Source organism: Pseudomonas sp. PARCl1, from assembly GCF_947311875.1.
GTDB classification, from domain to species: domain Bacteria; phylum Pseudomonadota; class Gammaproteobacteria; order Pseudomonadales; family Pseudomonadaceae; genus Aquipseudomonas; species Aquipseudomonas juntendi.
Window position 1 is genome coordinate 1 of the sequence record NZ_CAMZMX010000015.1, and the last position, 56,634, is coordinate 56,634.

The following is a 56,634-nucleotide window of genomic DNA, read 5'->3' on the forward strand; positions in this document are numbered from 1 at the left end:
CCAAGGCGTTCGCGCGCAAATCCCACAGGAATAATTGGCCCGAAACAAACGTAGGAGCGAGCGCAGCTCGCGATGCGCCGCGCGGGCGGCGCTCGATCTCACAGGCGCTGCATATCTTGTGACAACCACCTATCAGCCCTGATGCGCCCCCTGTGGGCTGGCTTGCCGGCGATGGGCTGCAAAGCAGCCCAATGGCTGCCACCAGGGCTTGACTGACGGGCATTACCCGGCAGCCGCGCTTACAGGAAGGTGAATACCTGTGCTGCCGGCAAGCGCGACTTGCCCAGGCCGGCATTGAAGTCGGCCTCACTGCGATAGCCCAGGCAGAGCATCACCACGCTGGTGAACCCCCGCTCGCGCAAGCCCAGTTCGGCATCCAGCAGCTTGCTGTCGAAACCTTCAATGGGCGTGGCGTCCAGCCCCAGCGCCGCAGCACCCAGCAACGCCGTGCCCAGGGCCAGGTAGGTCTGTTTCTCCATCCAGTGCTGCACGTCCTTCAGATCGAAGCGGTGCAGGTCAACGTAGTGACGGCGGCTCTGGTTTTGCGCCGCGCGCGCCTGGTCGTCCCGGAAGCGCCCGTCGGCGGCCTCCTGGTCCAGCACGCTGTCCAGGTGCGCTTCAGTCATTTCGGTACGGGTGCAGAACACGATCACGTGCGAAGCATCGAGCAGCTTCGGCGTGTTGTAGGCGTAGCCCTGCGAGGTGCTCTTGGCCAGGCGGGCCTTGCCTTCGGCGCTGTCGGCGACGATGAAGTGCCAGGGCTGGGAATTGACCGAGGACGGGCTGTGGCGCAGTTGCTCGAGCAAGGCATCGACCGTGGCCTGGGGAATACGGCGTGAGGCATCGTAGGCTTTGGTGGTGTAACGGCGCTTGGCCAGCGAGACGGTATCCATGCAACGACTCCAGGTATGAGCAGTGAATTTGCCGCTCATCTTATCTTTCCTGCAGAAAAGAAAAACCGGCACAATGCAGCGACACTTTCGGCCCTGGAGTGAAAATGCTGCGCATCGCAGACCTTGAGCTGTTCGCCCGTAGCAGCGTGCTGGGCAGCTTCACCGCCGCTGCCCACGAAGCGGGCTTGCTGCCTGGCCAGGTGGCTGCGGCCATCAAGCGCCTGGAGCGCGACCTGGACGTGCGTCTGTTCGCCCGCACCACCCGCAGCCTGCGCCTGACCGCAGAGGGCGAGCGCTACCTGCCGACCGCACTGAATGTGCTGGAGAGCCTGCGCCAGGGCCACGAGGACCTGCATGGCAACCCTGACACCCTGCGCGGTACGCTGCAGGTGTCGGCGCCCTCCGACATGGGCCGCAACATGCTGTTGCCATGGCTCAGCGCCTTCCGCCGCGAGCACCCGGCGTTGCAGGTGCGCTTCTTTCTCTCTGACCAGATCGCCGACCTCAACCGTGACCCGGTAGACGTGGCCATCCGTTATGGCCACAACCAGGACGCCAACTACATCGCCCTGCCGCTGGCTGCCTGGAACCGCCGGGTGCTGGTCGCCTCGCCCGACTACCTGGCCCGCCACGGCCGCCCACTCACCCCCGATGCGCTGCAACAGCATGCATGCCTGTTGTACATGCAGCACAACCGGGTGTACGACAAATGGCAACTGGGCAACCGCACCGTGCAGGTGCGCGGGCCGCTGGTCAGCGACGACGCCGATGTCATCCGCCGTTTGGCCGTACAGGGTGAAGGCATCGTGTACAAGTCGTGGCTGGACGTCAGCGCCAACATAGCCACCGGCGAACTGGAGGTCGTTCTCCCCAGACTGCTCGGCGAATCGACCCCGGTCACGCTGGTTTGCCCGCATCGCAAACAGCTCACCCCAGCGGTAACCCAACTGCACCTGTGGCTACGCGAGCGCTTCGAGGCGCTGCGTGAACCGGCACTGGCCAGCGGCTGCACAATTGTTCCAGACTGAACTCAACCGTTACGCTAGGTTGGCGTTTTGAATCGGCGGCATGCCCCCATGAGCAACTGGATAGACTTCAAGCAGGACGCCGACACCGGCATCGAGTCGGTGCGGGCGCATTTTGTCGGGCATGCCTACGACCCGCACTGGCACGACAGCTTTCTGGTGGGCGTCACCGAACAGGGGGTGCAGCAGTTCAATTGCCGCCGGGTGCGCCACCGCAGCACACCCGGGCAGGTGTTCTTGCTCGAGCCTGGCGATATTCACGATGGCCTGGCCCCCACCGAGGAAGGCTTCACCTACTCCACGCTGTACCTGGACCCGCTCTGGCTCGACCAGCAATTGCGGTCGCTGTTCGAGCACGCGCCGGGCGGCAGCCTGCCGAGCTTTGCCGACACCCTTTGCCATGACCAACGTTTGGCAAGCGCTACCGCCCTCGCCTTCCGCGCGGTTCATGACCAGGACTTGCGCATCGTCCGGCAAACCGCCACCGACGAACTGCTTGCCCGCCTGACCTGCCACCTGCACTGGCGCCGGCGCATCAACCCCGACCCGCGCCTGCCGCTGAGCGCACAGCGCGCGCGGGACTACCTGCATGCCAACCTGAAACGTGACATTGGCCTCGACGACCTGGCCCAGGCCTGCGGCATCGACCGTTTTCGCCTCACCCGGGCGTTCAAGGCCGCCTTCGGCATTGCCCCGCATGCCTACCTCATCCAGCTGCGCCTGACCCGGGCAAGGCGGCTGCTCGCCCAAGGCCAGTGCTCGGCGCAAGTGGCCGTGGCCTTGGGCTTTGCCGACCAGAGCCACCTGGGCCGCTGGTTTCGCCGTGCCTACCAGCTGACGCCGGCCGACTACCGCAGGCGCTGCTCAAACCTTCCAGACTGAACCGCTTGGCAACAGCGAGCATGGGGCTTTGATGCTCTGGAGCGTTCCCATGTCTCAGTCGATGCTGCCCTTCATCCTGTTTGCTTTGGTCGCCAGCCTCAGCCCGGGGCCAACCAACCTGTTGATCCTGGCGCACGGCGCCCGCCTGGGCGTACGGGCCAGCCTGTTGCCGATCCTGGCGGCCTGCTGCACGGCAGCGACGATTGTGCTGCTGGTGGGCCTGGGGCTGGGCGAGCTGTTGCTGCGCCACCCACTGGCACAGCAACTGATGAGCTGGGCCGGAGCGCTGTGGTTGAGCGGGCTGGCGTGGAAAATGCTGCGCAGTGCCGGGGCACCGCTGCATGCGGGTACGGCGCAAGGCTTCAGCGCGCTCAGCGCCGCCTTGCTGCAGGCGGTCAACCCCAAGGTGTGGTTGATGGCCGTGGCGGTTGTGGGGGTGTTTGCCGCCCCCAGGTTACCGGTATGGCACCTGGCGTTGGTGTTCTGCCTGGTTGCCCTGCCGTGCATGGGGGCATGGGCGGTACTGGGGGCAGGCAGCGCCCGCTGGTTGCAGGCGCCGCAGCGGTTACGGGTGTTCAACCAACTGTTGGCGGGGCTTTTGCTGATTTCAGCATGGGCGGCTGTGCTGGCCTGACGCCCTGCCACCGGTTTGGGCTGCCGCGCAGCCCATCGCAGGGCCTGACCGGTCAGTGCGGTAATGCCTCTCGCAAGCGCCGGGCGCTGGCCACGGCCAGCAACAACCCGGCCACCGCCACACTGCCACCCACCAGGCCGATGTACGCCACATCCATCCGGCTGCTGACAATGCTGCCCAGCAGGGCCCCACCCCCGATGCCGATGTTGTAGATACCCGAGAACAGCGCCATGGCCACGTCGGTCGCATCAGAGGCCAGCTTCAAGGTCCTGGACTGCAACGCCAGGCTGAAGCTGAGGATCGCTACCCCCCACAACATGCTCAGCACCGCGAACACATAAAAGTTGCCTGACAGTGGCAACAGCAACAGCAGGCACGCCGCCAACACCCCCATCGAGCCCAGCAGGAAACCCTGCGGGAAGCGCTCGCTGTAGCGGCTGAACAACACTGAACCCAGTACCCCTGCCCCCCCGAACAGCAACAGCAACAGCGTGGTGCGCTCGCCGCCGATCTGCGCCACGTGCAGAGCGAATGGCTCGATATAGCTGTACGCGGTGAATTGCGCAGTAATCACCAGGGTTACCAGCAGATAGGTGATGACCAGCGCCGGGCGCCTGAACAGGACCGGCAGGCTGCGTAGCGACCCGGAGTTCTGGCTGGGCAGCAGCGGCAACGACTTCATCAGGCACACCATGGTCGCCAGCGCTACCACGGCAATGCTCAGGAAGGTGATGCGCCAGCCCAGTGCCTCGCCCACCACACGCCCGAGCGGGATGCCAAGCACCATGGCCAGGGTGGTGCCGGTGGCCAGCAGGCCCAACGCCTTGGCCTGCTGCCCGGGCGGCGCCACGCGCACCGCCAGCGAAGCGGTAATGGCCCAGAACACTGCATGCGCCAGGGCAATGCCGATGCGACTGACCAGCAGCATGGCGAAGCTTTGCGACAGCCAGGACAACAAGTGGCTGACGATGAACACCATGAACACCAACAACAGCAAGCGCCGCCGTTCGATGTTGCGGGTCAGCAGCATCATCGGCAGAGACGCCAGCGCCACCACCCAGGCATAGATGGTCAGCATCAGGCCGACCTGGGCAGTGCTCATCTCGAAGCTGCCGCCAATGTCACTGAGCAGCGCCACTGGAACGAATTCGGTGGTATTGAAAATGAAGGCCGCCAGGGCCAAGGCGATGACGCTAAGCCAACTGCCGCTGCCCGTGCCGGGTGGCAGGTGGCTGGGTACAGGTCCGTTCATTGTAGAAAGAGAGTCTCCGTGAAAAAGCAACAGGTCGCGCGCCAGGGCCCCCGTCTACGGGGTTGCCGACGTACGCAGTGTCATGAATAGGAATGCCGGCATGGTACGCGTCACACCCGGGGCCAACAACCGCAAGTCGGGCATAAGGAGTACCATGCCCACTTGAAGTGAAACACGTTGCAGCAAGGAGCCCGATCCACTCATGGACAAGCAGTACCCCCAGCAGCAATGGCAGCAGGCGGTCATCGCCTATGCCCAGGCCGTCAACGACTACGTCGCACAAGGCCGTGCCCAAGGCTGGGACAACCTTCAAGCGCCACAAGTGCCCGCCACCGACCACCTGCTCGACGCCTGGCTGGCAGCCTTGCAGGCAGCCAACCGCCCGGACTGCAGCGAGCAGCAACGCCAAGCCTTCCGCCAAGCCTGGCCGCCTGCCCACCAACCGCTGGTACCGTTGCTCGATGAGCATGGCCAGGGCATCAGCAATGTCCTGCTGCTGGGCGACGGTAGCCTGCTGGCGCGCATCGGCATGCCGCACGAAAAAGGCCAGGTGCTGCGTATCGATCGCCATGGGGTCACCCCGGTGATCGGCGTCGAGTGCTTCGGCCGCTGCCCGGCCCGCCGCTACTTTGCCCTGGGCAATGCCGAAGGCGTCCGGGTGACCGCTGGCTGGGGCGGCCCGCAGGTACAGCGCCTGGCCTGGCCGACCGGCCTGGAAGGGTTGCCGGCCGGCTACCCGTTCGAGCCGTTCGACCTGCCACCCGCGCCCACCGCATTGATCCCTTTCCCGGACGGCCAACGCGTGCTGCTGGTCAGTGCCGATGGCACCTTCGTGTTGGCCAGCGACGGCGCAACCCGCCTGCTGCCGCACCAGGCGCGGGTACTCGACGCCCTGGCCGAAGGCACCGAGCCGGAGGACATCAGCCTCGGGCTGAGCATGGAGCACGGCGCGGTGTCGGCGGATGGCCGCTGGGTCGTGGTGGGTGAGCAAGGCAGCCGGCACCTGGTGCTGGACGACCGGCTCAGGTGGGTGGCCGAGATTGGTCCCGGCAGCGAATACCCGCATTTCGCGCTCTTCAACCAGCGGGGTGACCAGTTGCTCCTCAACGCCTGCCACTTCTACAGCGGTGCCACGCTGGCGGTACGGGTAGCCGACCTGCCGGGGCTGCGCACCGATTACTACAGCCAGGACCCGCGCACCCCACTGGTGCAGGATGGCGCGCGTGTCTATGCCGGGGTGGCTCGCGCTGGCGAATACATCATCGGTGATGCCTACGGCTACCTGCGGGCCTTTGGCGAAGATGGCCAGGAGCATTGGCAGCACTACCTGGGCTCGACCATCAGCGCCATGGACATCAGCGCCGACGGGCGTACCCTGGTGGCCGCCAGCCATGCCGGGATTGTGGCGGAGATTGCCCTCGACAGCGGCCGGCCGGCGTGGCAGATCGGTACCGGCGCGCATGGGGAGGTGCGCCGGTGGCTGTTCTGGAAGGGCTGGGACAAACCGCTGGCCTGGTAGCCAAGCCTGCCCCGGCCTGCCAGCCGGCCGCTTCGCGGCTTGCCCGCATAGCGGCCGGCGCTGGCCTCGATCAGGCCTGCAGTGTGGCCATGTCGATCACGAAACGGTATTTCACCTCACCGGCGATCATGCGCTCGTACGCCTGGTTGATATTGCGGATGTCCAGCATCTCGATATCGCAGCGGATATCGTGTTCGGCACAGAAATCAAGCACTTCCTGGGTCTCGGCGATACCCCCAATCAACGACCCCGCCAGCACCCGACGCTTCATGACCAGGTTGGCCGCATGCACGGCCGGGTCGATCGGCTCGATCAGGCCGACCAGAATGTGCACCCCGTCGAACTTCAGCGTTTCCAGGTACGGGTTCAGGTCGTGCTGCACCGGAATGGTATCGAGCAGGAAATCGAAACGGTCGGCCGCAGCGCGCATCTGCTCGGCATCGGTGGACACGATCACATGGTCGGCGCCCTGGCGCCGCGCTTCTTCGGCCTTGGCCTGGGAGCGGGTGAACAAGGTCACTTCTGCGCCCAGCGCCTTGGCCAGCTTGATGCCCATGTGGCCCAGCCCGCCCATGCCCAGGATGCCGACCTTGTGCCCTGGGCCGACACCATGGTGCTTGAGCGGCGAATAGGTGGTGATACCGGCGCACAGGATCGGCGCGGCGCTGGGCAGGTCCATGCCGGCCGGAATGCGCAGCACGAAATGCTCGCTGACCACGATGCTGCTGGAGTAGCCGCCCATGGTGTTGCTGCCGTCGACCCGGTCCGGGGTGGCGTAGGTCATGGTCGGGCCTTGCTGACAGTATTGCTCCAGGTCCTTGGCGCACGCCTCGCAGTGGCGGCAGGAGTCGACCATGCAACCCACGCCTACCAGGTCACCTACCTTGTAGGCGGTAACCTGGTCGCCCGTGGCGGTGACGCGGCCGATGATTTCGTGGCCAGGCATCAGCGGGTATACGGCAATGCCCCATTCGTTGCGCGCCTGGTGGATGTCGGAGTGGCACACGCCACAGTACAGGATCTCGATGGCGACATCGTCCGGGCGCGGGCTGCGGCGCTCGAAAGTCATAGGCGCCAGGGGGCTGGTAGGGGTTTGGGCGGCGTAACCGATGGCGGTATACATGCTGGACCTCGCTGTAGAATGAAACGATTCAGTGGGGCGATTGTGCCCACCATTCGCTCTCGCGCACACGGCTGATTCTCCGGCATGCATGCCTGATTCTCCGAACCTGCCTTTGTGCTACTGGCGCGATACCGTCAATCTGCGATCATTAGGCTGTCTGATCCTCTGCCCTGGTTCATCATGCAACTGACCCGCCACGTCGATGCCAATGCGCCCCTCTGCGCCCTGATCCGCTGCCTGGCCACGCGCCCGGGCTTCGTGCCTACGCACCTGCCCCAGGTGCAGGTACTGAGCTGGGACCACTATGTCGCCAGCAGCCCGCAAATCTACGAGCCCAGCCTGATGATCCTGGCCCAGGGCAGCAAGCTGGCGCGCCTGGGGCCACGCACCCTTGAGTACGGTGCCGGCCACTACCTGGTGCAGGCGTTGTCGGTGCCCTTCATGTGTGAAACCTTCGCCACCCGCGAGGCGCCGTTATTGGGCGTGGCAGTGGACATCGACCGTGGCGTGCTGGGTGAACTGGTACAAAGCATGGACCTGGCGCCAGACCCTGCCGTGCAGGCGCAAACACCGCAATCGATGACTTCCGCAGCACTGGATGCGCCCATGCGCGACAGTGTGGAGCGCCTGCTGCAGTGCCTGCAGGACCCACTGGATGCCAAGGTTCTGGGCCCGGCGAGGGTGCGTGAAGTGCTTTACACCGCGCTGCGCGGCCCGCAGGCTGGGGTGTTGCGGGCGCTGGTGGAACAACAAGGGCACTTTGCCCGTATCGGCGCCGCCCTCGCCCACTTGCGCGAGCACTATAGCGAGCCCCTGAGCGTGGAGACGCTCGCGGCACGGGCCAACATGAGTGTTTCGACCTTTCACGAACACTTCAAGCGCTGCACCGACATGGCGCCCATGCAATACCTCAAACGCCTGCGGTTGCTCAAGGCCCAGCAAATGCTGATCGGCGAAGGCCTGGGTGTAGCCCAGACGGCGCACCGGGTGGGCTACCAGAGCACGTCGCAGTTCAGCCGCGAATACAAGCGCCAGTTCGAACGCAGCCCAGGGGATGAACTGCCCTACCAAAGCTTGCCGGTTTGACTGAAGGGCGGCGGGCAATCACCCGTCAGTCACCAGGCGTGGCACTTGAGGGCGCCAGTGGCCATTGCGCCAACGGCCAGTAGGCGCCCTTGCGCGATTCATACAACGTGAAGTGCGGGGCGCCGAGGAAAAACGCCGGCGCGCTGCCGGCCTCTGGCAAGTGGCCCCGAAAATCCCTGGCAAGCGTCAGGTGCGGGCGGTAGTCGCGCTTGGCAGCTTGCCCGGCAAAAGGCAGCAGCGCCTGCTGCAGGCCGTACACCAGGCGCATCAGCGCTGCTGGCACCTGCTGCGCCTCCAGTACCAGGGCGCTGGAGCGCTGCCACACCTGCAAGCGGTCAAGTGTCAACCGGGGTACCCTGCCCGGCAGCGCCAGTTGATCGACCGCCGCACAGATTGCCGGCACCAGGGCGGCATCCACATCGCCCAGGAACAGCAACGTGACATGAAAGTTGGCGGCCGGCACCGGTTTGCCGCTGCGCAGGTTCAGGCCGCGACGGAACTGGGCCAGAGCGCGGCGCTGGACATCGCTGACCGGCAAGGCGAAAAACAGCCGTTTGAACGGACTGCCGCTGGGGCGTACATCATGAACCATGGTGACTCCTGGGCATGAAACGTTTGCGCACGACTGTAGGGCATTACACCAATGTCGGCCTATGGTTTCGTAACAATAAGTACAAACTGCCCACATGATTGTTTATGCTGGCGGGCTTATGCCATGGCGCATGGCCTTATTTTCGACAAGTATCCGTCCATGAAAATTGCACTCGTCCTCCTCTTCGTTCTCTCGATCGCGTACGTTCACCTGCGCGGTCGGGTCCGTCACAAGCTGACCCGCCAACTGGGCGATCACTCCAGCTTTCTGGCCCCGATCAACAGTTTTCTGTACCTGTTTTCCAAACACCCGGCCAAACCGTACCTGCCCGTCGAGGCCTTTCCCGAACTGAAACCGCTGCAGGAGCACTGGCAGGAAATTCGCGAAGAAGGCCGGCAACTGCTGCAGGTAGGCGAAATCAAGAAGTCCGACAACTACGACGACGTGGGCTTCAACTCGTTCTTCAAAACCGGCTGGAAGCGCTTTTACCTGAAGTGGTACGGCGAAAGCCACCCGTCGGCAATGGCCCTGTGCCCACGCACCACCGAACTGCTGCAAGGTATCGGCACGGTCAAGGCGGCCATGTTCGCCACCCTGCCACCGGGGGCCAAGCTGGTGCGCCACCGTGACCCGTATGCCGGCTCCTACCGCTATCACCTGGGCCTGGACACACCGAACGACGACGCCTGCTACATCGAGGTAGACGGCGAGAAATACTCATGGCGCGACGGTGAAGGGGTGGTTTTCGATGAAACCTACATCCACTACGCGGCCAACAATACCGAGCACAACCGCATCATTCTGTTCTGCGATGTCGAACGCCCGCTCAAGTACCGCTGGGCCAGCGCGTTCAACCGCTGGTTCAGCCGCAATGTCATGGCGGCTGCCGCAGCCCCCAACACCGCCGGAGACAAGACCGGCGGCATCAACCGGTTGTTCACCCGGATCTACAAGATCCGGGAACGCGGCAAGGCGCTGAAAAAGCGCAATCGCACGCGCTACTACCTGGAGAAGTGGGCGGTGGTGGCAGCGTTGCTGCTGGTGTTCATCTACATCTGAGTCCGTGTGTTGCCAGCGGCCTGTGCGAAGGTGCAGCCAAAGGCATGACTGGGCATGCACCAAAGTACAAGCCGCACGTTCGCCACGCTTCGACTAGCCTGAAAGCTCCATTCGCAACCACCCCAAGGTGACGACGATGAGCATGATGGACTGGGATGCCTACCGAAAGCAGTTGATGGCCGGCATCGGCGATCTGAAGCAACTTTCCCCCGACACCGTGGCCGGCTACATGACCGCCAGCGGCGCCGGGGCCAAAACCGGTCATCTGGACGCCAAGACCCGCGAACTGATCTCCCTGGCCGTGGCGGTAACCACCCGTTGCGACGGCTGTATCGCCGTGCATTCGCAGCAAGCGGTGAAGCATGGCGCTACCCGTGAGGAGATTGCCGAGGCGTTGGGTGTGGCGGTGGCGATGAACGCGGGTGCCGCGCTGGTCTACTCGGCCAGGGCCCTGGATGCAGTGGGCAAGGCCAACGGTTGAGCCCGAACGGCGCCGCCCTTGCGCGACGGCGCCGTGCCCCGCAGACTGGGCGGCTAAACCCGCGCAGGAACCCGCATGATCCACATCCGCCCCATGACGGCCGAAGACTTCGAGCGCTTCTGGCCCACTTTCCAGGCCACTGTCCAGGCCTGCGAAACCTATGCCTACGACCCGTCCCTGAGCTTCGAACAGGCCCGCCACCTGTGGCTGGAGCTGCCTTTGCGCACCTTGCTGGCCGAAGAAGAGGGTCAACTGCTGGGCTCGTACTACCTCAAGCCCAATGCGGCAGGGCCCGGTGCGCATGTCGGCAATTGCGGCTACATGGTCTGCGCCCAAGCGCGCGGGCGCGGCGTGGCCAGGTTGATGTGCGAGCACTCGCAGAAACTGGCGCGCCAGGAAGGCTTTCTGGCCCTGCAGTTCAACTCGGTGGTGGCCACCAATGAAGTGGCAGTCGCCCGGTGGCACAAGCTGGGGTTCGAAACGGTTGGCCGGCTGCCCAAGGCCTATCGCCATGCCCGGCTGGGGCTGGTGGACTGCCTGGTGATGTACAAGTGGCTGGCCGATGAGCCAGTGGCAGAGAAGCCGCCGCTGCTGATCGGGCGCAAGAATATCGAAGCCCGGGTTTCGCGGCGGCGTGGGCGCTGATCGTTCTTCACGATCTGCCTTGACGAAGGCACCGCCAGGTGCTCAGATGCGCGCCAGTTTCAGGTGCCCTGCGCCGCCGCGCGCAGGGTGAAACGGGAAGCCGGTGCGTCGTGTTGATCACGACAAGTCCGGCGCTGCCCCCGCAACGGTAAGTGAGCGAACCCTTCGAGATACCACTGTGCTCAGGCATGGGAAGGTGAAGGTTTCATGCCCCTCGCAAGCCCGGAGACCGGCCTGAGGCTTCATTTGGCACCCCGCGGTGGGCGGGCGCAGGCCGGTATCCGTGCGCGCGCTTGCCTGTACGGAGCCCTCCTTTGCGTGTTTTCCACCGGGATCCATTCATTCCTGCAGCAGTGGAACGACATGTCCCGTATGTTCAAGCTTCACCCCCTGGCGGCCTGCCTGGCCGTCACGCTTCCGGCCCTGGCCGATGACCGCGGACCGCAGCCCCTGGCATTGCCCTCCACGGCCATCACCGACACCCTCGACAGCCATGCCAGCGACTTGGCCACGCCGACCCAGGCCGGCTCGCGCCTGGGGCTCAGCGCCCTGGAAACGCCAGCCAGTACCAGCAGCATCAGCGCCGAGCAGATCCAGCAGCGCAACAACCTGACCGTGCAGGATGCCGTAACCCGCTCGCCAGGCATTACCTTCATCGGCTCCCCCGGCGACGGTGGCACCGGCCTGTCCGCCCGCGGCTTTGCCGGGCACGGCTCGGTCATGACCTTGTTCGATGGGGCCCGCCTGTTCACCGGAGCCGGCACCCAGACCTTCCCGGTCGACCCGTGGATGGTCGAACGTATCGATGTGCTTCGCGGCCCGGCATCGGTGCTCTACGGCGAAGGCGCCACCGGCGCGGTGGTCAACGTCATCCCGAAAAAACCGGTTGCCGGTACGGTGCGCAACCAGCTGCGGCTTGGATATGGCAGCTGGGACCACCAGCAACTCGGCCTGGACAGCGGTGGCAGCCTCAGCGAGCGCCTGAGCTATCGCCTGACGCTGAACCAGCAAGCCGGCAATGGCTGGGTGGACCGCACCCCCTCACGCAGCCTGGCGCTCAGCGCGGCCCTGCGCTTCGATGCCAGTGACGACCTCAGCTTTACCCTGGCCCATGAGCGCGGTGCGGCGCAGCCTGCCAACTACTACGGCACGCCGCTGATCGACGGCCATTACCGCAGCAGCCTGCGCAAGAAAAACTACAACCTGCAGAACGACGTGCAGCGCTACGACGACCAGTGGACCCGCCTGACCACCGACTGGGCACTCAACGACCACCTCAGCGCCAGCAACCAGCTGTACTACATCAGTAGCCGCCGCCATTGGCGCAACGCCGAGCAGTATGAATGGGACGCCGGGCGCCAGCAGTTGCTGCGCGGCAGCTACCTGGAAATCAAGCACGACCAGGAGCAGTTCGGCGACCGCCAGACCTTCACCCTCGACCATTCGCTGTTCGGCCTGGCCAGCAGAACCGTGCTCGGCGCCGAGTACAACAAGGTGCGCTTCAACGTCGACAGCAACAGCCCCTACAACGACGTAGGCGGTGACTACATCGACCCGTGGCAGCCGCAGCCGGGCGTATTCCACAGCGGGTCGCCGCTGCGCCCGCAAAGCCTGTCCACCACCCATACCTTTGCCCTGTTCGGCGAAAACCGCCTGCAACTCACTGAGCGCCTGTCGCTGGTGACCGGGGTGCGCCGCGACCAGCACCACATCGACCGCGACAACCTGACCAATGCCAGCCGCAGCGACCGCAGCCTGCAAGGTGGCAACTGGCGTGCGGGGCTGGTGTATGCACTCAGTGACGCGCTGTCGCTGTATGGCCAGTACTCCACCAGCGAGGATGGGGTCAACAACCTGATAAGCCTCAGCCCCAACCAGATGCACTACGACCTCACCCAGGCGAAACAGACCGAGGTGGGCCTCAAGCAACGTTTCTGGGGCGGGGATGGCGAATGGACCTTGGCGGCCTACCACATCGTCAAGCAGAAGCTGCTGGTAGACGACCCCCTCACGCACCAGCCCCAACAGGCTGGCCAGCAGACGTCGGATGGGCTGGAGGCAACCGTGGAACTGGCGCTGGCCCACCAGTGGCGGGTGTCTGCCAACGCAGCGCTGCTGCGCGCCCGGTATGACGCGTTTGACGAACAGGTGGGCGCAGCGGTGCAGGACCGTGCCGGCAACCGCCCGGCCAACGTGCCTCGGCGCACTGCCAACCTGTGGCTGAGCAAAGGTATTGGCCAGCAGATCGAGTTGGGGGTGGGCGCGCGCTATGTGGATGAACGTTACGCCGATAACGCCAATACCCAGAGCGCCCCAGGCTATACCGTGGTCGACGCCACGATCGGCTGGCAGGTTCTGCCGCAGGTGAAAGTGGGGTTGCAGGTGAACAACCTGTTCGACCGCGAATATGTGCAGGCGGCGTTCAGCGGCCAGCAATGGCTGATGGGAACGCCACGTTCCTACTTTGCGACGCTGGACTACAGCTTCTGAAGCGGGCAGCCCGGGTTGGCGTAGCGCAGCTTCACGGCGAAAAGCCAACCCGGCGCTGAGCAAAAAACCTACCCGTGCATGGCCATATGGATATAACATAACATTTCATTCAGGCTTTTTTTCATCAGCGACCCTCCATGACAAGCGCCAGCCCCAGTCCCACCCAACTCAACCAGCGCCTGCAGAGCATCGACGCCCTGCGCGGTCTGGTAATCCTGTTCATGCTCCTGGACCACGTGCGCGAAACCTTCTTCCTGCACCGCCAGGTCAGCGACCCGATGGCCATCGATACCACCGAGCCGGCACTGTTCGCCAGCCGTACCCTGGCGCACCTGTGCGCGCCGGTGTTCGTGCTGCTGACCGGGCTCTCGGCCTGACTGTATGGCGAAAAGCGCCAGGGCCGTGGCGATGTCGCGGCGTTCCTGTTCAAGCGCGGGCTGTTTCTGGTGGCGCTGGAGTTCACCCTGGTCAACTTTGCCTGGACGTTCCAGCTGCCGCCCACGGTGATCTACCTGCAGGTGATCTGGGCCATCGGCATCAGCATGCTCGCCCTGTCGTTGCTGGTGTGGCTGCCACGCCCGGCGCTGCTCGGCGTGAGTGCCGTCATCATTGCCGGGCATAACCTGCTCGACAGCCTGCACTTTGCCCCGGGGTCTGCCCTGCACGTGCCCTGGGCGATTCTGCATGACCGCGGCTGGCTGACGTTGTCCGACACGCTGCGGCTGCGCACGTCCTACCCGGTACTGCCGTGGATCGGGGTGATCGCCCTGGGCTACTGCCTTGGGCCATGGTTTGCCCGCGGCAGCCAGGCCGGGCCACGTCAGCGCTGCCTGCTGCTTGGCGGGCTGCTGGCGCTGCTGGGCTTTTTCGTGCTGCGCGTATTCAACGGCTATGGCGAAGCCGCGTGGAGCAGCTACCCCACGCTCACACACACCCTGATGAGCTTCTTCAACCTCACCAAGTACCCGCCTTCGCTGTTGTTCCTGGCACTGACCCTGGGCTGCGGCCTGCTGTTGCTGCGCGCATTCGAGCGCGCCGGCCAGGCCCGCTGGATCAGCGCCCTGGCGGTGTTCGGTGCAGCGCCGATGTTCCTCTACCTGCTGCACCTGTATGTGCTGAAGCTGCTGTACCTGGCCTGCGTGGCGCTGTTCGGCAGCAACCACGGCAGCTATTTCGGCTTCGACGGCGTCGCGGCGGTATGGTGCGTGGCGCTGTTGCTGGCGGCTTCGCTGTACCGGCCGGTGCACTGGTTCGCCCGGCTGAAACAGCGGCGGCGCGACATCCGCTGGCTGAAGTACTTCTGAAAAGCGTTTTCACCCGGCGGCGCGATGGTCTACCATGCGGGCCGCCGGTTTCCATCACGGAATCAATAGGGAATCCCCGGCCCGCCAACACGGGCCAAACGGAACTGCCCCCGCAACTGTAAGTGCCGAGCCTGCTCCATCGACGCCACTGGGTGTACTACCCGGGAAGGCCGGAGCCGGGCCGTGACGCACCAGTCAGGAGACCTGCCGGCCAACATTCACCAACCGGCGGGGTGCCCGGGATTGGCCATTGTGTTGCCTTTGCCGCTGGCAAGGGCACGGCGATGTCTGTCCGTGCGTTCATTCCGTGAACTGTCCGATAGGAGATCGCCCAGCATGCTGCCCCGCTTCGCCACCCTGCTTGCCGGCCTCAGCCTCAGCGGCCTGGCCCAGGCCGCCGCCACCCAGTACCCGCTGACGGTGGACAACTGCGGTAAGCCGCAGAGCTTTGCCCAGGCGCCACAGCGCGCCGTGACCATCGGCCAGGCCGGCACCGAGATGCTCTATGCCCTGGGCCTGGGTGACAAGCTGGCGGCGAGTTCGCTGTGGTTCAACAATGTGTTGCCCGAATACCAGGCCATGAACGCCACGGTACCGCGCCTGGCCGACAACGAACCCAGTTTCGAGGCGGTGGTTGGCCAACGCCCGCAACTGGTGGCCGTGCAGTTCGAGTGGATGGTCGGGCCGCAGGGTGTGGTCGGTACGCGCGAACAGTTCGCCGAACTGAACATCCCCACCTACCTGTTGCCCTCGGACTGTGAGGGCAAGGACAACCTGATCGGTGCCGACGGCACCCGCCTGCAGGCGTTCCAGGTCGACAGTATCTACAAGAGCGTCAGCCAGCTGGCGGAGATCTTCGATGTACAGGCGCGCGGCGTGGCCCTGAACGCCGAGCTCAAAGGCCGCCTGGACAGCGCCCGCGCGCAATTGGCGGGCAAGGACCTGTCGGGCACCTCGGCACTGTTCTGGTTCTCCAGCGCCAACCTGGTCATCGACCCTTACGTCGCGGGCCGCCAAGGGGTCGCCGACTTCATGCTGCGCACCCTGGGGGTGCGCAATGTGGTCGAGTCCAGCGAGGAGTGGCCCACCGTAGGTTGGGAAACCCTGGCCAGGGCCAACCCCACCTGGCTGATCATCGCCCGCATGGACCGCCGGCGTTTCCCCGCCGACGACTACCAGAAGAAGCTGGCATTCCTGCGCAGCGACCCGGTAACCCGCAACATGGACGCGGTGAAACACGACCGCATCATCATCCTCGACGCCGACGCCATGCAGGCGGGTATCCGCCTGTTCCGTGGCGTGCAAACGTTGGCGGCCGCTTTTGCCAGCGGTAAAGCCAGCCAGTGATCAGTCGACTGTCAGCCTGTATCGGCCTGGCCGTGGCCGCACTGCTGGCGGCCCTGCTCGCCGGCACAGCCATTGGCGAAACCGGCCTGGCACCGCGCGTGGTCGGCCAGGTGCTGGCCAACCAGCTGTGGCAAGCCGGTTATCCGGTCGACCCGATCGATGCCGGGATCATCTGGAACTATCGCCTGACCCGCACACTGGTTGCGGCGGCCTGCGGTGCCGGCCTGGCCACCTGCGGCGTGATCCTCCAGGCGCTGCTGCGCAATCCCCTGGCCGAGCCCTACCTGCTGGGGCTGTCCGCCGGCGCTTCGACCGGTGCCGTACTGGTTGGCCTGCTGGGCCTGGGCAGCCTGGCTTTGAGCATGTCGGCCGGCGCCTTCATCGGTGCCCTGGCGGCCTTTGCCCTGGTGCTGGTGCTGGCCCGCGCGGCAGGCCCTGGCAGCAATAACGCCCAGGTGATTCTGGCTGGTATCGCCGGGTCGCAACTGTTCAATGCCCTGACGGCATTCCTGATCACCAAGTCGGCCACCGCCGAGCAGGCACGGGGCATCCTGTTCTGGCTACTGGGCAACCTCAGTGGCGTGCGCTGGCCCGCAGTATGGCTAGCCGTGCCAGTGGCACTGTTCGGCTTGCTGGTGTGCCTGTGGCATCGCCGCGCGCTGGATGCCTTCACCTTCGGCGCCGACTCGGCAGCTTCGCTGGGCATACCGGTGCGGCGCAGCCAGTTACTGCTGATCAGTTGCGCGGCGCTGGTAACGGCCGTGATGGTGTCCATCGTCGGCGCCATCGGTTTCGTCGGGCTGGTCATTCCACACGCCCTGCGCCTGCTGCTCGGCCCCGGACACAGCCGCCTGCTGCCTGCCAGTGCATTGGGCGGGGCACTGTTTCTGATTGCCGCCGACATCCTCTCGCGCACGCTGATCAGCGGCCAGGTCATACCGGTGGGCGTGGTCACCGCGCTGCTTGGCGCGCCTGTCTTCGCGCTGATACTGGTCAGCCGCCGGGGGCGCCCATGACGGTCATGGCTGTATTCCAACTGGCGCCGCTGAGCTGCCAGGATCTCGGCCTGCAACTGGCCGGCAAACGGGTGCTGCACGACATCCATCTCAACCTGGTGGCGGGTGAAACACTCGCGATCGTCGGCCCCAACGGCTCAGGCAAGTCTTCGCTGCTGAAGGTGCTGGCCGGCCTGCGCCCGCCGGCCTGCGGCAGCGTGCAGTTGATGGGCGAGCCACTGGCAGGCATGCCTCGCCGGCGCGTGGCCCAATGCCTGGCACTGGTTGAACAGCAGGCCGACACCCTCGATGCAATCAATGTGTTCGACGCGGTGGCCTTGGGCCGCACGCCGTGGCTGTCAGCCATTGCGCCGTTCTCCAGCGCGGACCGGGCGATTGTCGAGCAGGCACTGGCCGACCTCGACGCCTTGCACCTGCGCGCTCGCCTTTGGGGGTCGTTGTCCGGTGGCGAGCGGCAGCGCGTGCATATCGCCCGCGCCCTGGCCCAACGGCCGCAGGTGCTGCTGCTCGACGAACCGACCAACCACCTGGACATCCAGCACCAGCTGAGCCTGCTGCAGCAGGTACAAGCCCTGCAGGTGACCACCCTGGTGGCCCTGCACGACCTCAACCAGGCGCTGACCTGCGACCGCGTTGCAGTGCTCGACAAAGGCCGGCTGGTCGCCCTCGGCACGCCGTTCGAGGTACTGACCCCCGAGTGCCTGCTGCACACCTTTGGTGTTCATGGCCATTACCTCACCGACCCCTGGGACGGCACACGCATCCTGCGCTTTCGCGCCCCCTGAGCTACCGGCAGAAGCCTGGGTAGCCCAGGCGCCTGGCCTGCTCAGCCCAAGCGCAGTTGCATGTGCGTGGTTTGCCAGACCGGGTCTGGCTCCACGTCCACGACAGCGAAGCCTTGCCGCTCCCAGAACGTGATGGCCCCCGGCAGGAATGGGTGGGTATGCAGGTAGAGGCAACCGATGCCGGCCTGCAGCGCCTGCTGGCGCAAGGCGCCGAACAACGCGGCGGCAAGCCCGCGCCTGCGGTACGCCGGCAGCACGAACAGGCGCACCACTTCAACGACGCGCTCGCCAGCATAATCAAGTTGGCTGAAACGGTGGTCGTAGGGCAGGTAGCCGATCACCCCGACCAGGCGCTCATCAACCCGGGCTTCCAGGAAGCAGCCCTCGCCTTCAAGGTAGGTTTCGCTGAAATGCGCCAGGTCCCGGGGCAACGGTGCATTGGCCAGCGCCGGAAACAGCTCGCGGCGCGCGCTGTCGACAAACGCCAGCACTTGGCCAATGGCATCGCGGGTAACAGGTTGCAACGTCCAGTTCGGCATAAGGTTCAAGCCTGAGTGTTGGGTGCACGGTTCTAACCCAGCCGGCCGTACAAGGCAAATCGCAGGGCTCGTCGCGGCAGGGCTGACCTCGCTATAATCGGCAGCCTTCACTGCCCGACCAGGCCACGCCATGCCTCGCATCCAGAAGTTGCTGTTGCCGCTGTTGCTGATTGCTGCCGTTGCCGCCTGCGACCAGAAGCCCTCCCGTGAAGAGCAGATTCTTGCCCAGCTGCCGCTGCAGGATGCCTACGACCACAACATCGAACGCATGGCCGGGCTGCTGGCCCGCCAGCACCCACGGCTGGCGCGTACCACCATCGAAGATGTGCTGCGCAAGCATCTGACGGTAGAAGACCAGCGCCAGGACCTGTTCCGCCTCTACAGCAAGGAGCATTTCAGTGACGCCGAGTTCGCCACCATTGTCGCGGCCACCCAGGACCCGGCCAAGGCCCGTGCTCTGGAAAACACCGATGCTGGCCGGCAACTGAGCGACAAACTCACCGGCCTGATGCGTGAAACCGCCCGCGACCCCAAGGTGCAAGCATTGGCCGAGCAGCGCATGCAGCAGGTGCAAGACGAACTGAACGCCTTGGAAAAGGCAGGTTCATGAGCGCGACCGGCACGGTCGCTTCCGTTTCGTAGCCCTATTCGAACACTCGAGGTCAGGATTGCCACACGCCAAGCACGGACTGCGCCTGGATCTACGCACACTCATTCTGGTGCTGTGCGCCCTTACTGCCGTGGTCATGCTGTGCGCCAGCTATTTCGCCAGCTACCGGGTACAGCGCCAATTGCTGATCGACCACGCGCTGGAAGCCAACCGGGTGTATGCGGCCAAGCTGGCCAGCATCACCGATGCATTCATCGGTAGTGCCTTGCAGCAACTGGCGTTCAGCGCCAGCGAGCAAGGCCGGCAACTGGACGATCCCGCCGCCTTGCAGCGCGAGACCGACCGGGTGCTGGGCCAGAGCATGGCGTTCAATTCCACGTTCGTGATCGATGCCAATGGCGTGCTGCTGGCGATATCCCCCGCGCCGCTACGCCACATGGTCGGCACCCGGATGCAATCGCCCGGTGTGCAGGAGGCATTGCAGGAGCGCCGCGCGCTGGTGTCGACACCCTATCTGTCGGCGGCCAACAACCTGGTGGTGGCGCTGACGCAACCGGTCGTCGACGCCAACGGCCGCTACCTGGGGTATGTCGGTGGCAGCCTTTACCTGCGGGAACGCAACATCCTCAACCGCCTGCTCGGCGAGCACTTTTACAAGGACGGTTCGTACCTGTATGTGATCGACCGCAATCGCCGGCTGCTCTACCACCCCGACAGCCAGCGGGTGGGTACCGTCGTGCAGGGCAATGAGCTGATCGACCAACTGACCAACCTGGGCAACGGCACACGCCAGCTGACCAACAGCCAAGGTGTGGAGATGGTCGCCGGCTTCGCCACCGTGCCCAGCGCCGGCTGGGGCGTGGTGGCACAGCAGCCACTGGCACAAACCATGATGCCGCTCAGCCGCCTGGTGCTGAACGTGGTCGGTATTTCCGCGCCGCTGGCCCTGATAGGCTGCTTGCTGCTGTGGTGGCTGGCCCTGACCATCGCCCGCCCACTGTGGCAACTGGCTGCAGGTGCCCGCTCGATGGACCGCCCCGGCACCGCTGAGCGCTTGCATCGCGTGCGGGCCTGGTACTTCGAGGCCGCAGAGCTCAAGCGCGCCTTGCTGTTCGGCTTGAACTTGCTGCAGGCGCGCATCGGCAGGCTCAACCGCGATGCCCAGACCGACCCCCTGACAGGCCTGGGCAACCGCCGCAGCCTGGAGCTCAACCTGTCGCTGCTGGAAGCCGAAGGCCGGGCATTTGCAGCCATCGTGCTGGATATCGACCACTTCAAGCAGGTCAACGACAAGCATGGGCATGTGGTCGGTGACCAGGTGCTGCAGCGGCTGGCCGAGCTGATGCGCCGCTGTTGCCGCGAGGGTGACCTGCTTTGCCGCACCGGCGGTGAAGAATTTCTCATGCTGCTGCCTGGGGCCAGCCTGGAGGTGGCCGCCGCGGTCGCTGAGCGCCTGCGGGTGACGGTGCAGGAAACGCCGATCCAGCCGGTGGGCGCGGTGACCCTGTCACTGGGGGTGGCCCACTGGAGCGGCGAGCCGGGGCGCGAGCCGGAAACCGTGCTGAGCGAGGCTGACCTGGCGCTGTACCGGGCCAAGCAGGAAGGGCGCAATCGCGTCGCTGTCGCCTGATTGCCTGGCGCCCGCTGCGCTGCCGGGCACACGCCGTGTCGATGGCGGTTGATTCAGGTATCCCGAGGTCGTCCTCGACAAAGCGCCTTGCGCTGCCCGGTTATCTACTGGCAGGCATAACAATGATGGCGCGGCCAGACCGCACCACGTTCATCATGCCTGCCAATGGAATCGGAGAGCACCCGCATGCCCGCACCTCATGAGGTATCCCCCGCCACCCTGCGCAGGGTGATCGCCGCCTCGGCCATCGGCAACTTCGTCGAATGGTTCGACTTTGCCGTATACGGCTTTCTCGCCACGCTGATCGCCAGCCAGTTCTTTGCCAGCGAAGATTCCAGCGTCGCCTTGCTCAAGACCTTTGCCGTGTTCGCGGTGGCCTTCGCCTTGCGCCCCCTGGGCGGTATCGTGTTCGGCGCCCTCGGCGATCGGCTGGGGCGCAAGCGCATCCTCTCGCTGACCATCTTGCTGATGGCCGGCTCCACCACCCTGATCGGCCTGCTGCCGACCTACGCCAGCATCGGCCTGGCCGCGCCGGTATTGCTGACCTTGGCGCGCTGCCTGCAGGGGTTTTCTGCCGGTGGCGAATACGCCGGGGCCTGCGCCTACCTGATGGAACACGCGCCCAACGACAAGCGGGCTTTCTACGGCAGCTTCGTACCGGTTTCGACCTTTTCCGCGTTCGCCTGTGCGGCGGTGATCGCCTATAGCCTGGAAGCCAGCCTGTCCAGCGAAGCCATGGCTGCCTGGGGCTGGCGCATTCCGTTCCTGATCGCCGCGCCACTGGGCCTGGTCGGCCTGTACCTGCGCTGGCGCATGGAAGAAACCCCGGCATTCCGGGAAGCCGTGGCCCAGGGCAAGGAGCACGAGCATTCGCCACTCAAGGAAACCCTGCGCCACCACGGCCGGGCCATTCGCAACCTGGGGGCGTTCATTTCGCTGACGGCGTTGTCGTTCTACATGTTCACCACCTACTTCGCCACCTACCTGCAACTGGTCGGCAACCTGACCCGGGCGCAGTCGCTGCTGGTCACCACCGTAGCCCTGCTGTTCGCCGCCATCGGCTGCCCGCTGGCGGGGGCGCTGTCGGACCGGTTCGGGCGGCGCAAGACCATCGGCTTCACCTGCCTTTGGGTGATGCTGTGCGTGTTCCCGGCCTACTGGCTGGCCAGCTCCGGCTCGATGCCGGGGGCCCTGCTGGGGGTGATTCTGCTGGCGGTCGGCGCGCTGTGCAGCGGGGTGGTGACTGCGGCATTGCTGTCGGAGAGCTTCCCGACCCGGACCCGCTACACCGCTTCTGCCATTACCTACAACGTGGCCTATACGCTGTTCGGTGGCACCGCGCCGCTGGTCGCGACCTGGCTGATCGGGCAGACCGGCAGCAGCCTGGCGCCGGCGTTCTACCTGGTGGTGATTGCGTTGGTGGCTTTGCTCGGCGGGCTGGCGTTGCCGGAAACGTCCCGGATATCGCTGCATGATGAACCCAACGCCGAGGGTGTAGGCCAAGGCGTTCAAGGCTCGGTTTGAGATCCTGGGGCTGCCTGGCAGCCCATCGCGACACAAGACCGCGTGTGTCTTGGGAGGGGATTAGAGTCTGGAGTGAGAGCGGTGAATGACAAGCTGAATGCCGCAGATGCCTAGAGCCCGCTCCCACAACGAATCGCGCAGGCTTTTCAAATTTTCAGAAAGACAATTGCTCCTGCAAGTACGGCGGCAACTCCAAGCCAGCGCAGACCCCCTGTGGGAGCGGGCATGCCCGCGAACACCGGCGCAGCCGGTGCCAGACACCGCGTCGCCCGCTCCCACAGGTGAATCGCGCAGGCTTTTCAAATTTTTGAGAAAGACAGTTGCTCTTACAGCGCGGCCTTGTGTCGCGATGGGCTGCAAAGCAGCCCCGATGGTTATTTGGCCAGCCCGGCCAATGGGCAATGCAGTACCAGCTTGGCCCCACCCAAAGGGCTCTCGCCAATTTCCAGGCCGAACCCATGCAGGTCAACGATCGCCGCAACGATCGACAGCCCCAGGCCGAACCCGGCGTGGCGGTGGCCTTCATCACTGCGGTAGAACCGCTTTAGTACGGCCGTGCGTTCTTCTTCCGGAATACCCGGCCCGCTGTCTTCGATGGCCACGTGCACGCCAGCGTCGTCCTGGGTGGCGGCCACGCGCACCTGCCCACCTTCCGGGGTGAACTTGATCGCGTTACCTACCAGGTTGGCCAGCGCCTCGAACAACAGCTCGCGGTCGCCGTGCAGTGCCGGCAAGTGCCCAGGTTGGTGCAGCTCCAGGTGAATGCCGCCATCTTCGGCCAACGGCAGGTAGAAGTCGTGCAGCTCTACCAGCAAATCATGCGGGTCAAGCTGCACGAAGCCGGCCCGGCGTTGGCGGTCTTCCAGTTCGCTGATGCGCAACAACCCACGAAAACGCGCCATGAGGGTGTCGGTTTCGCCGATGGCCTGGTCCAGTGCCTCGGCTTGCGCGGAATCGTTGTCGCTTTGCTGGCGTATGCGGTACAGCTGGGCGCGCAGGCGGGTCAGTGGGGTGCGCAGGTCGTGGGCAATGTTGTCGCACACGCCCTTGACCTCGTGCATCAGCCGCTCGATGCGGTCAAGCATGGCATTGACGATGGCGGCCAGCATGTCCAGTTCGTCGCGCCGGGCCGACAGCGGCAGGCGGTGCGTGAGGTCGCCGGCGACAATCAGCTCGGCCTGGGCCTGAATGGCCCGGATGCGTTTCAGGGGGCGGCGGCGCAGCAGGTACCAGCCGGCGAACCCGGGGATCAGGGTGAAGGAGATACCCCAGAGCAAGGCATCGAGAATGATCCGTGTGACGACGAACAATGAGCCGTTATCGCGGAACAGCACCAGCCAGCGCCCATCCTGCACCTTGATCGCCACGGCATCGCAGCTGTCGCGGGGCATGCGCGGATCATCGGCATCCAGGCAACGCTTCAGCTCATGGATCTTGCCGTCCAGCCGCAGCCCAGGGGGCAGGGCACGAACACTGCCGCCCAGCGGGTTGAGTTGTGCATCGAACAGGCCATAGGCATCGAAGCTGCGTTCCTCGAAAGCCTGGCTGGCAATCAGGGCGTCGTCCAGCTGCTTGCCGCTCATGTGCGCGAACAGGTGCTGACGCTGCAGCATGGAATGGCGGGTGAGCTTGTTCAGGTAGCTCGAAACCTCGAAGTACAGCACCCCCATGAGGATGCTGCTCCAGGCTACGAATAGAAAACTGTACAGTGCCAGCAGCCGGCTGGTGGACGAACTCCAGCCTTTAGACGGGTTCAGCAATGGCATAGCCGGAGCCCCGCACCGTACGGATCAGCGGCGACTGGCCGGGTGAGTCGATTTTCTTGCGCAGGCGGCCGATATGCACGTCGATCAGGTTGGTGCCCGGGTCGAAGTGGTAGCCCCACACTTCCTCGAAAATCATCATCCGCGTAATGACCTGGCCGCTGTGGCGCATCAGGTACTCCAGCAGTTTGTACTCGGTGGGCAGCAGGTTGAGGGTGTTGTCGCCGCGGCGCGCTTCGTGGCTGATCAGGTCCAGTTGCAGGTCGGCGACCTGCAAGCGGGTCTGGGTCATCGGCACGCTGTTGCGGCGCAGCAGCACCTCGACCCGGGCGGCCATTTCGTCGGAGGCGAACGGCTTGGTCAGGTAGTCGTCACCGCCGGCGCGCAGGCCGCGCACCCGCTCATCGACGTCGGAGAGGGCGCTGATCATCAGGATCGGCGTGGCGATCTTGAGGTTGCGCAGGGTCGTGACGATGGTCAGGCCATCGACCTCAGGCAGCATGCGGTCCAGGGTGATCAGGTCATAACCGCCGGCAATGGCCTTGGCCAGGCCTTCACGACCATTGTCGGCCCACTCCACCTCAAGGCCATGGCTGGTAAGTTCGGCGACGATTTCCTGGCCGGTGACGGCGTCGTCTTCGATGGTCAGTACGCGAGGCATGCTGGTTCCTGGGCATCTAATGGAGACTCGATTGTGCCAAAGAATAGACAACCGGCGATTTAAGAAAAATTCATCTTGCCACAACCTACCTGGGTTCACCCATTGTGAAGACAGACGAGCATGTCGCAGCAGGCTGTGAGAGGATGTCCGTCAACACAGCCAGGACCCCGAACGCAGCCTGATGAAGACACCCAAAAGAATCGAACCCCTGATCGAAGACGGCCTCGTCGACGAAGTACTGCGGCCGTTGATGAGTGGCAAGGAAGCCGCCGTGTACGTGGTGCGTTGCGGCAGCCAGGTGCGCTGCGCCAAGGTCTATAAAGAATCCAACAAGCGCAGTTTCCGCCAGGCCGCCGAATACCAGGAAGGCCGCAAGGTGCGCAATAGCCGCCAGGCCCGGGCCATGGCCAAGGGTAGCAAGTACGGCCGCAAAGAGGCCGAGGACGCCTGGCAGAACGCCGAAGTGGCGGCACTGTTCCGCCTGGCCGGCGCCGGGGTCCGGGTGCCCAAGCCCTATGACTTCCAGGACGGCGTGTTGCTGATGGAGCTGGTGACCGACGCCGATGGCGATGCCGCACCCCGGCTCAACGACGTGCACCTGGAGGCCGAGGAGGCCCGGGTGTTCCATGCCTTCGTCATTCGCCAGATCGTGCTGATGCTGTGTGCCGGGCTGGTCCATGGCGACCTGTCCGAATTCAATGTGCTGCTCGGCCCGGACGGGCCGGTGATCATCGACCTGCCGCAGGCAGTGGACGCCGCCGCCAACAACCACGCATTCAGCATGCTGCAGCGTGACGTGGACAACATGGCCCACTACTTCGGGCGCTTTGCCCCAGAGCTGAAGAGCACGCGCTATGCCCAGGAAATGTGGGCGTTGTACGAGGCTGGCAAGTTGCTGCCCGATACCGTGTTGACCGGGGTATTCCAGGACGACGAGCATGAGGCCGACGTTGGCGGGGTAATGCGGGAAATCGACGCCGCCCGCTTGGACGAGGCCCGGCGCCGGGCAGCGCGTGCCGAGGCGGAAAACGGCCCGGCCAAGGCCGAAGAGCCGACACCGCCCTGGCTGCAATGATGTGCTGCCGGTGCAGCCCGCTTCGCAGGTTCCCCCCCGAAGCGGGCAACACCGGCTCAGCCAGTGCCCTGCGCGGCCATTACCTTTGATGCAGGACAATATCTCGTCATCCGGCCTTTTCACTGGCCCCTGACAGGCATAAGGTATACGCCGTTCAAATTCCCTGGAGCAGTCATGTCCAACCAATTCCCCTCCGTTCGTCCTCGCCGCCTGCGCCAGAACGAGTCCCTGCGCACCGTATTCCAGGAAACCGAATTCCGCCTTGAAGACCTGATCCTGCCGATCTTCGTGGAAGAAGGCATCGACGACTTCGTGCCCATCAGCAGCATGCCCGGCGTGAACCGCATCCCTGAGAAGCGGCTGGCCCAGGAAATCGAGCGCTATGCCCGCGCCGGTATCAAATCGGTGATGACCTTTGGTGTGTCTCACCACCTGGATGCCGTTGGCAGCGACACCTGGAACGAAAACGGCCTGGTGGCGCGCATGTCGCGTATCTGCAAGGACACCGTGCCGGAAATGGTGGTGATGTCCGATACCTGTTTCTGCGAATACACCAGCCACGGGCACTGCGGCGTGCTGCATGACCACGGCGTGGACAACGACGCCACCTTGGTCAACCTGGGCAAGCAGGCGGTGATCGCCGCCGCGGCCGGTGCCGACTTCATCGCGCCTTCGGCGGCGATGGACGGCCAGGTCCAGGCCATTCGTAGCGCGCTGGACGGTGCAGGCTTCCACGACACTGCGATCATGGCCTATTCGACCAAGTTCGCCTCGTCGCTGTACGGCCCGTTCCGCGAAGCAGGCGGCACTGCGCTCAAAGGTGACCGCAAGAGCTACCAGATGAACCCGATGAACCGCCGCGAGGCCGTGCGTGAATCGCTGCTTGACGAGCAGGAAGGTGCAGACGTGCTGATGGTCAAGCCGGCCGGTGCCTACCTTGACGTGATCGCCGACATTCGTGCGGCCTCGCGCCTGCCGCTGGCGGCGTACCAGGTCAGCGGTGAGTACGCGATGATCAAGTTCGGTGGCCTTGCCGGTGCCATCGACGAAGGCCGCGTGGTGCGCGAAAGCATTGGCGCTATCAAGCGCGCCGGTGCCGACCTAATCCTGACCTACTTCGCCATGGACCTGGCCCGCGAAGGCATTTGAGCAGCAAAGCAGCTCCCCTGGACTGGGGGCGGGCTTACCCGCCCCCAGCGCAATTCCCTACAAAAATTCATTAAGCGCTGAATTATTTTGTGTCCCGTTGTATCAGATGCCATAGAGCATTGATCGACAGGGATACAGGCATGAAATCTCGCAGGAAAAGCGTCAAACCTATTGGCCTCAAGGACATCACGATCGTCGACGATGCCAAGATGAAGAAGGCGATCACCGCCGCTGCACTGGGTAACGCCATGGAGTGGTTCGACTTCGGTGTCTATGGCTTCGTCGCCTATGCATTGGGCAAGGTGTTCTTCCCCAACGCCGACCCCAGTGTGCAAATGATCGCGGCGTTGGCCACCTTTTCGGTGCCATTCCTCATTCGCCCCCTGGGCGGGCTGTTCTTCGGCGCCCTCGGCGACAAGTTCGGCCGGCAGAAAATCCTTGCCGCCACCATCGTCATCATGTCCCTCAGCACCTTTGCCATTGGCTTGATACCGTCCTATGCCAGTATCGGCATATGGGCGCCGATACTGCTGTTGCTGGCGAAAATGGCCCAGGGCTTCTCGGTGGGCGGCGAGTACACCGGCGCCTCGATCTTCGTGGCCGAGTATGCGCCTGACCGCAAGCGCGGCTTCCTTGGCAGCTGGCTGGACTTCGGCTCGATCGCCGGCTTCGTCCTGGGCGCCGGGGTAGTGGTGCTCATTTCCACGGTGCTTGGCGAAGAAAGGTTCCTTGAGTGGGGCTGGCGCCTGCCGTTCTTCCTGGCCTTGCCGCTGGGCATCATCGGCCTCTACCTGCGTAACGCCCTGGAGGAAACCCCCGCGTTCCAGCAGCACGTCGACAAGATGGAGCAGGGTGACCGCGAGGGCCTGGCGTCGGGGCCCAAGGTGTCGTTCAAGGAAGTGGCGACCAAGCACTGGCGTAGCCTGGTGACCTGCATTGGCGTGGTGATCGCCACCAACGTCACCTACTACATGCTGTTGACCTACATGCCCAGCTACCTCTCGCACAACCTGCATTACAGCGAGGACCATGGCGTACTGATCATCATCGCGATCATGGTCGGCATGCTGTTCGTGCAGCCCATCATCGGCCTGCTGAGCGACAAGTTCGGCCGTCGCCCGTTTATCGTGGTCGGCAGTGTCGGGCTGTTCGCCCTGGCCATTCCGGCATTCATGCTGATCAACAGTGGTGTGCTGGGGTTGATCTTCTCGGGGCTGCTGATCATTGCGGTGCTGCTGAACTTCTTCATCGGTGTCATGGCGTCGACGTTGCCGGCGATGTTCCCCACTCACATCCGCTACAGCGCACTGGCCAGTGCCTTCAACATCTCCGTGCTGATCGCCGGCCTGACCCCCACCATCGCCGCCTGGCTGGTGGAAAGCAGCGGCAACCTGTACATGCCCGCCTACTACCTGATGGTGATCGCCGCGGTGGGCCTGGTGACCGGCCTGACCATGAAGGAAACCGCCAACAAACCGCTGCGCGGTGCCGCACCGGCGGCATCGGACATCGACGAGGCCCGGGAGCTGCTGCAGGAACACCACGACAACATCGAGCAGAAGATCGAGGACATCGACGAGCAGATCGCCGAGCTCGAGGCCAAGCGCAAGTTGTTGGTCCAGCAGCACCCGCGCATCGATTGATCAGCGCGGCATGTAGCCACGCTGCCAGGCACGTGGAATGAACCGCGACACCAGGGCCAGCAGGCACGCCAGCACGCAACTGCCGGCCAGTGCCTGCAGGCCCAGGTGGTGTTGCAGCCAGGCGCCCAGCGCGGCGCCCAGCAGCATCCCTGCCCACGGCACCAGTTGCACCCGCCAGCCGTGGCGCCGCTCGCCCAGCAACCAGCGCCCAAGGCCGCGGCCGAAGCGTGACAGTGCACCGGTGACGTAGGTGAGGCCGATGGGCAGGCCGTTCACTTGCTCGACGACTGCGTTGATCATGCCCATGGCCAGGGTCGCGGCCAGCAATGCCGGGAAGGTGGCCGCCAGTGGCCACGCTGCAGCGCAGGCCAGCAACGCCGCCACGACCACCAGCACGGGCCAGGCCCGGCGACGGAAGCCGCGCGCCAGCACTACCCCCAATGTGTTACCCGCGACAAAGCCCAGCAAAGCGCCGCTCAGGCGCAGCACCAGGGCCAGGTCAGCCTGGCTGATCGCCACCGCCAGGCGCGTGGTATTACCGCTCATGAACGATACGAAGTCGCCCAGGGCCAGCAGGCCAATGGCGTCGGTCATGCCTGCCAGCACCGACAGCCCGGCCACCAGGCCAAGGCCGACACGGCCACGCAGCACCTGCAGGCGCAAGCGCCTGGCCGTACGGGTAGTAAGGGGATGGGGTAGCACGGGCAGGCCTCAGGGCAACAGGTTTTCGCGGGCCAGGGTGCCTTTGATGGTGCGCTCGACCACATCCACCAGCACCATGGTCTGGTGATCGACCTCGATGTTCAGCAAATCGCCGGCAGCGTAGCTGGCGAACGTGGTCTGGCGCAGGGTTTCCGGGATCAGGTTGATGGTGACCAGGTTGTCTTCCACGTCGGCCACGGTCAGGCTGCAGCCGTTGACCCCGATGAAGCCCCGCGGGAACACGTACTTGCCCCATGGCGGCGGCATGCGGAAACGGATGAAGGCGCCGGTCTGCTCGATCGACAGTTCGACTATTTCTGCGGTCGTGGCAATGTGGCCAGCCATGAGGTGGCCGCCGACTTCGGCGTTCATCTTCGCCGAACGCTCGATGTTGACCCCTTGGCCGGCCTTGAAATTGCGCAGGTTGGTGCGTTCCAGGGTGGCCGTCATTGCATCGAACCTGACGTGGCTGCCGTCGATCTCGGTGACAGACAAGCACGTGCCCTCGACGCTAACGCTGGCGCCGATCTTCAACTCATCGAGCAGTTCCGGGGTGAGGTCAATGGTGAACTGGTTGTGGCCCGGGTAGCTGGTCACATCAAGCAGTGGGCGGACGGCCTGGACGATGCCGGTGTACATGGTGTTGCTCCTGGGCGCGAAAAGAAAACACCCGAACGCTATGCCTGTACGGCCTCAAAAGCAAGGCGCCAGCGCCCTGGTGCTGCCCAGGGATGCGGCCGGGCATACCCAGGGCGCTGGCCGGCTCACACATGCCCGGTGCTGTTGACGATGCGCAGGCACAGCGCTTCGTACGGGTCCAGGTTCACCAGCAAACGGCCATCCTCAGTCAGGTCGCCTTCTACCGTTTCGTTGATCATGTCCACCACCGGCCCTGGCGTGAAGCCCGTTAGCAGTAGCTCCTCGGCGATCACCTCCTGGCTGAAGTTCAACGCACTGATCTGGATGCCGCGCCCGGCCGGTAGCTCATGCACCATGACCAGCAACCCAGGGCTGCTGACCTCCGGCACCAGCACCTGGCGGCTGGTGGCAATGCCGTAGGCCTGGCGCACCGCGAGCAGTTTTTTCACCTTGCAGGCGAACGAGTCAGGGTTGTCCAGTTGGCTGTCGAGGCTGCCATACAGCGCCCGCGCCCGCGGCATGCCGCGCACTGACGTGTCCGCTTGCGGGTCGAGCCCGGCCAGGTCGTAGCCGCCGCGGTGAATCCAGCGGGTATCGCCGTCGAGCATGCGCTCGGCCACGGCTTCGCCTGGCAAGGGCAGGGCGCCGACCATGTCCCAGCCCGACAGCGCCACCACACCTGGCTGCATGGCGTTGTACATGACCAGCAGCAGGTGCAGTTTCTGGATCTGCTCGATGTCCGCCGGGCCTATCTGGTCGAGGTCGCGGATGCCCAGTGCCGCAGTGATGAGGCTGGCGGTGGTGCAGGCGATGCCATTGGTGACGAAGCGCAGGTTGTAGGGCGCATGCTCGCCCGACAGGCGTTCGTAGATTTCTTCGCGGATGTGCTCGCGCAAGATGTTGCCGGGTAATGTCTGGCCCTTGTACAGGTACATGTCATGGGCATGCAGGGTCCAGAAGTGCACCAGCTCCACGGTCAGTTCGTCGTGGTTCTGCAGGGCATGGATCAGTGAGGCCGGGTCGATGCCGAAGGCGTGCATTTCCTTGAGCATCAGGCGCAGGAACTCGGTGTCGCCGGTCAGCAAGGCATGTTGGTAGGCGGGCCGGGTGATGAAGTCGTAGGACAGGTCGGCACCGCCCTTGGACATTTGCGCAATGTCATCGAGGGTCAGGTTCAGTTCCTGGAAACTGAAGCCGCCGGCCTTGCGGATCATGCCACCGATCAATTGGTTGCCGACCAGCGACAGCGGGTGGCTTTCCGACCAGGCGGTGCCGCTGGCACGGGTTTCCACCCCGAGAAAACCGTTGGCATCCAGGCGCAGGCCACGTGCACCCAGGCAATCCAGGGCATGCAGGGCGTCGCCGATGATCATCTGCTGGGCGGCAAAGGTGGGGTCCAGCCAGTTCAGCGACGGTTGGCCATCTTTGAAGTAGTGCAGGTAGACCCAACGCCGGGTCTTGCCGTCGACACCGGTGACCGGTGGGGTGGCGCTCCAGTCGGTTTCCTTGACCCCCGGCTCGAAGAAAATCACCCGCTGCAACTGCCCGACGATGTAATGGCGTGCCTTGAGCTCGTCGCACTGTGCGGGCAGCAGGTTGGCCGAGTCACGTCCGGGTGGCACGTCGGGCAGCAAGTGCCAGTCTTCCTCGCGTATCTCCACCATGTGGTACAGGCCCGGGTAGGCGCCGTAGGCCATTTCCGCCAGGCGGAAGTCGGCGCCCTTGCCGGTGTGCGAAGGGATCAGGTCGTCGATGGTCACCGCATTGTGCGCGGCAGCCATGCGGCTCATCTGGATCAGCTCCGGCTCGCTGCCATAGAGCGGGTCGATATCGAAGCTGATGCGGTCGAAGTTGCCGTCTACGCTGGGTGTGAGCTCGCGGTCGCGAATACCGCCAGACAGCTTGATCGGCCCGGTGTGCAGGCCTTGAATGCCGATTTCCGACAGGCGCTTCCACAAGGCTTCATGGGCCAGGGCACCGAGCACCGAGCAGCCCTCTGGGGCGATGATGGCATCGGGGTAAACGGTCAGCCAGACCGAGGCGATTTCCGTGGCCCGGCGGGGCTGTGCCTCGGCGTAGGGTTGTTGCCACAGGCGCGACTGGCCTGAGTACAGGCTGGCGCGCTCCTGGGAAGCCTTGAGCATGGCGCGCGCTTCGAGCCATTTCACGTATGCTGGGTCGGGCTGGGTCATTTCGCGTCCTCTTTGCGTGTCGGCACCGGCTCAGGTTATGACGGCAGAGCGGTCGGATCGTTCGGCCGGGAGCCAGGGCCTGCACGAAATGCCTGGCACAGCGTGCTCAGCGCCGTGCAGCCCACTGCTGCGGTGCCAGGAAGGCGCCGTGGAAGTAATTGCGCAAAGCCTGCATCGCCGGGCTGAACGCCCGCTCGCGGTGCCAGGCCAGCCCCACGCTCATGGGCGCTACCGGGTCGCTGATGGTGACTGTTTCGATGCGCTTGCCCTCCAGCGACCATGGCCGGTGCACCAGGTCTGACAAGATCGCTACGCCACTGCCATTGGCGACCATGCTGCGCACCGCCTCCACCGAACTGGTGCGCACGCGCACGCTGGGCCGTTGCCCGGCCTGCTGCCAATAGCGCATGGCGCTTTGCTCGGCTTCGTCCACGGTCAACAAAATGAACGGCTCTGTGGCGACATCGGCCAGGCTCACGGCCGAGCGTTCGCACAGGGGGTGGTGCGCGGGCAGCCATAGGCGGCGCTCGGAGTTGAACAGCGTTTCTGAAACGATAGCCGGGTGGGTCAGGTTGGCGGTCAGCACCACCGCCATGTCGAAGCGCCCCTCCAGCAGCCCTTGCTCGATGGCACTGCGCTCCTGTTCGTAAAGTTCCAGGGTCACGTCGGGGTGCCAGTGCTCCAGGCGCTGCAAGTGGTGCGGCAGGAAGTAGCCGATTACCGTGTAGCTGGCTGCCAGGCGCAACAGGCCGCTGGCGCGTATGTCCGGCAACGGGCTGTTCAGCGCATCGTCGACGCTGCGCAGGATGACGTAGGCGCGGTTGAGGAAGTGCCGGCCGGCTTCGGTCAGGTTCATGCCCTGGGCGGAGCGCTGGAACAGCAGCACGCCGAGCATGGCCTCCAGCTCTTTGATGGCCGTGGTGACCGCCGACTGGGAAATATTGAGGTGGAGGGCGGCCTGGGAGATCTGGCCGATTTCGGCAGTGGCGACAAAGTAGCGCACCTGGCGCAAGGTAAGTGACACGGCAGGCTCCCGGGGTATCTGTTTTTCCGAAGACACCCATTCTGTTTATAGATCTTCCCAAGGGGTAGGGAAGAATCTAACGTGGCTTGCATGCAGCCACAAGCGCCAGGGAGATACGGTCATGCAAGCAGTGGATTTCAACTCGGACATGGGCGAGGGCTTTGGCCCGTGGACCATTGGCGACGGCGTGGATAACGAGCTGATGGGTTACATCAGCAGCGCCAATATCGCCACCGGTTTTCATGCCGGCGACCCCGGCACCATGCGCCGTACGGTGGAGCGGGCCAAGGCCCTGGGGGTTGCCGTGGGGGCACACCCGGGGTTCCGCGACCTGGTCGGTTTCGGTCGCCGGCACATCAACGCATCGGCGCAGGAACTGGTCGACGACATGCTTTACCAGCTCGGGGCGCTGCGTGAAATCGCCCGGGCCCAGGGCGTGAGTCTGCAGCACATCAAACCCCACGGGGCGCTTTACATGCACCTGGCCCGTGACGAGCAAGCTGCACGCTTGCTGGTGGAAAACCTGCGGCTGATCGAACCGCAGTTATTGCTGTTCTGCATGCCCGGCTCGGTGATCTGCCGCATTGCCCAGGAGCTTGGCCAGCCGGTGGTGCGCGAGTTCTATGCCGACCGCGAGTACGACCTGAGCGGCTCGATCGTGTTCACCCGTAACGTAAGGGGCTACCAGCCTTTGGCGGTCGCCGAGCGCGTACTGCGGGCTTGCCGGCAAGGTGTGGTGCGCACCGTCGAGGGCCAGGACCTGGCCATCGAGTTCGATTCCATTTGCCTGCACAGTGATACGCCGGGCGCCCTCGACCTGGTCGAGGCCACGCGCAAGGCGCTGGACCAGGCTGGCATCGTGGTGCGTGCACCGCGCTGACGCTGGTATCCGGCAGCCACAGGCCGGAGCCTGATCATGTTGTTTTCGCCTGCCTTTCTATAACGATTTCAAGAAAAGGAACAGTCATGGCCGAATCGCTTGCTACAACGCCTATCCGCTACAGCTTCGGCGCCGACGAGCACCTGTTTGCCGAGGTCAGCGAGAGCATGTCGCTGGAAGCCTTCTTCAAAGGTATGGCCGTCACCCGTGCGGTACAGCGCCTGGCGCTGGACGGCGTGCTGGATGTGTGCCTGGCCAATGCGTCGTTCCAGGTGCGTTTCGACCCCGACCGCATCGCCCCCGATGCCCTGCTGGCAGCGGTGCGCGGCGCCGAAGCGCAGGCGGTGGCCGAGCGTTCGTTGCATACCCGCATCATCGAGATTCCGGTGCTGTACAACGACCCCTGGACCCACGAAACCTTGATGCGCTTCCGGGACCGCCACCAGGACCCGGCCAGCACCGACCTGGAGTACGCGGCCCGCATCAATGGCCTGGCCGATGTCGACGCGTTCATTGCGGCGCACAGCGGTGCACCGTGGTTCGTTTCCATGGTCGGCTTCGTCGCCGGCCTGCCGTTCATGTTCCAGATGGTCGAGCGCCAGCGCCAGTTGCAGGTGCCCAAGTACCTGCGGCCGCGTACCGACACGCCCCGCCTGACCCTGGGCCATGGTGGTTGTTTCGGTTGCATCTATTCGGTGCGCGGCGCGGGCGGTTACCAGATGTTCGGCGTCACCCCGGCACCGATCTACGACCCGCAACAGACCTTGAGCTACCTGAAGGAGCACATGGTGTTCTTCCGCCCAGGTGACATCGTGCAATTCAAACCCATCGACCGCCGCGCGTATGACCAGGCAGTGGCTGAGGTGGAGGAGGGCCGTTTCGACCTGCGCATTCGCCCGGTGGTGTTTTCCCTGGACGCATTCCTTGCCGACCCGGTCGGCTACCCCAAATCGCTGCAGGAGGTGCTGGCATGATCAAGGTACTCAAACCGGGCCTGGCGACCTCCGTGCAGGACCTGGGGCGCGAAGGCTATTACCACCTGGGCATCCCGCCATCTGGCGCGCTCGACCAGTATGCCCTGAGCGCAGCCAATTACCTGGTGGGCAACCCGCCGGGCGCTGCCGGCCTGGAATGTGCGCTGGTCGGCCCTGAACTTGAGTTCCAGGCAGATGCGCTGGTGGCAGTGTGCGGTGCGCAGATGCCCGCCTTGCTCGATGGCCGCGAGCAGCGGCCCGACACGGCATTTGCCGTGCGCGCCGGGCAGGTGCTGCGTTTCAGCTTCCCGACGGCGGGCGCGCGGGCCTACCTGGCAGTGGCGGGGGGTATTGATGTGGCCGAGGTGCTGGGTAGCCGATCGACCTACGCGCTTGGGGCCTTGGGTGGCTTCCAGGGGCGCAAGTTGTTGGCCGGTGACCTGTTGCCGGTCGGCACGCCCACCGGCACCGGCCGCGCCGGCGCAAGCCTGCCGATGGCACTGCGCCAGGCCCTGGGCGGCGAAGTGGTGCTGCGGGTGGTGCCGGGATTGTATTTTCACCGGCTGACCGAAGCTGCTGCGCAAAGCTTCTTCACCGAAGCCTGGACGGTAGGCTCCGAGGCGGATCGCATCGGTTACCGCTACAAAGGCGGAAGTGCCTTGAGTTTCCAGCCGCGGGAGCAACCATTCGGTGCTGGTTCGGACCCTTCCAACATCGTCGACAGCTGCTACCCCATCGGCTCGATCCAGGTACCGGCCGGGCTGGAGCCGATCATTCTGCACCGGGATGCCGTATCGGGCGGTGGCTACGCCATGATTGGCACGGTGATCAGCGCCGACCTCGACCTGATCGGGCAGATGCAGCCGAATCAGCAGGCACGCTTTCTGAGAGTCAGCCTGGAGCAGGCACTGGAGGCACGCCGCTCTTACAAGAAGAAGCTGGCGTGCCTGGCCCGGTTGTTCAGCTGAACGGATGACAACTTGCCGATGCGGGGGGCAAGGGCCGCCAACCCCGCCCGGCCATTTACGCAGGTTGCTCGGCCAAGCCGTTACTGACGTTGCGCCCCAGCACCAGCACGGTGACGAAGCCACAGCCCACCAGGGCCGTGGCCAGGCTCAAGAGCACTGCGGTGCCCATGTGGTCCACCACTTGCCCGCCAAAGAACGAGCCCACGGCAATGATCACCTGGAACAAGGCCACGAACAGCGGCATGCCCCGCTCGACATCCTTGGGCGCGACCACGAACATCCAGATATTGGCGCAGGCCGGGAACGCGCCGAAGGCGAACCCCCATAGCGCAATCAGCATCGCCGCGCCGGTCAGGCCGGTGGCGAAATACGGAAACAGCGCTGTGCTGGCGGCGATCAGCAATGCCACCAGCATCAGCGAATGGCGCACACTGCGGTTGGCGGCGAAGCCGGCGAAGCCGGCGAAGATATTGCCCATGAACCCGGCCACGCCATACAGCAGCAACAATGAGCCGATGGTCGGGCCGTCGAAGCCGGCATTCTGTTTGAAGAACGGCGCTACATAGGTGTAGGCGGCAAAATGCGCCAGGCCAATCAACAGCACGGCGATCAGGCCAACGCGCGCTTGCGGGTTGATGAACAGCGCCGGCAGGTCGCGCACACCAATGGCTTTTTCGGGCAACAGCCGCGGCAGCAGCAAAACCTGCGCCAGGAGCACGGGCACGCCCACCAGTGCAGTCACCAGGAAGGCCATTCGCCAGCCCAGCAGGCCGCTTAGCCAGGTGCCTACCGGCACGCCCACCACCGTCGCCAGGGTCACCCCGGCCATGATGATCGAGTTGGCCTTGGCCACGCCGACGCCCTCAGGGGCCAGGCGCCCGCTGAGGGCGATGGCCGTGGCCCAGAAGCCGCCGATGCTGACACCCAGCAGCACCCGGCCGACCAGTAGCAGGCTGAAGTCGCCCGCATAGGCGACGATGCTGTTGGCGATGATCATGATCAGCGTCAGGCCGATCAGCAGGTAGCGCCGGTCCAGCGCGCCAACCCCCACGGAAATGGCCGGGGCGGCCAGCGCGGCCATGATGCCGGGCAGGGTGACCATCAGGCCGGCGAAGCCTGCACTGATACCCAGGTCGCTGGCGACATCGTTGAGAACGCCCACTGGCAGAAATTCGCTGGTGACCAGGGCGAAGGCGCCAATGGCGACCGAGAGGATCGCCAGCCACTGCTGGGTCACGCTCTGTTGATTATGTTCAGGACGGCCCCGTGGGGCCTGGCTGGCACTTGGCATGGTGGTGACTTCCAAGGAGGGATGACGCCTGTAGCAGGCGCGGGAGGGGGGATTGGCCGGGGATTATAGGGGTGGGTGTGGGCGGCCGACAGGCGAACGGCGTGATAGTGAACATCAGTGCCATCGATGAAACGCCGGGTGCAGAGCGGTTGCTGGCGAATGACGCCTCGGCGTGCAGACCGCTGACCCAAAATATTGCATGAGTCTTCTTGATGCTTTTACCTAGCGGTACTAATACTAAATCACGGCCGCAGAGGGATGATCATGCAAACACGCTTCGTTGTGGTTCCCGCAGTGCCGCTGAAAAAAGAGGTTCAGCCTCGGCGGCTTGGCTTTCCCGCTGCATTGGGCGAGGGTTACGACCTCTACGATACGCAAGACAAGGTGCGTTTGAGCCTGAACTTTGCCACCCGAGCCCAGGCGGAATTCGAGTGTGACTGTCGCAACCGCTGCCCGGATGCCGATGCTGCGGAGATCGCCGGCATGGTCTAGTCACGTACGGTGGGCCCTCACCAAGGGGTGAGGGTAGCGATCAGCCGTGGTTGCGCAGGGCGGCGACCAGTTCGGCCTTGGTCATGCTGGAGCGGCCTTTTATGGCTTTGCTGCGGGCTTCCTTCAGCAGGCTTTCCTTTGTCTGGCTTTCCAGTGAGCTGCCGGATGCGCGCGCGTGCCCGTGGCGGGTGTGTGCTGCCCGCCTGGCCGAATCGGCGCGGGCGGCTTTCTTCTCGCTGGCAGAGGTGCTGCTCCCCGAGCCGCCTTGCTTTTCACCGCCGCCGGATTGCTTGTTGACCGTGGCCCAGGCGCGCGCTTCGGCTTCCTCTTTGGCCAGGCCTTTATCCTCATAGGCGTGCTCGATGTGCTCGGCCTTGCGCTTCTGTTTTTAGGTGTACTTGCCTTTGTCGCCGCGTGGCATGGTGTTCACTCCTGCAGTCATACCTGAACGGTTGAAACGCTCCCCGCCAGAGAGTGCCGGTCACTGGACGAGCGGCACCGTGCCGCGCATCGACGACAACCGCGCGCGACACTGTCGCCAACCCCATTCGCGCCGGTCTGGTGAGCAGGCGGGTGGCTATCCGCATTGGGGCCATGTGTGGCAGGGATAGCGCAGGTGAGGGCTTCGCCCTCATTTCGCGACACGAGGCCGCTCCTACAACAGATTGCCCGAGCGGGGAAAACATGCACCCAAGACAGCAGCCCCTGTGGGAGCCCGGCTTGCCGGCGATGGGCCGCAAAGCGGCCCCAACTGGTTGACGAAGCGGGATCAACGAACGGCTTGCCTTTCAATGGTCACAAAGCTGTAACACAGCTGATGCAAAGTGTGCCGGCCATCACAAGGAGCGCTTTTCGATGATTCGCCTGATGAAGTCTGCTGCACTCGCCGTTGCCGTTTCGCTTTGCGCCACTTCCGCTGCATTTGCTGCTGAAAACGTACGCCTGACCGGTTCCGGCGCCAGCTTCCCGGCACCGATCTACCTGACCTGGTTCAAGGATTTCAGCAAGAACACAGCGGGCGTTACCGTTGATTACCAATCCAAGGGGAGTGGCGCGGGCGTTCAGGACTTCCTGAACAAGACCGTCGACTTCGCCGCCAGCGACTCGGCCATGAGCGAAGCCGACATCGCCAAGGTTGCCGAGGGCGTCCAGTTGCTGCCGATGACCGCCGGCGAAATCGTCCTGGCTTACAACCTGCCCGGCAACCCCAAGGGCCTGAAGTTGCCGCGCGATGTTTACTCGAACATCTTCCTCGGCAAGATCACCCAGTGGAACGACCCGAAAATCGCCGCGGCCAACCCGCAAATGAAGCTGCCTGACCTGCCCATCACCGTGGTGGTACGTGCCGACTCCAGTGGCACCAACGCCGTGTTCACCAAGCACCTGTCGGCCATCAACGCCGACTTCAAGAGCACCTTGGGTGAGGGCAACACGGTCAACTGGCCAGCGACCGACAAGTTCATCAAATCGCCGAAGAACGACGGGGTGACCGCTACCGTTCGCCAGACCCCAGGTGCCATTGGCTACATCGAGTACGGCTTCGCCAAGCTGGCCAAGGTGGACTTCGCTGCCCTGGAAAACAAGGCTGGCCAGTACGTGGTGCCAAATGCCGAAAGCGGTGCCCAGGCCCTGGCAGCGGTGAAACTGCCGGAAAACCTGGTCGCCAACCTGCCCGACCCGGAAGGCGCCAAGTCCTACCCGATCACCTCCTACACCTGGATGATCTTCCGCAAGGACAACGGCAACCCGGCAAAGGCCAAGGCCATGCGTGAGATGGTCGAGTACGGCCTCACCCAGGGCCAGAAGATTGCCGACTCGATGGGCTACATCCCGCTGCCGCCATCGGTTGTCGACCAGGTGCGCAAAGCGTCTGCAAACATCCAGTAACACCCAGGCGCTCCCGGCAGCGGCATGAAGCCATGCCGGGGGTGTTTGTCCCTTGTCCCGGAATACGCCATGAACACACCTTTTGCCATACCGGATAATCCCGATTCCGCGTGCCAGCCACCGTCTACGAAAGACTTTCTGGTCGACCGCACCTTCCGTGCGCTTGCCCGTATCGGGGTGGTGCTGGTACTGGCGCTGGTTTTCGCGCTGGTCTACGAAGTGGGCCGCAAGGCACTGCCAGGCATTGAAAAGCACGGTTTCGACGTGCTCCTGGGCAGTGTCTGGGACGTCAACCAAGGCAAGTACGGTATTCTGCCCGCGATCTGGGGTACGCTCTACAGCGCCTTCATCGCCCTGTTGATTGCCGGTTTCTTCGGCGTCAGCATGGCCATTTTCCTCACCCAGGATTTCCTTCCGGCCAGGCTTGCCGCGGTGTTCCGCACCATCGTCGAGCTGCTCGCCGCCATCCCCAGCGTGGTCTATGGCCTGTGGGGCATCTATGTGGTCATCCCGGCCATTCGCCCCCTGACCACCTGGTTGAACAGCGAGCTGGGCTGGATTCCGTTTTTTGGCACCTCCCTCAGCGGGCCCGGCCTGCTGCCGGCCGCACTGGTCCTGGCGATCATGATCCTGCCGACCATCGCTGCCGTTTCGCAGGACGCGCTGACCAGCGTGCCCATGAAAACCAAGCAGGCCGCCTACGGCATGGGCACCACGCACTGGGAGGCCATCCTGAAAGTGATGGTGCCTTCTGCGGCCACCGGTATCTTTGGCTCGCTGGTGCTGGGCCTTGGCCGGGCTCTGGGCGAAACCATGGCGCTGGCCATGCTGGTGGGTAATGCCAACACCATTTCCGTGTCCTTGTTCGCCCCGGCCAATACCCTGGCGGCGCTGCTGGCGCTGAACTTCCCGGAAGCCGGCCCGAACGAGATCGAAGTGCTGATGTATGCGGCACTGGTACTGATGTTCATCACCCTGCTGGTGAACGTGCTTGGCTCGATGATCATGCTCTACGCTCAGCGGGGGAATAAACAATGACCAACCTGACAACCCCTGCCGCCGCGCTGCCCAGCCTGCAGCGCCGGCTCGAAGGCCGCGCCTTGCGCAGCCTGGTGTTGACCATCCTGGCCTGGTTGGCCGCGTTGCTGGCCAGTGTGCCGCTGATTTCCGTGCTGTACATGCTGATCACCCGCGGCGGTGCCCGCCTGAACCTGGAAGTGTTCACCGAACTGCCGCCGACGGGGTTCGAGATGGGCGGCGGCTTCGGCAACGCCATGGCCGGTACCTTCGTCATGGTCGGCATCGCTGCTGCCATCGCGGTGCCGGTGGGTATCCTGGCCGCGGTGTTCCTTGCCGAGCTGGGCCCGGACAGCAAGCTGGCCAACGCTGCAAGGTTTGCCGCCAAGATGCTCACCGGCCTGCCATCGATCCTGGCCGGTGTGTTTGCCTACGCCCTGGTGGTGATGACTACCGGCACCTATTCGGCACCGGCAGGCGGGGTGGCACTGGCGGTGCTGATGCTGCCCATCGTGGTACTGACCGCCGAAGAGGCGATGAAGATGGTCCCCAAGATCATGAAGGACGCTGCCTACGGCATGGGCTGCACCCGTGCCCAGGTCATCTGCAAGATCGTGCTGCCCACCGGCTTGCCGGCCATTCTCACCGGCGTGATGCTGGCCGTGGCCCGTGCCGCAGGTGAAACCGCGCCCTTGCTGTTCACCGCGCTGTTCAGCAACTACTGGATCTACCACAACGGCGACCTGGCGGTAATGAACCCCACTGCCTCGCTGGCGGTGCTGATCTACAACTTCTCCGGCATGCCGTTCGACAACCAGCTTGAGCTCGCCTGGGCGGCCTCGCTGGTGCTGGTCATGATCGTGCTGGTCATCAACATCCTTAGCCGTGTATTCGGCAAGCCCAAGTATTGAGAACAGGGAGCATCCATCTTGAACGTATCCACCGCACAACGTGCCGCTCCCGTGGCCAGCGAAGCCACCCCCATCGTCATGGACTGCAAGCTGGACAAGATTTTCTACGGCAACTTCATGGCCGTGCGCGACAGCCATGTGCCGATCCGCAAGAACGAGATTACCGGCTTCATTGGGCCGTCCGGCTGCGGCAAGAGCACCGTGCTGCGTAGCCTGAACCGCATGAACGACCTGGTGAAAGGCTTCCGCTTCGAGGGCCACGTGCACTTCCTGGGCCAGGATGTGTATGGCAAGGGCGTAGACCCGGTAGTGGTGCGCCGCTATATCGGCATGGTGTTCCAGCAGCCCAACCCGTTTTCCATGAGCATTTTCGACAACGTTGCCTTTGGCCTGCGCCTGAACCGCTACAAAGGGGACCTGGGCGACCGCGTGAAACACGCCCTGCAAGGCGCTGCGCTGTGGGACGAAGTGAAGGACAAGCTCAAGGTCAGCGGCCTGTCGTTGTCCGGCGGCCAGCAGCAGCGCCTGTGTATCGCCCGGGCCATCGCCACCGAGCCGGAAGTGCTGCTGCTGGACGAGCCGTGCTCGGCACTCGACCCCATTGCCACCCGCCGCGTGGAAGAGCTGATGGTCGAGCTGAAGAAGGACTACACCATCGCCCTGGTGACCCACAACATGCAGCAGGCGATTCGCGTTGCCGACACCACGGCGTTCTTCTCGGTGGACATTTCCCAGGGGACCCGTACCGGCTACCTGGTCGAGATGGGGCCGACCGCGCAGATCTTCCAGAACCCGCGTGAACAACTGACCAGTGACTATATCAGCGGCAAGTTCAGCTGAACCATCGCTGTACAAGGGGGCGGTGCTGCAACCAGGGAGGTGGCAGCACCGCCCGCACAACCTTTGGTTAAAGTGTTACCCAGGATTACCAATGCAACCGATGTGTCGATTAGATCTGTCTGCGGTAGAGCGCGCTCTGCGCGAGGTGCAGGGCCGTTTTGCCGAGCTGAGCCAACACTTCACCGAACCGCGGGACCCGTTCACCGACGAGGTGCTGCTGAATGTGGTTGAAGGCTACGCGCTGATTGACGACTATGTCGCTCGCGGAATAGACCTGTTCGACCTGCAACAGCTGAACCTGATGCTGGAAATCAATGCCACGGTGCTGTGTGGCCGTGACCCGGCCCGGCGCGTGGAGTTCGCGGCGCACCTGGCGGCGACCGAAGCGCATTTTTTCAACAATGTGGAAGGTGGCATCAAGGACTTGCACAACTGGTATTGCGCCTACCGCAGCGATTCGATCTGGAAGCGGGCAGCCGGTGTGTACGTACGGATCCTCAGCAAGCCACAGCTGTTCATCGAAGGTAACAACCGCACCGGCTCGCTCATCGTCAGTTACCTGCTGATGCGTGCCGGGCTGCCGCCATTCGTGCTGTCGCTGGACAACGCCGAGGGCTACTTCAACCCGTCCTCGGTCATACGTAATTCCGCCAAACACGGTGTCAAGGCTTTGTACGAACTGCCCAAGATCAAGAAAAAGTACGCCGCGTTCCTCGAGGCCAAGGCGCCTGCGCCCGGCAAGTTCTTCCTGGGCGCCACCGCGGTGCCTGTTTGCGCGGGGGGGCGCTGATGCAACCGTTCACCCTGATAGAGCGCGGGCGGCAGGCCATCGAGCGCAAGCTCAAACGTGGCCAGGTGCGCATTTCGTTCGATATCGACGACACCCTGGCCTGCCAGCCTGAGCACGCGGCTGCCGAGCACAGCAGGTTGCCGGGCTTCGTCCACCGCTGGCTCGGTGAGCCCCTGCGCAGCGGTACCCGCGAGCTGATTCGCGACCTGCGCCGCCAGGGCTGCAGCATCTGGATCTATACCTCGTCCGGGCGCACCCCAGCGTACATCCGCCGCTGGTTGCTGCTGTACGGCATTCATGTCGACGGGGTGGTCAACAGTGACCGCCACCAGCACATACTGGCGCGGAATGGGCTGGCGCATTCCCCGTCCAAACTGCCTTCGGCCTTCGATATCGACCTGCATGTGGATGACTCCGAAGGCGTGCGGCTGGAAGGCGTGGACCATGGTTTCCGCGTTGTGGTGGTGTGCCCGCAGGACAAGCACTGGGCGCAGAAGGTCAAGGCCGCAGCGGTGGACGTGCAGGCCCGCCTGGCCCGGCAGCAGCCGCACCGCTACGAAGCGCCTGTGAGATCGAGCGCCGCCCGCGCGGCGCAATCGCGAGCTGCGCTCGCTCCTACGTTTGTTTCGGGCCAGTAACGCCTGTGACAGGCGCGCGCGGCCGCCTTGTTTGTACGGCGCGATATTGAGGCATGCACCAAGGCGTTCGCGCGCGAATCCCACAGGAATAATTGGCCCGAAACAAACGTAGGAGCGAGCGCAGCTCGCGATTGCGCCGCGCGGGCGGCGCTCGCTCTAACAGGCGCTGCCATACCTTGTGGCAAACACCTGTCAGCCCTAAGGCGATCCCAGTGGGAGCTGGCTTGCCGGCGATGGGCCGCAAGGCGGCCCCGGTTCATTCAGGCGTATTGATACCCGCCTGCCACGCCTGCCTACACCCTAAGTCTTGCCCCCCCGACCCCAGCAGGTCCCAAGACCAAATCACCGCGCCACACCCTCCGCTCCAAAGCACCCGCCAACCCACGCCAAAGCAGCGTTCCGGGTGGCCTGCCGGCTTCTGATAATCGCCTCCGACATCCTGTCCCCCGTTTGGAGCGCGCCATGCACAACAACAAAAAGCACCTGCCGCCTCGTTTTCTCGCTGCTGCCTTCGCCAGTGTTTCCGCCTTGGGCCTGAGTGGTGCCGCCGAGGCCGAGATCATGCTGTACGACAAGGACCAGACGACATTCTCTACCGATGGCTACATCAACGCCTTCTATGTCAACAGCAAGGTCGACCGCGAGGGCGAGCAGTTCGATCGGCGCCAGTCGCGGGTGAAGATGGGCTTTTTGCCCAACTACATCGGTTTCAACATGGGCAAGCAGGTAGACGACCTGAAACTCGGCGCGCGGGCGTCGTTCTGGGTCACCATCAACGACAGCGAAACCAACGGCACCGATACCGCCATCGACGTGCGCCAGTTCTACGGCACGGTGGCCAACCCTGAGTGGGGCGAAGTGCTGATAGGCAAGGACTTTGGCCTGTTCGCGCGCTCCAACATCCTGTTGGACGAGCTGCTGGCCGGTTATGGCCAGGTCAGTGACACGCTGGGCCTGGTGGATGGCGGCGGGGTGTCGTTCGGCAACATCGGCAGCGGTTACCCCTATCCGTTTCCCACCTCGCAGATCACCTACCGCACGCCGGTGATGGACGGCCTGCGCGTGGCGGTCGGCATCATGGACCCCGTGGATACCAACGACAGCAGCCCGACCGGCAAGGCCTACCAGGAAAACCCACGCACCGAGAGCGAAATCACCTACCAGTTCGACCTGGCGGGGGCGCAGATCTACAGCTGGGTCAACGGCAGCTACCAGACCTCGGACAACACCGACTCGACGGTCCAGTCCGTCACCTCCAAGGGGGTCGGCTATGGGGTGCAGGCGAAGCTGGGCGGCTGGTCATTGACCGGCTCTGGGTTCCAGGCCAAGGGCATCAACCCGTTCTTCACCAATAACGCGGGCGAGCCGGTGTTGCGTAATGTGGACAGCGACGGCTACCTGTTACAGGGCTCCTACAAGTTCGGCAAAAACCGCGTGGCGCTGTCGTATGGCAAGACCAAGGACGATGGCAACGGTGCGGTGGGCAGCGGTGCCGACTACAAGACCCGTGGGGTGGCGTTGTTCCATGACGTCAACGACAACCTCAAGCTGGTGGCCGAGTACAACCAGTTCTCCATCGATGGGCATGAGGGCAGTGCGCAGAATGAAGACACCGATACCTTGGCTGTGGGCGCGGTGCTGACCTGGTAAGCACGGGGCGGCAAGGCAGGCGCAGGTGAAGCTGGCACTTACACCCTTGGAACCGCCCACCCGCTACCCAAGTAGCATTCGCCCCACGTACCCGGCTTCGTACACTGCACCTTCAGCCGCCCTGCGCCGGAGACTTTGATGCAACAGGCCCTCAACGACGGTGTGCTCAGCGCCATGTCCCAGGCCACCGATGCCCGGTTGGCCGCCCAGGACCTGGCGCGACAGCTCCTGCACCCCCACCTGGGCCTGGTGCTGTTTTTCTGTTCTGCCGAATACAACCTGCAGGAACTGGCCCAGGCGTTGGAACAGGGGTTTGGCGGCATCCGCCTGGTGGGCTGCACCAGTGCCGGCGAAATCACCCCGCAGGGGTACGGCCGCAACTGCGTGACCGCGCTGGGCTTCGATCACCGGCACTTTTCCATCGCCACCGGGCTGATCGACGAAATGGAGCACTTCAGCCTCATCGATGCGCAACAGATGGTCGAGCGCCTGGTCGGCACCTGCCGCAGCAATTCGTTGGCGCCGATCAAGGGCCACAGCTTTGCCCTGACCCTGCTCGATGGGCTGTCCAGCCGGGAGGAAATGGTCCTCGCTGCCCTTAGCGCGGCGTTGGGCGACATCCCGCACTTCGGCGGTTCGGCCGGCGACGACAACTACCTCAACCGCACGCATGTCTACCACGGCGGCGCCTTCCACAGCGGCGCAGCGGTGGTGGTGCTGGTCAACACCTGGCTCGACTTCGAAGTGTTCACCACCCATCACATCCAGCCGCGCCAGGAAAAACTGGTGGTCACTGGCGCCGACAGCGGCCAGCGCCGGGTATTCGAGCTGAATGCCGAACCCGCTGCCGAGGAATATGCCCGGCTCATCGGTGTGCCGGTGGCGGCGCTCGATTACCGGGTGTTCGCCGCGCACCCGTTGGCCGTGCGCATTCACGACCAGTACTACATGCGCGCCGTCCAGCGTGTGCACGATGACTTGAGCCTGAGTTTCTACTGTGCTGTGGAGAACGGCATCGTGCTCACGGCCATGACCCCAGGGCCGTTGCTGCCGAACCTGCATGAGCTGTTCGACGGCCTGCACCAGCGCCTGGGCCCGCTGTTGTTGACCATCGGTTGCGACTGCTTCCTCCGGCGTCTGGAACTGGAGGGGCAACACAGCCTGGAACTGGTGGGGGCGTTTCTGCGCGAGCAACGGGTGATCGGGTTCAACACCTACGGAGAACAGTTCAATGGCATGCATATCAACCAGACCTTCACCGGCGTCGCCATTGCCCGCAACCGGCCTCCTGTCGGTCGCTGACCTGCAGGCCGAGGTGGCCCGGCTGCAGCAGCAGAACCATAAGCTGCAGCGCATCAATGGTGCGCTGATCGAACGTGTCGAGTCCGGGGTCACCCGCGGCAACGACCCGTACGCGGCGTTTCAGCATTCGGTGGTGCTGGCCGAGCAGGTGCGCGAGCGCACCGATGCGCTGAGCCAGGCCATGGCCGAGTTGAAGGCAGTGAACCACCTGCTCAGCGAGGCCCGGCAGCGGGCCGAGACCGCGCACCAGCACCAGATTCGCCTGATCACCGACAACGTTCCGGCGTTGATCGCCTACCTCAATGCCGACCTGGTCTATGAATTCACCAACAAGGTGTATGAGGAATGGTACTGCTGGCCGCGTGGCGTGATGCTGGGGCAAAGCCTGCGCGAGGCCCACAGCGAACAGCACTACCAACGCCTCGAGGCCTATGTGACGCGGGCATTGGCGGGCGAGAGCGTGACCTTCGAGTTTGCCGAAACCAACATCAAGGGCCAGGAGCGCTACATGCTGCGCTCCTATGTCCCCAACCGCCTGGCCAGCGGCGAGGTGGTGGGTATCTTCGTGTTGATCCGCGATATCACCGAGCGGCGCAATACCGCGCAGGCATTGCACCAGGCCTATCAGCACCTGGAGCAGCGGGTGCGTGAGCGCACGGCGGAGCTGACCAGCCTCAACGACCAGTTGCTGCGGGAAATCGAAGAGCGCAGCCAGGCGCAAGCGCGGCTGCGCGAAGCCAAGCGCGAGGCCGAACAGGCCAACCTGTCGAAAACCAAGTTTCTGGCTGCGGTCAGCCATGATTTGCTGCAACCGCTGAATGCGGCGCGGCTGTTCACCAGCGCGTTGCTGGAAAGCCGCGAACCGCAGCAAAGTGCCCAGTTGGTCCGCAATGTCAGCAACTCGCTGGAGGATGTGGAGAGCCTGCTGGGCACCCTGGTCGACATTTCCAAACTTGATGCGGGCGTGATCAAGGCCGATATCGCGCCTTTCGCGCTCAGCGAGCTGCTGGACAACCTGGCGGCCGAATATGCCCAGGTCGCGCGTAGCGAGGGCCTGGCCCTGCATTTCGTGGGGTGTTCGGCGGTGGTGCGCAGTGATATCCAGCTGTTGGCGCGCATTCTGCGCAACCTGCTCAGCAATGCCATCCGTTACACCCGCAGCGGGCGGGTGGTGCTGGGTTGCCGGCGCCTGCGTGGCGGCTTGCGGATCGAGGTGTGGGACAGCGGCATCGGCATCGCCGAAGAACACCTGGAGGAAATGTTCCAGGAGTTCCGGCGCGGTGATGTGCAGCGCCCCGAGCAGGATCGCGGGCTGGGCCTGGGCCTGGCGATCGTGGAGAAGATCGCCGGTATCCTGGGCCATCGCATCCGCGTGCGGTCATGGCTGGGTAAGGGATCGGTGTTTGCCGTCGAGGTCCCGTTGAGCACCGTTGCGCCCAAGGCGCAGCCGAGCCAGGCCGTGTGCGAGCCGATGTTCGAACGCCTGCGTGGGGCGCAAGTCTGGGTGCTGGACAACGATGCGGCCATTTGTGCCGGCATGCGCACGCTGCTCGAAGGCTGGGGGTGCAAGGTGATCACCGCGCTGTCGGAGGAAGACCTGGCGCGCCAGGTGGACAATTACCACGCCGAGGCCAACCTGCTGATTGCCGACTACCACCTGGACAATGACTGCAACGGCCTCGACGCGGTGGCGCGGATCAATGCCCGCCGCACCCAGCCGCTACCGGCGCTGATGATCACGGCCAACTACAGCAACGACCTCAAGCAGCAGATCCGTGAGCTGGGCCATACCCTGATGCACAAGCCGGTGCGGCCGTTGAAATTGAAGACTGCAATGAGCCATTTGCTGGGCACCCAAGGCTAGGGCCGGGTGTGCTATGGGGGCTGCAACGCGGCCCCCATGAAGCTGGAGACGGTCAGCGCCGCAGGTAGTCGGCGAAGTCGATATCGCCCGCACTGAGAATGGCCTGCACGCGGTTGTGCACATTGAGCTTGCGCAAGATCGCCGACACATGCGCCTTGACCGTGGTCTCGGCGATATCCAGGGTGTAGGCAATCTGCTTGTTCGATTCCCCCTTGGTCATGCGTTCCAGTACCAGCAACTGCTTGCGGGTCAAGGCCTGGAGCATTTCCGGCGGGAAGCTCGGCGCATCGTTCTGGCGCCGGCCGGTGCTGCTTTTCTGCGCGCGGATGATGTCGGGCGGCAGGTAGACATTACCGTTGAGGATCTGCTCGATCGCCTCGATCATCTGTGCGCGCGGCGAGGACTTGGTGATGAAACCCACCGCGCCGTAGGTGATGGCCTGCAGCACGATCTGTTTCTCCTGTTCGGCCGACACGATCACCACCGGCGTGGTCGGTGCTTCGTTGCGCAGGGTGATCAGGCCGTTGAGGCCGTGCATGCCGGGCATGTTCAGGTCGAGCAGGATCAGGTCGAGGTCGTCATGCGCCTGGGTCAGCGCCAGGGCGCTGTCCAGGTCGGCGGTTTCCATGACCTCGCTGCCTTGGAACCCATCGCTGATGACGTTGTGGATGGCTTCGCGAAACAGGGGGTGATCGTCGGCAATCAGAATTTTGTACATGGCCTTTTCACCTTGTTTTTATTGGATGGAGCAGGGCACGCAGTGGCAGTTGAACAGATCAGGGCAAAGGCACCGGTTGCGCCGGCTGCAGCGGCAGGTTGGCCTGCTGCCACGCGTCAACGCCGTCGCGGTACCAGTACAGGTTGTGGTAACCCAGGGCTTTAGCGCGTTTTACCGCGTTCCAGCTCAGCCAGCAATCGGCGCGGCAGTAGAACACCACAGGCTGGTCGGGGTGCCCGGCGGTGGCGCTTTGCAGGTTGTGCGCAAAGTACGCCTGCCAGGCCGGGCTCAGCTCGCCATCGCCGGTGTTGGCCAGCCACAGGCTGCCGGGAAGGTTGGCGTGCGGCTCGTCTTCGATGAAGCGGCCCTGCAGCCACTGGCGGCGGTACACGTCGATCAGTACCGGCCGCGGCTGCTGGCTGAGCAGGCGTTGCAATGTGGCGGTGTCTACCACCTGGCCGCCGTCGACCTGCGCTGGGGTCGGGCTGCGGTAAAGGGTGATGCGGTAACCGTCGGCAGAGAACAGCGGCGCCGTGTCGGCCTGGGCGGTGCCCAGCGTCAGGCTCATTGAAAGTGCCGCCAGCAAGGGGCGCGGCAGCCGGGGCAGGGCACATGGCATGGGGTTCTTCCTTTTTGTTATGAACCCATTACATGCCAGTAGCGGTGCTTTGTGAATGCGACGATAGACAGTAAATGCAGTACTAAAGTAGTAGATGGCTTAGCGCCGCCCGTCAGCCTGGGCCGCGCCAGGCCACAGGATCATCGCGGCTTGCGCAACGCTGCGTGCTGGGGGTTGAAGGTGGCAATCGCCAGCAGCGTGAACAGCACCGTCAAGCCCAGGCACACCGCCAGCGCCAACAGGTTCAGGCGCTGGTACAAGGCAAACCGCACCAGCTCCACGGCATGGGTGAACGGGTTCACCGCGCACAGCCAGTACAGCCACTCGCTGGCTTCGCGCATCTTCCACAGTGGGTACAGCGCCGAAGACAGGAAAAACAGTGGGAAGATCACGAAATTCATCACCCCGGCAAAGTTCTCCAGCTGGCGGATGGCGTTCGACAGCAGCAGCCCCAGGGCACTGAGCATGAACGCCACCAGCAGCAGCGCCGGCAGTGCCAGCAGCAACCCCACCGCCGGCGGTTGCACACCGTACACCCAGGCAATGGCGAGGAACGCGTACACCTGCAGCAGGGAAATGAGCGAGGTCGCCAGCAACTTGCTGGCCAACAGGAACGGCCGCGGCAGGGGGCTGGTCAGCAGCACGCGCATGCTGCCCATTTCCCGGTCATAGACCATCGACAAGGACCCTTGCATGCCGTTGAACAGCAGGATCATGCAGGCCAGCCCCGGGATGATGTACACCTCGTAGGGGATGTAGGTGTCGTACGGCTCGATGATGGCGATGCCCAGCGCTGCCCGAAAGCCGGCGGCGAACACCAGCAACCACAGCAACGGGCGCACCAGGGCACTGAGCAGGCGCGTGCGCTGCAATACGAAGCGCAGCCATTCGCGCAGCATGATGCCGTTGAAACACTGCCAGTAGGCGTTCATCGGGTGTGGGCTCCTGAAGGCTGCCGGGTCAGGTGGGCAAAGGCATGGTCCAGGTCGCCGCCGTGCTGCAGGCTCAGGGCATCGGCGGTACCGCTGGCCACCAGGCGCCCTTGATGGAGAATCAGCAGGTCGTCGCTAGGCTGCACTTCGTCCAGCAGGTGGGTGGTCCACAGCACACTCAACTGCTGCTGGCGGCACAGCTGCCGCACGTGCTGGTTGAGTGCCAGGCGGCTGGCCGGGTCGAGGCCGACGCTGGCCTCGTCCAGCAGCAGCAGGCGTGGCTCGTGCAGCAGCGCACGGGCGATTTCCACCCGCCGGCGGTGGCCGATATTCAGCTCGCGCACGCTGTGGTGGCGGCGCTCGCCCAGGCCCTGGCGCGTCAGCTCGGCCTCTACCCGCTGGTTGCCGTGGCGCCGTGACAGGCCATGCAGGGCGGCGTGGTAGCGCAGGTTCTGCTCCACGCTCAGGTCCAGGTCCAGGGTGCTCTGCTGGAACACCACGCCCATCTGCCGCAGCGCCGGGCGCGGGGTGTCGCGCAACGAGCAGCCGCACACCCGGATATCGCCGTGCTGCAGGTCGTACAGGCGGGTCAGCAGGGCGATCAGGGTCGACTTGCCGGCGCCATTGGGGCCCAGCAACGCGGCAAAACGGCCCGGTGCCAGGCTGAAACCGACCTGCCGCAGCGCCTCGCGCTGGCCGTAGGCGAAGCTCACATCGGCCACCTCGAGGGCGTTCATGGGGTGACCACCACGCCCCAAGGGTAGCGCCCGACTTTCACCGATTTGAGCACCTTGAGGTCCTGCGTATCGATTACCGATACATCGCCGCTGACCCCGTTGGTGGCCAGCAAGCGGCGCTGGTCGGGGGAGAACGCCAACTGCCAGACCCGCCGCCCGACCAGCAGGTAATCGAGCACCTCGTAGGTCTTGGCATCGATCACCGCCACATGGTTGGCCGGGCCCAGGGCGACGAAGGCATACTTGCCGTCCGCGCTGAGCTTGATTCCCACCGGCTGGACCTTGTCCGGGTGCACGCCCTTGATCTGGAAGTTCAGGGTTTTCAGCACCTGGCGCGTGGCAACGTCAAGGACAGTCACCGTGCCGCCGATTTCCGCCGAGGCCCACAGCCTGGAACCGTCCTGGCTGAATTCGACGAAGCGCGGGCGCTGGTCGACCAGGGTGCTGTCGGCCAGGGTCTGGGTGCTGGTGTCGATCCAGTGCAACATGTTGGTGGTTTCGCTGGTATTGACCGCCCATTTGCCATCGGGGCTGACGGCCATGCCTTCAGGTTCGATACCGACATCGATCTGCCCCAGTACCTGGTCGGTCACGGTGTCGATCACGGTCACCAGCGCATCGTCTTCGTTGGAAACGTACAGCCAGCGGTCGTTGGGGTGCAGGGCGAACTGCTCGGGGTCTTTGCCAGAGGGCAGTTCCTTGATGATCTTGCGGGTGGCCACGTCCATCACCTGTACCCGGTCGGAATCGCTGGCGCAGATGTACAGCAGCTTGTTGTCATGCGACAGCAGCAGCCCCCGAGGGCGTTGGCCGACCGCAACGGTTTCGGTGACCTCCAGGGTCTGCAGGTCGATCAGGCTGAGGCTGTTGTCCTTTTCGTTGGACACCCAGGCAGTGGCGGCCAGCGCATGCCCGCAGGCCAGCGCCAGGGCGCCCGTCAGCAAGCTGAGGTAGAGCAGGGCGCGGGAAAGCAGAGGGCGGTGCATGGCGTATTCCTTATTGTTGTGGTTGTCGGCTCAGGGGTACGTGCAGGTCACTTCGGGCTTGTCGTAGCCCAGGCTGTCCATTTCGTTGAAGGGGTGCAGGAAGCCATCTTGTGGCGATGTGCTGACCAGTGCGCGAGGCTGCACCAGCGCAATCGGTTGGCGCAGCTCGCCGTTCCAGGGCCGGTAGCTGAGCTTGCGGCCCTTGAAACCGTCCAGGGGCAGTTGCTCGCTGAGCAGCAGCTGTTGCAGCGCCCGTGGGTCGGCCTGGCGCAGTTTGCTGACCGCGCTGGCAATGCTGCGCACGGCCATCCAGGCGGCGAAGTCACGGTCGTTCATCCAGCGCCCGGCCTGGGCCTCGAAACGTTTTTGCAGTTGCGCCGCGCCGAAGGTTTCCACGGTCTTGTGCCAACCGGTGGGGGTCAACCCCTGGGTGCCCGCCACTGGCCGCGGGTACCAGGTCTGGTAGGGCAGGTATTCGCCAAAGTCACCGCGTTCGTCGGCCACCAGCACCACGTCGTATTCGGCGGTTTGCGTGAACAGCGGCATGTCGGCCTGGGCGCTGCGGCGCTGGTCGTTGTCGAAGGTCCAGGCTTTTTCCGCGACCAGCTGCACGCCGAAGCGTTTCGCCGAGCGGCGCAGGGCGGCGGCGTAGGCCTGGTCATCTGCGGTCTGGCCGACCACCAGCAGCGCGCGTTGCCATTTGCGCAGCACCAGGAACTGCACCAGCGCATCGGCGAGCATTGCCCGGCCCGGCAGGCTGTGCAGCACGTTACCCAGGCACTGGCTGCTGCGCAGGCTGTCGTCGGGGCTGCCGGCATTGAACAGCAGGCTGTCGGGCAGCGCCGCGGCCAGCGCGCGCAGGCTGGTGGCCGGGGCGTTGACCACGAACAGGCGCAGGCCTTGCTCGTGTTGTGCTTGGGCCGCCTGCAACAGCGCCTCGGGGCTGTCCACGTTGGCGCGGGTCAGCTGGAACTGTTGCTTGAGAAAACGCCCGGTGCTGTTGCTGTCGACGATCGCCAGCTCGGCGCCTTGCAGGCCAGCGTCGGCCGGTTCGGGGATGATATTGGACAGCAGCGGGCCCGGGTCGGGCCGGTAGCCCAAATAGCCGATGCCCACGTGCAATAGGGCGTCGGCCTGGCCCGCAGCGGCCGACGCATGGGGCGCGGACAACACGGCGATCAGGGCCAGCAGGCAGAACAAGGCAAGGTGGGCAGGCTGGCGCATGACACACTCCACGGCAGATGGCGCCAGCATAGGAACCCCGCCGGGCACGGGAAATATGCAGAAAGTAGCGCTCGGCCGGTACCAAGGTAGTAATTTCCCGCGCCACCTACGGTTTTACGATGGGCCTCGGCACCCCTGAAGAGAGCTCCCATGCGCCTGTTCAACTTGTCTGCGCTGTGGCGCATCAACCTTTGGGTCACCGGCTGCTTCGCCCTGGTGACGGTGGCCTGTGCCGGGGTGCTGCTGCACCAGGCTGTGGCCGACGTGGAGCGTGAGCTGCAGTCTGCCGAAGCCGTGGTGACCTACCTTGCCGAGACTGCCGAGCGTGACCCGGCCAGTTTGCAGCCGGGCCTGACCCAGAACCTGCGCCATGTACGGGTGCATTGGCTGGCAGCTGGCGATGCCGCCCTGTTGCCGGGGGATGCCGGTGTGGATGCCTGGCTGGGCCGCCAGCTGTTCGGTCAACACCACCCAGGTGGCCGTTTACTGACACTGAGCGATGGCCGGCGGGTGCTGATTGCCGTGGATGCCCGCGATGAAATCGACGAAGTCTGGGAGTCGCTGGTGCAATTGCTGAGCTTGTGCGGCCTGGCGCTGGTATTGAGCCTGGTGACCATCCGTTGGGCGGTCGGGCGGGCGATGGGGCTGCTGGCTGAATTGCTGGGGGCGCTGCGGCAGGTGTCGGCGGGGCACCTGGCCGTGCGTTTGCGCGAGGCCAACCTGCCGGAGGCACGCCAGTTGGCTGCGCACTTCAACGCGATGGTGGCGAACCTGGAGCAGGCCCGGGCCGACAATACGCAGCTGACCCAGGCCCTGCTGGCGGTGCAGGAGCAGGAGCGTACCCGGCTGGCGCAGGCTCTGCACGATGACCTTGGGCAATACCTGGCCGGTATCCGCGCCCAGGGCTGCCTGCTGCGCATGGCGGCCGACCAGCCCGCTGTGGTCAAGCAGACCACACAGCAACTGGAACTGAATTGCGAACATTTGCAGCAAGGGTTTCGTGCCCTGGTACAAGACCTGTATCCGGTGGCGCTGCAACACATGCCGCTGGCGCAGGCCATTGGCCTGCTGGTGAGCCAGTGGCAGGCCAGGCAGGGCATCGATTGCCGGCTGCGGGTTGGCGAGCATTTGCCAGACTTGCCCGCGCCGAGCAGGACGCACTTGTACCGGCTGCTGCAGGAGGCGTTGACCAATGTCGCCCGGCATGCCGGCGCCAGCCAGGTGCGGGTGCGCCTGCAGCGCAGCGCCAAGGGGTTGCGCTTGTTCGTGCGCGACAATGGGTGCGGCGCGCGCCAACCGCGCCGGCCCGGGGTTGGCTTGCACTCGATGGCCGAACGCGCGCGCAGCCTGGGGGGTGAATTACGCATTTTCAGCCGCCCGGGTGGCGGTTGGGCGTTGGCGCTGAACATCCCCAAGGAGGTGTGATGAATATCGTACTGGTCGACGACCATGCTGTGGTCCGCCAAGGCTATGCCAGCCTGCTGCGGGCGGTATTGCCAGACATCCAGGTGCGCGAAGCGGCCAGTGGCGAAGAGGCGCTGGCCCTGGTGCACGAGCAGGTGCCCAACCTGGTGGTCATGGACTTCGGCCTGCCGGGCATCAGCGGCCTGGAAGCCACCCGCCGGCTGCGTCAGCGCCTGCCCCAGCTGCGGGTGCTGTTCTTCAGCATGCACGACGAGTTGCCCCTGGTGCGGCAGGCGCTGGAAGCCGGGGCGTCGGGCTACCTGACCAAGAATTCGGCGCCCGAGGTGCTGATCGAGGCGGTGCAGCGTGTATTGGCCGGGCATGCCTACATTGAACAGCCGCTGGCTACGCAATTGGCCTGCACCACCCCGCACAATGAAAGCGACCCGCGCCTGCAGCGCATGACCCAGCGCGAGCTGGAGATTTTCGTCATGCTTGCCAAGGGCACCCCGGCGCGGCTGATTGCCGAGCAGTTGTGCATCAGTGCCAAGACCGTGTCCAACCATTTGACCTTGCTCAAGAGCAAGCTGCAGGTCAGCTCGCATGCCGAGCTGGTGCACCTGGGGATTGACCTGGGGCTGGTGCGGGTAGCGGGGTAGGCCCTGTGTCGCGATGGGCTGCCTGTAGGAGCGGCCTTGTGTCGCGATGGGCTGCAAAGCAGCCCCAGGGTTTCAGCATGGTGCACAAATTGCCGGGGCTGCTTTGCAGCCCATCGCGACACAAGGCCGCTCCTACAGGCAGCGCAATCAGTCACTTGTCCCAGGTTTCGGGGCAGCCTGTGCATCCCTCCATGTTGGCCTCCTGGAAATTCCCGTAATGCTGCCGTGCCCCGCGCAGGTCGGCGCGTGCCAGGTTGCTCTGGCCGAACTTGGCCTCCTGCAGGTTGGCGTCGGTCAGCCTGGCCTCCTGCAGGTCGGCCTTGCTGAGCCAGGCCATTTCGAGGTCCGCAGCCTGCAGGTTGGCTTTGTGCAACTTGGCCCCGGACAACCGGGCGAACTGCAGATAGGCCGCGCTGAGGTCGGCGTTCTCGAACTGCGCGCCTTGGGCGAACAGGCCCCAGCCTTGGATGGCCACCAGGTGGCTATTGCTCAGGTCGGCCAGGCGCAGGTTGCTCTGCTGCAGGCTGGCGCGGGTCAGGTTGGCGCCTTGCAGGCGGGCTTTTTCCA

General features: G+C 64.4%; 53 protein-coding genes, 1 pseudogene and 2 riboswitches (1 of these 56 only partly in view). Of the genes and pseudogenes, 34 read left to right on the top strand and 20 right to left on the bottom strand.

Annotated elements, in window-relative coordinates; translation table 11 throughout:
* Positions 1-239: 239 nt before the first annotated feature.
* The gene (locus QME24_RS10745; protein ID WP_029884991.1) at positions 240-893 is read right to left on the bottom strand and encodes an oxygen-insensitive NAD(P)H-dependent nitroreductase NfsB; all 654 of its coding nucleotides are present in this window, start codon (positions 891-893) and stop codon (positions 240-242) included.
* A gap of 104 nt (positions 894-997) precedes the next feature.
* Between QME24_RS10745 and QME24_RS10750 the strand changes: the two genes are divergently transcribed.
* The 3 genes from QME24_RS10750 to QME24_RS10760 are packed head-to-tail and all read left to right on the top strand — an operon-like array spanning position 998 to position 3,434.
* Positions 998-1,921: a LysR family transcriptional regulator gene (locus QME24_RS10750; RefSeq protein ID WP_281690843.1), complete on the top strand. Its 924-nt coding sequence runs from the start codon at positions 998-1,000 to the stop codon at positions 1,919-1,921.
* A 48-nt stretch (positions 1,922-1,969) separates the two neighbouring features.
* Positions 1,970-2,800, top strand: a complete 831-nt coding sequence (locus QME24_RS10755) for an AraC family transcriptional regulator (RefSeq protein ID WP_280091486.1) — start codon at positions 1,970-1,972, stop codon at positions 2,798-2,800.
* A gap of 49 nt (positions 2,801-2,849) precedes the next feature.
* The gene (locus tag QME24_RS10760) at positions 2,850-3,434 is read left to right on the top strand and encodes a LysE family transporter (protein WP_054905213.1); all 585 of its coding nucleotides are present in this window, start codon (positions 2,850-2,852) and stop codon (positions 3,432-3,434) included.
* A gap of 52 nt (positions 3,435-3,486) precedes the next feature.
* Here QME24_RS10760 and QME24_RS10765 read toward each other — a convergent pair whose 3' ends face one another.
* Positions 3,487-4,686, bottom strand: a complete 1,200-nt coding sequence (locus tag QME24_RS10765; protein ID WP_054905214.1) for a sugar transporter — start codon at positions 4,684-4,686, stop codon at positions 3,487-3,489.
* 202 nt (positions 4,687-4,888) lie between these two features.
* Between QME24_RS10765 and QME24_RS10770 the strand changes: the two genes are divergently transcribed.
* On the top strand, positions 4,889-6,205 hold the full coding sequence (locus QME24_RS10770) for a hypothetical protein (protein ID WP_275000266.1): 1,317 nt from the start codon (positions 4,889-4,891) through the stop codon (positions 6,203-6,205).
* 70 nt (positions 6,206-6,275) lie between these two features.
* Here QME24_RS10770 and calA read toward each other — a convergent pair whose 3' ends face one another.
* Entirely contained in the window at positions 6,276-7,328 is a 1,053-nt protein-coding gene (gene calA / locus QME24_RS10775) for a vanillin reductase (RefSeq protein ID WP_280091485.1), read from the bottom strand.
* A gap of 180 nt (positions 7,329-7,508) precedes the next feature.
* Here calA and QME24_RS10780 point away from each other — a divergent pair, with 180 nt between their 5' ends.
* Complete coding sequence (locus tag QME24_RS10780; RefSeq protein WP_054905215.1) at positions 7,509-8,414, top strand: AraC family transcriptional regulator; 906 nt, start codon at positions 7,509-7,511, stop codon at positions 8,412-8,414.
* A gap of 25 nt (positions 8,415-8,439) precedes the next feature.
* Here QME24_RS10780 and thpR read toward each other — a convergent pair whose 3' ends face one another.
* On the bottom strand, positions 8,440-9,006 hold the full coding sequence (gene thpR / locus QME24_RS10785; protein WP_054905216.1) for an RNA 2',3'-cyclic phosphodiesterase: 567 nt from the start codon (positions 9,004-9,006) through the stop codon (positions 8,440-8,442).
* A 159-nt stretch (positions 9,007-9,165) separates the two neighbouring features.
* On the opposite strand from thpR, the gene lpxO reads away from it, so the two are divergent.
* The 8 genes and pseudogenes from lpxO to QME24_RS10825 all read left to right on the top strand — a co-directional run bounded on the left by lpxO (position 9,166) and on the right by QME24_RS10825 (position 18,133).
* Positions 9,166-10,065 carry a lipid A hydroxylase LpxO gene (lpxO, locus tag QME24_RS10790; RefSeq protein WP_280091484.1) on the top strand — a complete coding sequence of 300 codons (900 nt, stop codon included), beginning with the start codon at positions 9,166-9,168 and terminating at the stop codon, positions 10,063-10,065.
* Between the two features lie 136 nt (positions 10,066-10,201).
* Complete coding sequence (locus QME24_RS10795; RefSeq protein ID WP_029884982.1) at positions 10,202-10,546, top strand: carboxymuconolactone decarboxylase family protein; 345 nt, start codon at positions 10,202-10,204, stop codon at positions 10,544-10,546.
* Between the two features lie 75 nt (positions 10,547-10,621).
* Positions 10,622-11,191, top strand: coding sequence for a GNAT family N-acetyltransferase (locus QME24_RS10800; protein WP_280091483.1), 570 nt, complete (start codon positions 10,622-10,624; stop codon positions 11,189-11,191).
* Positions 11,192-11,235: 44 nt separating this feature from the next.
* A riboswitch (cobalamin riboswitch) is annotated at positions 11,236-11,444 on the top strand.
* A 110-nt stretch (positions 11,445-11,554) separates the two neighbouring features.
* Positions 11,555-13,681 carry a TonB-dependent receptor gene (locus tag QME24_RS10805; RefSeq protein WP_232892482.1) on the top strand — a complete coding sequence of 709 codons (2,127 nt, stop codon included), beginning with the start codon at positions 11,555-11,557 and terminating at the stop codon, positions 13,679-13,681.
* A 137-nt stretch (positions 13,682-13,818) separates the two neighbouring features.
* Positions 13,819-14,985, top strand: a pseudogene (locus QME24_RS10810) (DUF1624 domain-containing protein).
* Positions 14,986-15,013: 28 nt separating this feature from the next.
* Positions 15,014-15,212, top strand: a riboswitch (cobalamin riboswitch).
* Between the two features lie 109 nt (positions 15,213-15,321).
* Entirely contained in the window at positions 15,322-16,332 is a 1,011-nt protein-coding gene (locus tag QME24_RS10815; protein WP_054905219.1) for an ABC transporter substrate-binding protein, read from the top strand.
* Entirely contained in the window at positions 16,332-17,348 is a 1,017-nt protein-coding gene (locus QME24_RS10820) for an iron ABC transporter permease (protein WP_033690610.1), read from the top strand. Before QME24_RS10815 ends, QME24_RS10820 begins: the two co-directional genes overlap by 1 nt.
* Positions 17,345-18,133: an ABC transporter ATP-binding protein gene (locus QME24_RS10825; protein ID WP_280091482.1), complete on the top strand. Its 789-nt coding sequence runs from the start codon at positions 17,345-17,347 to the stop codon at positions 18,131-18,133. The genes QME24_RS10820 and QME24_RS10825 overlap by 4 nt, the downstream gene beginning before the upstream one ends.
* A gap of 41 nt (positions 18,134-18,174) precedes the next feature.
* Here the strand turns inward: QME24_RS10825 and QME24_RS10830 are convergent, their stop codons facing one another.
* Positions 18,175-18,672, bottom strand: a complete 498-nt coding sequence (locus tag QME24_RS10830) for a GNAT family N-acetyltransferase (protein ID WP_009683983.1) — start codon at positions 18,670-18,672, stop codon at positions 18,175-18,177.
* 130 nt (positions 18,673-18,802) lie between these two features.
* Here QME24_RS10830 and QME24_RS10835 point away from each other — a divergent pair, with 130 nt between their 5' ends.
* From QME24_RS10835 to QME24_RS10845, 3 genes are all read left to right on the top strand, one after another.
* The gene (locus QME24_RS10835; protein ID WP_054905221.1) at positions 18,803-19,282 is read left to right on the top strand and encodes a hypothetical protein; all 480 of its coding nucleotides are present in this window, start codon (positions 18,803-18,805) and stop codon (positions 19,280-19,282) included.
* Between the two features lie 58 nt (positions 19,283-19,340).
* Positions 19,341-20,912 (top strand): sensor domain-containing diguanylate cyclase, encoded by a 1,572-nt coding sequence (locus QME24_RS10840; RefSeq protein ID WP_232892481.1) that lies wholly within the window; start codon positions 19,341-19,343, stop codon positions 20,910-20,912.
* A 186-nt stretch (positions 20,913-21,098) separates the two neighbouring features.
* Positions 21,099-22,436: an MFS transporter gene (locus tag QME24_RS10845; RefSeq protein WP_054905239.1), complete on the top strand. Its 1,338-nt coding sequence runs from the start codon at positions 21,099-21,101 to the stop codon at positions 22,434-22,436.
* A 374-nt stretch (positions 22,437-22,810) separates the two neighbouring features.
* On the opposite strand, the gene QME24_RS10850 is transcribed toward QME24_RS10845, so the two are convergent.
* Positions 22,811-24,202 (bottom strand): HAMP domain-containing sensor histidine kinase, encoded by a 1,392-nt coding sequence (locus QME24_RS10850; RefSeq protein WP_029887701.1) that lies wholly within the window; start codon positions 24,200-24,202, stop codon positions 22,811-22,813.
* Positions 24,180-24,860 carry a response regulator transcription factor gene (locus tag QME24_RS10855; protein WP_047149773.1) on the bottom strand — a complete coding sequence of 227 codons (681 nt, stop codon included), beginning with the start codon at positions 24,858-24,860 and terminating at the stop codon, positions 24,180-24,182. Before QME24_RS10855 ends, QME24_RS10850 begins: the two co-directional genes overlap by 23 nt.
* 181 nt (positions 24,861-25,041) lie before the next feature.
* On the opposite strand from QME24_RS10855, the gene QME24_RS10860 reads away from it, so the two are divergent.
* From QME24_RS10860 to proP, 3 genes are all read left to right on the top strand, one after another.
* Positions 25,042-25,935 carry a PA4780 family RIO1-like protein kinase gene (locus QME24_RS10860; RefSeq protein ID WP_280091765.1) on the top strand — a complete coding sequence of 298 codons (894 nt, stop codon included), beginning with the start codon at positions 25,042-25,044 and terminating at the stop codon, positions 25,933-25,935.
* 174 nt (positions 25,936-26,109) lie between these two features.
* Entirely contained in the window at positions 26,110-27,084 is a 975-nt protein-coding gene (gene hemB / locus QME24_RS10865; RefSeq protein WP_029887703.1) for a porphobilinogen synthase, read from the top strand.
* A gap of 140 nt (positions 27,085-27,224) precedes the next feature.
* Positions 27,225-28,727, top strand: a complete 1,503-nt coding sequence (proP, locus tag QME24_RS10870) for a glycine betaine/L-proline transporter ProP (RefSeq protein WP_029887704.1) — start codon at positions 27,225-27,227, stop codon at positions 28,725-28,727.
* Here the strand turns inward: proP and QME24_RS10875 are convergent, their stop codons facing one another.
* The 4 genes from QME24_RS10875 to QME24_RS10890 form a co-directional block, all read right to left on the bottom strand.
* Complete coding sequence (locus QME24_RS10875) at positions 28,728-29,429, bottom strand: YoaK family protein (RefSeq protein ID WP_033690228.1); 702 nt, start codon at positions 29,427-29,429, stop codon at positions 28,728-28,730.
* A 9-nt stretch (positions 29,430-29,438) separates the two neighbouring features.
* A complete protein-coding gene (locus QME24_RS10880; protein WP_009682149.1) occupies positions 29,439-30,068 on the bottom strand; it encodes a riboflavin synthase in 630 nt (209 codons plus the stop codon).
* Between the two features lie 125 nt (positions 30,069-30,193).
* Entirely contained in the window at positions 30,194-32,260 is a 2,067-nt protein-coding gene (gene treS, locus QME24_RS10885; RefSeq protein ID WP_280091764.1) for a maltose alpha-D-glucosyltransferase, read from the bottom strand.
* Between the two features lie 106 nt (positions 32,261-32,366).
* A complete protein-coding gene (locus QME24_RS10890) occupies positions 32,367-33,284 on the bottom strand; it encodes a LysR family transcriptional regulator (protein ID WP_280091763.1) in 918 nt (305 codons plus the stop codon).
* Between the two features lie 121 nt (positions 33,285-33,405).
* On the opposite strand from QME24_RS10890, the gene QME24_RS10895 reads away from it, so the two are divergent.
* From QME24_RS10895 to QME24_RS10905, 3 genes are all read left to right on the top strand, one after another.
* Complete coding sequence (locus tag QME24_RS10895) at positions 33,406-34,164, top strand: 5-oxoprolinase subunit PxpA (RefSeq protein ID WP_009682146.1); 759 nt, start codon at positions 33,406-33,408, stop codon at positions 34,162-34,164.
* 86 nt (positions 34,165-34,250) lie between these two features.
* Positions 34,251-35,138, top strand: a complete 888-nt coding sequence (locus tag QME24_RS10900; protein WP_054904401.1) for an allophanate hydrolase subunit 1 — start codon at positions 34,251-34,253, stop codon at positions 35,136-35,138.
* The gene (locus QME24_RS10905; RefSeq protein WP_235768889.1) at positions 35,135-36,106 is read left to right on the top strand and encodes a biotin-dependent carboxyltransferase family protein; all 972 of its coding nucleotides are present in this window, start codon (positions 35,135-35,137) and stop codon (positions 36,104-36,106) included. The genes QME24_RS10900 and QME24_RS10905 overlap by 4 nt, the downstream gene beginning before the upstream one ends.
* Positions 36,107-36,161: 55 nt before the next feature.
* Here the strand turns inward: QME24_RS10905 and QME24_RS10910 are convergent, their stop codons facing one another.
* The gene (locus QME24_RS10910) at positions 36,162-37,397 is read right to left on the bottom strand and encodes an MFS transporter (RefSeq protein WP_280091767.1); all 1,236 of its coding nucleotides are present in this window, start codon (positions 37,395-37,397) and stop codon (positions 36,162-36,164) included.
* A gap of 258 nt (positions 37,398-37,655) precedes the next feature.
* Between QME24_RS10910 and QME24_RS10915 the strand changes: the two genes are divergently transcribed.
* Positions 37,656-37,889: a hypothetical protein gene (locus QME24_RS10915; protein WP_009682142.1), complete on the top strand. Its 234-nt coding sequence runs from the start codon at positions 37,656-37,658 to the stop codon at positions 37,887-37,889.
* 40 nt (positions 37,890-37,929) lie between these two features.
* Here QME24_RS10915 and QME24_RS10920 read toward each other — a convergent pair whose 3' ends face one another.
* Positions 37,930-38,253 (bottom strand): termination factor Rho, encoded by a 324-nt coding sequence (locus QME24_RS10920; protein WP_280091766.1) that lies wholly within the window; start codon positions 38,251-38,253, stop codon positions 37,930-37,932.
* A gap of 491 nt (positions 38,254-38,744) precedes the next feature.
* On the opposite strand from QME24_RS10920, the gene pstS reads away from it, so the two are divergent.
* The 9 genes from pstS to QME24_RS10965 all read left to right on the top strand — a co-directional run bounded on the left by pstS (position 38,745) and on the right by QME24_RS10965 (position 48,788).
* Complete coding sequence (gene pstS / locus QME24_RS10925) at positions 38,745-39,776, top strand: phosphate ABC transporter substrate-binding protein PstS (RefSeq protein ID WP_054904403.1); 1,032 nt, start codon at positions 38,745-38,747, stop codon at positions 39,774-39,776.
* Positions 39,777-39,845: 69 nt separating this feature from the next.
* On the top strand, positions 39,846-40,814 hold the full coding sequence (gene pstC / locus QME24_RS10930; RefSeq protein WP_009681760.1) for a phosphate ABC transporter permease subunit PstC: 969 nt from the start codon (positions 39,846-39,848) through the stop codon (positions 40,812-40,814).
* The gene (gene pstA / locus QME24_RS10935; RefSeq protein ID WP_009681761.1) at positions 40,811-41,704 is read left to right on the top strand and encodes a phosphate ABC transporter permease PstA; all 894 of its coding nucleotides are present in this window, start codon (positions 40,811-40,813) and stop codon (positions 41,702-41,704) included. The genes pstC and pstA overlap by 4 nt, the downstream gene beginning before the upstream one ends.
* A gap of 78 nt (positions 41,705-41,782) precedes the next feature.
* Positions 41,783-42,544 (top strand): phosphate ABC transporter ATP-binding protein PstB, encoded by a 762-nt coding sequence (pstB, locus tag QME24_RS10940; protein WP_017148287.1) that lies wholly within the window; start codon positions 41,783-41,785, stop codon positions 42,542-42,544.
* Positions 42,545-42,635: 91 nt separating this feature from the next.
* On the top strand, positions 42,636-43,334 hold the full coding sequence (locus QME24_RS10945) for a hypothetical protein (RefSeq protein WP_054904404.1): 699 nt from the start codon (positions 42,636-42,638) through the stop codon (positions 43,332-43,334).
* Positions 43,334-43,972 (top strand): HAD family hydrolase, encoded by a 639-nt coding sequence (locus QME24_RS10950; protein WP_223809593.1) that lies wholly within the window; start codon positions 43,334-43,336, stop codon positions 43,970-43,972. The genes QME24_RS10945 and QME24_RS10950 overlap by 1 nt, the downstream gene beginning before the upstream one ends.
* 462 nt (positions 43,973-44,434) lie before the next feature.
* A complete protein-coding gene (locus QME24_RS10955) occupies positions 44,435-45,622 on the top strand; it encodes a porin (RefSeq protein ID WP_029885155.1) in 1,188 nt (395 codons plus the stop codon).
* 138 nt (positions 45,623-45,760) lie between these two features.
* Positions 45,761-46,924 (top strand): nitric oxide-sensing protein NosP, encoded by a 1,164-nt coding sequence (gene nosP, locus QME24_RS10960; RefSeq protein ID WP_009681767.1) that lies wholly within the window; start codon positions 45,761-45,763, stop codon positions 46,922-46,924.
* Positions 46,893-48,788, top strand: coding sequence for a NahK/ErcS family hybrid sensor histidine kinase/response regulator (locus tag QME24_RS10965; RefSeq protein WP_054906187.1), 1,896 nt, complete (start codon positions 46,893-46,895; stop codon positions 48,786-48,788). The genes nosP and QME24_RS10965 overlap by 32 nt, the downstream gene beginning before the upstream one ends.
* A gap of 52 nt (positions 48,789-48,840) precedes the next feature.
* Here QME24_RS10965 and QME24_RS10970 read toward each other — a convergent pair whose 3' ends face one another.
* The 6 genes from QME24_RS10970 to QME24_RS10995 form a co-directional block, all read right to left on the bottom strand.
* The gene (locus QME24_RS10970) at positions 48,841-49,506 is read right to left on the bottom strand and encodes a response regulator transcription factor (RefSeq protein ID WP_009681769.1); all 666 of its coding nucleotides are present in this window, start codon (positions 49,504-49,506) and stop codon (positions 48,841-48,843) included.
* 58 nt (positions 49,507-49,564) lie between these two features.
* Positions 49,565-50,125 (bottom strand): PQQ-dependent catabolism-associated CXXCW motif protein, encoded by a 561-nt coding sequence (locus tag QME24_RS10975; protein WP_047149590.1) that lies wholly within the window; start codon positions 50,123-50,125, stop codon positions 49,565-49,567.
* A gap of 140 nt (positions 50,126-50,265) precedes the next feature.
* On the bottom strand, positions 50,266-51,057 hold the full coding sequence (locus QME24_RS10980) for an ABC transporter permease (protein WP_054906186.1): 792 nt from the start codon (positions 51,055-51,057) through the stop codon (positions 50,266-50,268).
* On the bottom strand, positions 51,054-51,794 hold the full coding sequence (locus tag QME24_RS10985; RefSeq protein ID WP_054906185.1) for an ABC transporter ATP-binding protein: 741 nt from the start codon (positions 51,792-51,794) through the stop codon (positions 51,054-51,056). Before QME24_RS10985 ends, QME24_RS10980 begins: the two co-directional genes overlap by 4 nt.
* A complete protein-coding gene (locus QME24_RS10990; protein ID WP_054906184.1) occupies positions 51,791-52,780 on the bottom strand; it encodes a YVTN family beta-propeller repeat protein in 990 nt (329 codons plus the stop codon). The genes QME24_RS10985 and QME24_RS10990 overlap by 4 nt, the downstream gene beginning before the upstream one ends.
* 30 nt (positions 52,781-52,810) lie before the next feature.
* Positions 52,811-54,004, bottom strand: a complete 1,194-nt coding sequence (locus tag QME24_RS10995) for an ABC transporter substrate-binding protein (RefSeq protein ID WP_054906183.1) — start codon at positions 54,002-54,004, stop codon at positions 52,811-52,813.
* A 150-nt stretch (positions 54,005-54,154) separates the two neighbouring features.
* Here QME24_RS10995 and QME24_RS11000 point away from each other — a divergent pair, with 150 nt between their 5' ends.
* Positions 54,155-55,429, top strand: a complete 1,275-nt coding sequence (locus QME24_RS11000; protein WP_029885150.1) for a histidine kinase — start codon at positions 54,155-54,157, stop codon at positions 55,427-55,429.
* Positions 55,429-56,067, top strand: coding sequence for a response regulator transcription factor (locus QME24_RS11005; RefSeq protein ID WP_029885149.1), 639 nt, complete (start codon positions 55,429-55,431; stop codon positions 56,065-56,067). Before QME24_RS11000 ends, QME24_RS11005 begins: the two co-directional genes overlap by 1 nt.
* Positions 56,068-56,218: 151 nt before the next feature.
* On the opposite strand, the gene QME24_RS11010 is transcribed toward QME24_RS11005, so the two are convergent.
* A protein-coding gene (locus QME24_RS11010) for a pentapeptide repeat-containing protein (protein WP_154211533.1) crosses the window boundary here: on the bottom strand, positions 56,219-56,634 show its 3' portion. It continues 244 nt past the right edge of the window; 416 of the gene's 660 nt are visible here — the last part of the coding sequence; its start codon lies off the right edge, out of view — the gene reads right to left on this strand; it ends in the stop codon at positions 56,219-56,221.

Coding starts and splice junctions, on each gene's coding strand:
- treS (WP_280091764.1), bottom strand. CDS start 32,260: ATGACCCAGCCCGACCCAGCATACGTGAAATGGCTCGAAGCGCGCGCC.
- nosP (WP_009681767.1), top strand. CDS start 45,761: ATGCAACAGGCCCTCAACGACGGTGTGCTCAGCGCCATGTCCCAGGCC.
- QME24_RS10975 (WP_047149590.1), bottom strand. CDS start 50,125: ATGCCATGTGCCCTGCCCCGGCTGCCGCGCCCCTTGCTGGCGGCACTT.
- pstB (WP_017148287.1), top strand. CDS start 41,783: ATGGACTGCAAGCTGGACAAGATTTTCTACGGCAACTTCATGGCCGTG.
- QME24_RS10980 (WP_054906186.1), bottom strand. CDS start 51,057: ATGAACGCCTACTGGCAGTGTTTCAACGGCATCATGCTGCGCGAATGG.
- QME24_RS10855 (WP_047149773.1), bottom strand. CDS start 24,860: ATGCCTCGCGTACTGACCATCGAAGACGACGCCGTCACCGGCCAGGAA.
- QME24_RS10770 (WP_275000266.1), top strand. CDS start 4,889: ATGGACAAGCAGTACCCCCAGCAGCAATGGCAGCAGGCGGTCATCGCC.
- QME24_RS10970 (WP_009681769.1), bottom strand. CDS start 49,506: ATGTACAAAATTCTGATTGCCGACGATCACCCCCTGTTTCGCGAAGCC.
- pstS (WP_054904403.1), top strand. CDS start 38,745: ATGATTCGCCTGATGAAGTCTGCTGCACTCGCCGTTGCCGTTTCGCTT.
- QME24_RS10755 (WP_280091486.1), top strand. CDS start 1,970: ATGAGCAACTGGATAGACTTCAAGCAGGACGCCGACACCGGCATCGAG.
- QME24_RS10860 (WP_280091765.1), top strand. CDS start 25,042: ATGAAGACACCCAAAAGAATCGAACCCCTGATCGAAGACGGCCTCGTC.
- QME24_RS10830 (WP_009683983.1), bottom strand. CDS start 18,672: ATGCCGAACTGGACGTTGCAACCTGTTACCCGCGATGCCATTGGCCAA.
- QME24_RS10945 (WP_054904404.1), top strand. CDS start 42,636: ATGCAACCGATGTGTCGATTAGATCTGTCTGCGGTAGAGCGCGCTCTG.
- lpxO (WP_280091484.1), top strand. CDS start 9,166: ATGAAAATTGCACTCGTCCTCCTCTTCGTTCTCTCGATCGCGTACGTT.
- QME24_RS10850 (WP_029887701.1), bottom strand. CDS start 24,202: ATGCCATTGCTGAACCCGTCTAAAGGCTGGAGTTCGTCCACCAGCCGG.
- hemB (WP_029887703.1), top strand. CDS start 26,110: ATGTCCAACCAATTCCCCTCCGTTCGTCCTCGCCGCCTGCGCCAGAAC.
- QME24_RS10805 (WP_232892482.1), top strand. CDS start 11,555: ATGTCCCGTATGTTCAAGCTTCACCCCCTGGCGGCCTGCCTGGCCGTC.
- QME24_RS10825 (WP_280091482.1), top strand. CDS start 17,345: ATGACGGTCATGGCTGTATTCCAACTGGCGCCGCTGAGCTGCCAGGAT.
- QME24_RS10900 (WP_054904401.1), top strand. CDS start 34,251: ATGGCCGAATCGCTTGCTACAACGCCTATCCGCTACAGCTTCGGCGCC.
- QME24_RS10880 (WP_009682149.1), bottom strand. CDS start 30,068: ATGTACACCGGCATCGTCCAGGCCGTCCGCCCACTGCTTGATGTGACC.
- QME24_RS10910 (WP_280091767.1), bottom strand. CDS start 37,397: ATGCCAAGTGCCAGCCAGGCCCCACGGGGCCGTCCTGAACATAATCAA.
- QME24_RS10995 (WP_054906183.1), bottom strand. CDS start 54,004: ATGCGCCAGCCTGCCCACCTTGCCTTGTTCTGCCTGCTGGCCCTGATC.
- QME24_RS10915 (WP_009682142.1), top strand. CDS start 37,656: ATGATCATGCAAACACGCTTCGTTGTGGTTCCCGCAGTGCCGCTGAAA.
- QME24_RS10835 (WP_054905221.1), top strand. CDS start 18,803: ATGCCTCGCATCCAGAAGTTGCTGTTGCCGCTGTTGCTGATTGCTGCC.
- calA (WP_280091485.1), bottom strand. CDS start 7,328: ATGTATACCGCCATCGGTTACGCCGCCCAAACCCCTACCAGCCCCCTG.
- QME24_RS10985 (WP_054906185.1), bottom strand. CDS start 51,794: ATGAACGCCCTCGAGGTGGCCGATGTGAGCTTCGCCTACGGCCAGCGC.
- pstC (WP_009681760.1), top strand. CDS start 39,846: ATGAACACACCTTTTGCCATACCGGATAATCCCGATTCCGCGTGCCAG.
- QME24_RS10760 (WP_054905213.1), top strand. CDS start 2,850: ATGTCTCAGTCGATGCTGCCCTTCATCCTGTTTGCTTTGGTCGCCAGC.
- QME24_RS10815 (WP_054905219.1), top strand. CDS start 15,322: ATGCTGCCCCGCTTCGCCACCCTGCTTGCCGGCCTCAGCCTCAGCGGC.
- QME24_RS10950 (WP_223809593.1), top strand. CDS start 43,334: ATGCAACCGTTCACCCTGATAGAGCGCGGGCGGCAGGCCATCGAGCGC.
- QME24_RS10990 (WP_054906184.1), bottom strand. CDS start 52,780: ATGCACCGCCCTCTGCTTTCCCGCGCCCTGCTCTACCTCAGCTTGCTG.
- QME24_RS10765 (WP_054905214.1), bottom strand. CDS start 4,686: ATGAACGGACCTGTACCCAGCCACCTGCCACCCGGCACGGGCAGCGGC.
- QME24_RS11000 (WP_029885150.1), top strand. CDS start 54,155: ATGCGCCTGTTCAACTTGTCTGCGCTGTGGCGCATCAACCTTTGGGTC.
- QME24_RS10750 (WP_281690843.1), top strand. CDS start 998: ATGCTGCGCATCGCAGACCTTGAGCTGTTCGCCCGTAGCAGCGTGCTG.
- pstA (WP_009681761.1), top strand. CDS start 40,811: ATGACCAACCTGACAACCCCTGCCGCCGCGCTGCCCAGCCTGCAGCGC.
- proP (WP_029887704.1), top strand. CDS start 27,225: ATGAAATCTCGCAGGAAAAGCGTCAAACCTATTGGCCTCAAGGACATC.
- QME24_RS10895 (WP_009682146.1), top strand. CDS start 33,406: ATGCAAGCAGTGGATTTCAACTCGGACATGGGCGAGGGCTTTGGCCCG.
- QME24_RS10845 (WP_054905239.1), top strand. CDS start 21,099: ATGCCCGCACCTCATGAGGTATCCCCCGCCACCCTGCGCAGGGTGATC.
- QME24_RS10795 (WP_029884982.1), top strand. CDS start 10,202: ATGAGCATGATGGACTGGGATGCCTACCGAAAGCAGTTGATGGCCGGC.
- QME24_RS10905 (WP_235768889.1), top strand. CDS start 35,135: ATGATCAAGGTACTCAAACCGGGCCTGGCGACCTCCGTGCAGGACCTG.
- QME24_RS11005 (WP_029885149.1), top strand. CDS start 55,429: ATGAATATCGTACTGGTCGACGACCATGCTGTGGTCCGCCAAGGCTAT.
- QME24_RS10780 (WP_054905215.1), top strand. CDS start 7,509: ATGCAACTGACCCGCCACGTCGATGCCAATGCGCCCCTCTGCGCCCTG.
- thpR (WP_054905216.1), bottom strand. CDS start 9,006: ATGGTTCATGATGTACGCCCCAGCGGCAGTCCGTTCAAACGGCTGTTT.
- QME24_RS10800 (WP_280091483.1), top strand. CDS start 10,622: ATGATCCACATCCGCCCCATGACGGCCGAAGACTTCGAGCGCTTCTGG.
- QME24_RS10745 (WP_029884991.1), bottom strand. CDS start 893: ATGGATACCGTCTCGCTGGCCAAGCGCCGTTACACCACCAAAGCCTAC.
- QME24_RS10955 (WP_029885155.1), top strand. CDS start 44,435: ATGCACAACAACAAAAAGCACCTGCCGCCTCGTTTTCTCGCTGCTGCC.